Below are 53,438 nucleotides of genomic sequence, written 5' to 3' on the forward strand. Positions count from 1 at the left end.
CCTGGTCCGACGCCAATCTCCTTAGCTACATGAGCAATTGGGCGTTCTGACTCGATTACTAGGTTCGCGGCTTCACGTCGATACTCAGGTGTGTATTTCTGGCGTTGTTGACTCACAATGAACATCCTCTCTTACGGACACAAGATCCGCATTAATCGGGTGTCCACTAAACGAGGGTAACCTCAAACCCCCTTGGTCAGTGTGGAGTGGCCAAGCCACCCAGCAATCGTTGAAGTGGGGTATAGGTCTTTTGACCGCCAGTATGAAGTGCCCCGAGTTTTGTTCCGCTCAAAGCTCACGATGTGTTGGATAAAGAAGTCGACAAAGCATTTGGAGCGCCCCGCAAACTCACGAACGAGCGTCAGCGGCAGGGGTTGCTGTTCGCCAATTACGTGAGATCTCTTAACGGATAGGGCGCGGTTGTGGCAGCGCGTTCGTTCATGATTGTGGTGAAATCTTTAATCGCTGCGATCAGTTCTTGATGCTGCGGTGTCGCAGGAACCTTTCGTCCCGCACGTAAGTCGTGGGTCATTGTTCGCACCAGTTTTGCCGCGTCTGCGGCTTGTTCATCGGGCATGCGAAGTGCCAACTGCTCCCGTGCTTGCGCAACCTCGTCGCGGTGGCGTTGCTCGCGTCGTTCACGGCTGGCTGCGGCTCGGCAAGCGTCAGAACAGAACCTTGCGCGTCGACCTCTGGGGTCGGAGCGCGGAGGAATGGGCTTTCCGCAGTGCTCGCATGGTCCTTGTGCGCTCACAGTCCGAGCAGCTTTCGCGCGGCGGTTTCGTCGCGCTCGGTCTCCTCAGCTTGAGTCGTTAGGGTGTCGGCGATTGCTCGCTGTTCTGCTGCGTCCAGCGCGTCGAAGTCGTTGGCAAGCGCGGTGAGGATTGCGGCGAGTGCGCGCTCGCTGCCTCCCAGTGTTGCATCGTTTGCGTCCCATTCGAGTGCGCGAGACAGGCGAGGGTGGTCGGAAAACATTGCACGAATCGTTTGTTTCATGTGCCCAATTATAGCGAACGTTCGATTTAATTGTTGGAGTATTTCACATCAAACTGAACACGGTTCCGCGTCGACAGGACGCACCCCAAGTAGCCACGCTATGAGCAATCCCAGAACGACCGGCAGGGTTCGGCTACCTCACAGAGGTGCTGACGCGAACGCCTACGGCGTTCTTGTCCCCGAAGAATCACTACCGGGCTTCTCCTCGTGGTAGCGGTCGGCATTGATCGCGTCTTCCATCAGGCCGAGCGTGATTTCCTCGAAGGCGTCTTTGATCGCGAGCGATTCAAAGTCTTTCGAGACTTGCTCCCAGTGCATGCGCTCCAGGGTCGGAATCATTGCCCATAGCGCCATACGTAGATATGTCCCGCGACTGCGCCCAGTGCGCTCGGCGAGCGCGTCGAGTCGCTCAACAAGTTCATGCTCTAAGCGCACAGTGACAACCGGACCGCGCCCGATCACACCGTGCTGCTTTCTCGTTGCCATGATCATCGCCTCCTTCTTTTTCACTCCAACGTTGCTTCCTTCCTCTACATGTAAACATTGTTTACATGTAGAGGATTGGGTAAAAGCGAAGACCCCTTTTTCGGAGCGCTCGCCCGTATTGGGGGGTGATGTGGCCGGGGAACGCATCAACGGGCCAAGGAGTCTTCTGACGTTTCAAGGGATGCTAGCCTCCCCCAAATCGCTGCCGCATAGTCTAGCCAGTCTGGCGACGCTCGCGGTGAAAATCGCCCAATTTTCCCTTTCCCTTCCCCTCCCCAAGGCGAGCGCAGCTAGCGCTTGCTTTGTTTTTGAAGCCTGGGGGCTTTATTTGTTGTCAAAGTTTCTTGTGCAGTTGTCTCATCAATATTTTGCTCAACTGTGTGAAAAAACTCTTGCATTTCTTCAACTTCTTATTCTGAATAGCCGCCTACTCCGTCGACCGAAAGCGGGGGAAGATCACTGGCAAGGGTGACGGTCGCTGGGGCTTGGCTAGCTGGGACTGAAGGATCCGCATAAGCGATGTTTGTCGTTGTTGCAGACCCTATAAGCGCTACGAGCGCCGCGAACGTTGTGAAAAGATGCTGTTTTAACATGTGATCCCTCATGCCTTTTTGTTATCTGTATCTCAGTTTATTCAAGTATGCCAGATGAAACATATTTGGTGTGGAAACTTACAGATTTATGCCAGCTTTTTTGGTGAAGCCGTAATGCTGGCGAGGGTCTAATTTGAGGCATCGCGCCCTTCCACCCTGTGGGGTCCTGTGTCTAGAATGAACGCAATGGACGATGCACTGATAACCAGCACATCGATAGCTGGGGGAACGCTAACGGGAGTAACGCAGATGCTGGTATCGCTATCGCCGTGGTTGCAGATGCCGATTGTCGTGGTGGTCGCAGGAATTGTGGCGGCGGTATTGGCGACGGTAATCGTGCGCGGCTTGAACTTTGTGCTAACTGCCTGGTTGTCATTGCGGGACAACGCACGTGACAAGCCGGAAGCGAAGGCACAGGATAGCCAGTCGACAACTCAATGACGGAATGAGCGGTAAAAAGGCTAGGCTAGTGGCATGGCGAAGCAGAAGAAGTACCCGCGTTCCCGTGTGCGTTTTGCACTTATTACCTTGCTGGTACTGATTGTCCTGGTGTATTTGTTCAGTCGTATTTAAGTCGCTGTTAGTTCACCGCTCCAGCGTGAACGCCCGGTATGCGGGCGTCGTCCCGCACTAGCACGTCCGACTTCGAAGCAACGCGGGGTGGGGGAGTACAGTTGCCCTGAGAGTAAGTGGAACGGCGCGTAACCACCTAGGAGAACTGTGCGAGAAGCCTTCAGCCCCGCGAAATACACCATTGAACCAGGCCAGACATTATTGACCCTGACCATCGATGCGGTGAAAGCCCAGCCGAAGGCGGAGATGTTCAGCCGCCCGAAAAACCACACCTGGGTCCCGGTGTCCCGGCAGGAGTTTCTGGACGAGGTCTATGCGGTGGCCAAGGGGCTGCTCGACGCTGGTGTGCAGCATGGTGATCGCGTGGCGCTGATGGCCAATACCCGCTACGAGTGGATGCTTCTCAATTACGCTATTTGGGCCGCCGGTGCCGTTGTCGTTCCGGTTTATCCGTCGTCGTCCCTGTCGCAGGTCCAGTGGATCATCGAGAACTCCGGCGCCGTGCTCGGCATTGGTGAAACCCAAGAACACAGTGAGATCCTGCGCATGTTGCAGCTTGCCGACGACGGCGAGCCGCGTGTGAAAGACTCCACGTCGCAGATGCGTGCATTCTATGAAATTAACGACGGCGCGGTAGCAGCGCTGCAAGCGGCAGGAAAAAATATTGATGACGACGCCGTCGACAAGCGCATTGCTGCGACCACGTCGGATGATTTGGCTTCACTGGTCTACACCTCGGGCACCACGGGGCGGCCGAAAGGTTGTATGCTCACGCACCGCAATTGGACTGCCCAGGTCCTCGGGTTGCTCAGCAACCCAATCGGGGGCATTGCGCATGCTGGTAACCACGTGTTGACCTTTTTGCCGCTGGCGCACGTGTTGGCATTTTCAGTCTCTGCTGCGGCCATCATCAGCGGACCGACACAGAATTTTTGGGCGGATTTCGCGACCTTGCCAACGGAATTCCAGCGCTCCAAACCAAACTTGATTCTGGGTGTCCCGCGCGTTTTTGAAAAAGTCCGCAATGGTGCGCGTGCGAAAGCACATGATTCCGGAACTATTCAGGGGAAGTTATTCGATCGGGCCGAGGCGACCGCGATCGCTTATTCCCGTGCCTTAGATACAGAAAATGGCCCGTCGTTGGCGCTGCGCGGCGCACATAAAATCATGGATAAACTGGTGCTATCCAAAATCCGAGCGGGGATGGGTGGAGAAGTCGACTACTGCATTTCCGGCGGTTCTGCGATGAGCCCGGAAGTGATGCATTTCTTCCGCGGAATCGGTGTGCCCATTTATGAAGGCTATGGCTTAACAGAAACTGCCGCTGCCGCGACCGTTGATTTCGAAAACCAGAAGATTGGCACCGTAGGCCCGCCGTTGGGTGGAACCCGTGTGCGCATTGCCCCGGATGGTGAGCTGCAGCTAGCCGGGGATTTGGTATTCGATGGGTACTGGCGCAATGCGGAAGCTACTGACGAAGCATTCGATGGTCAGTGGTATTGCACGGGAGATCTGGGCGAGATTCTGCCTTCCGGTCACGTGAAAATTGTCGGGCGGAAAAAGGATCTGATCGTCACCGCGGGCGGCAAAAATGTCGCCCCGGGTGGGCTGGAAGACGGCCTGTGCGCGCACCCTTTGATCTCCCAGGCGCTCGTGGTTGGTGACGGCAAACCATTCGTTGCTGTTTTGGTGACGTTGGATGAGCAAGCACTGAGCCGCTGGAAGTCGCAGCACAATATTCCTGCCTCCCGCAGCGTTAACGAATTAGCGCACGATGCAACGCTGCGCGCAGAAATCCAGGACGCCATCAACGCGGTGAATTCCACAGTTTCGCACGCGGAAGCGATCAAGAAGTTCTATATCCTCGATAAAGACTTCACGGAGGAATCCGGCGAACTCACCCCGACGATGAAGGTGAAGCGCAACGTGGTTGTCCAGCGCTATTCGGAGGTATTGGAGAAGCTGTACTCGCGCTAGAATCCACAGCCTATGGGGTAACATGTCTGACGCTTCGAGCCTGCCACCAGCAGTATTAGAAGCACATCTCCAGGAACCGTCGGCAAGCTTATAAACTGCTGAGTTTTTTCCGGCGAGTCGAACCATTTTTGGGCCGCCGCTGCAATAGGCTACAGCGCAGAGAAACTCTCAACTAGTACTTCAGGTTGCGAGCCTCGCGGGCTGCCCTGTGCGGCGTTGCGGGTCGAGCAGTGAGTGCGGTTGGGGATTAGGGTATTCGGTCGCGACGGTCTAGAAGGAGGCAGCCCCCTAATGCGCAAAATCGCTGCTGAGCTGCGCCATCGTGAGCTCACCCAAGAGGTGTACAACATTGGCGACGAGGTGGCCGAATACATCGAGCACGTGATTGAAGCGATTGAAGACTACGACGCGGAACTCGTCGAGGATTGCCTGGCGGAGTTAGCAGAGATCGTGGAAGACGCACGCCGGGATTCCCGGGACGTCGTCGGTGAGCTGATCGGTCTGCGCCAGGCACTGGTTTCCGGGGTGGCTTCGGGCAGCATTTCTGCGGCCGCCGACGGCACCAAGCGGATATCCGAGCCCGAAGCCGTGACAGTAGAGTCGCTGCAGGCATTTTTCCCGTTGTCCGGCCCGCCGGTTGTGGTCAACGAGCTCGTGCACACTCTGCATGAGCGCACGACACACACCGTGGACTTCCTGCGCGAGTTGGTGGAATACGTACTCGAACAGACTGAAGCCGTCGCCCGCGATTTGGATGCAGTCTCTTTACCACACCTATACAACAAAGTTGGGCGGATGGCTGCGACGGCGGCGCATGCGTGGGACACCACTGCGGTTTCTGCGCACCCTGCTTTTGCCCGCAGCATGCGTGGGCGCAAGCCACCGGAATTTTTGGAAGAGCGCGCCCGCGTCGACCGGATCGTCGCCAAGGTTGCTGCAAAGCGCGCCCGTTTGCGCGCTGCGAGCGTGGGCTAGCGGCAGCGGGTAGGACTAGGAATTCTAAGCTTCCCGCTCCAGCTGTTTTGTGATCTCCGGCCACAGCTGGCCCATGATGTCGTCCCAGTTCAGAATCCACAGCGATTCGCTGTTGCCTCCGCGACCAACGACGACGATTTGCTCGCCGAGTGCGCGCATGTGCTCGATGGCGTGCTGCACTTTCGTGGAACCAGCCAGCGACAGGGCTGGGCGGGCGACATCGGCGGCTGGACTATCTGGGTCCTGTAGCAAAGTATCTCGTACGTGCACTACCCGCGGCACCGCCGATTCTGCATCGGAGATCACCACACGCAGACGGTTCATCGACCGGCTCGCCTCTTGCACATCACGCACCGTGGCATCATGCGGCAGGGGAGTGATCTCCACGCCATGCGCCCGGGCTAAAGCAGAGACCGTGGAATTCTCCAACTCAATTACACCACTGATCTGCTGTGCGGACTTCTGATCCATCGCACCCGTATGCCCAGAATGCTGTACCAGTGTGCGCAAGGTATCGGTGTCATAACCCTGCGCACCGGCACGATCGACCGGCTGCACGCCAGTAGCCGCAACCAACTTATTGGCAATAACGTTGATCCACTTTAACAACGGGCGGAAGATCCAGATGAACCCGCGGGCTGGTAATGCAATGATCCGCACGGCAAGCTCTGGATGCGCAATCGCCCACGACTTCGGCGCCATTTCACCAATCACCAGGTGCACGAACGTCACCAGCAGCAATGCCACCACAAACGCGATCGTGTCGGCTAAACCACCAGAAACCCCGACGGCGGCAAACACGGGCATCAGCACATGATGGATCCACGGTTTGGTGATCGCACCCAGCGCAAATGTCGCCGCGGTAATACCCAGCTGTGCGCCGGCCAACATGATGGTCAACTCATTCAAGCTCCGCAATGCCGCGCGCGAGGCCGCAGAAGACTCCGCGGTTTCTTCCAGGCGGTGCCGACGGGCACCCATCAAAGAAAACTCGATGATGACGAAAAACCCGGACAATACGACGATCGCCAGGCTCAACGGGCCAGCGATATACCATTCCTGCATTCCCTAGCCCCTTTCTGCTTGTCGACGATTGCGGGTCGCAGAATCAGGATCAGAGTTTTGCCCGTCAGTGTCTGCGCTGCGGTTTTCTTCACCCTCGAACTCCTCAACCAATTCCAGAGACAAACTCGATGGCACGTGCCGCTCTACCTCGTCCACCGTGATAATCAACTGGCGGTTCGGTGCGGCATCCGCATCAACCCAGTCCTCCGGTTCTGCATCCAATTCGATGGTGTGGGTTTCACCTTCTTCCACCAGTGAGCCCACCTGGGCAATCAACAATCCAGCGACGGTCTCGTAGTCGCCTTCTGGCAGGTCGTGCCCGATGGCACGCTCAACCTCATCCAACGGGGTATCGCCATCGACGGTCCAGTGATCCTCGGCGGTTTCGGTGATCTCTTCGGATTCTTCCAGGTTGACGTCATGCTCGTCGGTGACGTCGCCAAGAATCTCTTCGGCTAGATCTTCCAGGGTGACGATGCCGACGAAGCCGCCGTATTCATCGATCACGCACGCCAATTTCTCATCGTTTTCTTGCAGTTCGACGACGACGTCGGGAAGTGGCATCAGCTCTGGAACCACCAACGATTCGCGCATGAGCTCGGTAGCCAACGTGCTATCAGGCTTGTCGGTCAGCAAAATATCCGTCAGGTGCACCACGCCGATTGGGGTGTGTTCGTCGTCGATGATGGGGTAGCGGGTGTGCGCAATGGCCATGAGTTTGCGCAGCTCACCGAGGGTGGTATCGGGATCGATGACGTCGACGCGCGAGCGGGGGATCATGGCGTGTTCGACGTCGTGGTCGGGGAAGTCCAACAGGCGGTCGAGCACCATGAAGGTCTCATCGTCAATGTCGCCGGTTTCGTGGGAGCTTTCCACGATGGACTCGAATTCTTTGGTGGTCGCAGAATTATCAATATCGGCAACTGGCTCGATGCGTAAGACGCGCAGGAAAGCGTTGGAGGAAAAATCGAAAAATTTGATCAGCGGGCCGAAAATTCGTAGGTACCAGGCTGTAGACCGCGACAAAAACAGCGCGGATTTCATCGGCGCGGCGATGGTGTAGTTCTTCGGGAATAGTTCACCGAAAATCATCTGCACGATCGTCGATACCGCCAGCGCAGCGACGGTGCCGATCGCGATGGCCGCGGTCACAGAAAGCCCGGTTGCACTTAGCAACGTGCCTAGTGACTCGCCCACCAGCGGCTCTGCGACGTAACCCACCAGCAAGCCGGTGACAGTAATGCCCAGTTGCGCGCCGGAGAGCATGAAGGAGGTGCGATGCGTGATTGCTAAAGCGCGTTTGCTGGCTTCGTCGCCCCGAGCGGCATTGGTGTGCAATTGTGCACGATCGACGGACATGAAAGAAAATTCCTGGGCCACGAAATAGCCGTTGGCCACGATGATCAGAAAAATCACCGCGAGCCCGAGAATGAGGAACAAAACCGCACTTAACATGGTTGCACCGCCTCGGTGCTCATGGATTGTTCGTGCGGTTCGTCGATACTTCGACTCGGAGGTTCCACCATCATCCTTTCTGCCCTGCGGCAATCTCACTGCAAACTTATTTCACGCTTAATATGAGCGCGCAATAAATACGACCAGCGTACACCTTGGTTGGCAACGCGAACAACTATTAGGCTGGTGCTATGCAATCGCAGATGCCCAGCCAGTTGTCCAGCCGCCTCACCAGTCAGTCTGGTGAACCGTTTGGCTTGTATATCCATGTGCCGTTTTGTGCTACACGCTGCGGTTATTGTGATTTCAATACCTACACCCCGCGCGAAGCTGGTGGCGCGAATCCGCAGGGCTATCTGGATGCGTTGGACGTGGAGCTTGACATGGCGGCCCAGCGCGTTGGCCGTAAAGCGGATACGGTATTTATTGGCGGCGGCACCCCATCGTTGCTGGGGGCAGATGGGCTGAGCCGAATCTTGTCGACGGTGCGCAATACCTTTGGTCTTGCCGACGATGCGGAGATCACCACCGAATCCAACCCGGAATCGACCTCCCCGGAATTTTTCACGGGCCTACGGGAGGCTGGTTATAACCGTATCTCTTTGGGGATGCAGTCTGCTTCGCATGATGTCTTGCAAGTGCTGGAGCGTGCACACACCCCAGGTCGGGCGTTTGCTGCTGCTCGGGAGGCACGCCAGGCAGGCTTCGAGCACATCAACTTGGACATGATTTATGCGACGCCTACGGAAACTGATGATGATGTTGCCCGCACCCTGGACCTGGTGATTGCAGCCGAGGTAGACCACGTTTCGGCATATTCACTGATCGTGGAAGACGGCACTGCGATGGCGCGCAAGGTGCGCCGCGGCGAGATCCCGGCCCCACAAGAAGACGTGATGGCTACCCGCTACGAGATGATTGCGCGGCGCCTGGCCGAGGCCGGTATGGGGTGGTACGAGGTCTCCAATTGGGCGCGGTCCGGCGGCGAATGCCAGCACAATTTGATCTATTGGCGCGATGGCGACTGGTGGGGTGCGGGCCCGGGTGCGCACTCGCATTTGGGCATGCAGCGGTTTTCCAATGTGAAGCATCCGAACCGCTATTCCGCTGTGCTTGCCGACGGCGAGTTGCCGATTAACGAGGTGGAAGATTTAACCCCGGCGGATCGTCACACGGAGCTGTTGATGTTGGGGCTGCGGTTGCGCGAAGGCATTGACTACGCCGCTGTGGGCGCCGGTGCCGCGGGCGTCGTGCAGAATTTTGTGGACCGGGGCCTATTACACTTTCCACAGCCAGACCGGTTGGCGTTGACGGATGCAGGCAGGTTGCTTGCCGACGGCATCATCACCGATATTTTGGTCGCCGAAGATGACACTACAGCTGATGCGAAAGCGAGGGCCTGATGGCTGGTGCGACTGAAGAACGCCGGGTGGAAGTTCTGCGCGCGATCGTCACGGATTACATCGCATCCCAGGAACCCGTGGGGTCGAAGGCATTGGTGGAGCGTCATCAATTGGGAGTGTCCTCGGCAACGATCCGGAACGACATGGCGGTGTTGGAATCGGAGGGCTTCATTGCTCAGCAGCACGCGTCGTCGGGAAGAGTGCCCACCGAGAAGGGGTACCGGCGGTTTGTTGATGGTTTGGGCGAGGTCAAACCGATGTCGGAGGCGGAGAAACGCGCTATTCGCACTTTCCTGGAAGACGGTGTCGATTTGGAAGATGTGCTGCGACGCTCGGTGCGGTTGTTGGCACAGCTGACCCGGCAGGCTGCGGTGGTGCAGTTGCCGACGTTGAACGTTTCGCACGTCAAGCATGTAGAAGTTGTGGATCTGACGCCAATGCGTTTGCTGCTGGTGTTGATCACGGATACTGGCCGGGTTGACCAGCGCAACGTGGAGTTGGATGCCCCGATCGGGGAGTCGGAAGTTCATGAACTGCGGCAATTGTTAAACCGCGCGCTCGCGCGGGTGCCGATAGGGCAGGCGGCAAATCGGGTGGCTGATTTGTTGGAGCATTCACCGGCGGATTTGCGCCATCACATGATCCGCGTGGCCACAGTGCTGATAGAAACTTTGGTGGACCAGCCCAACGATCGTTTGCTGATGGCAGGGGCGTCGAATCTGACCCGGGCAGGGCGTGATTTTCCACAGGGTCTGCCACAGATTATTGACGCGCTGGAAGAACAAGTGGTGATGTTTAAGCTGTTAGCGAACGTGCCGGACCTCGGCAATGTCGACGTGCTGATTGGCCAGGAGAATGAGGACGAAGAATTGCAGCAGGCGTCGATCGTTACCGCTGGTTATGGCAATGAATTCGCTACACTCGGTGGGCTTGGTGTGGTGGGACCGACCTTTATGGATTATTCGGGAACAATTTCTTCGGTGCGTGCTGTTGCACGGTATGTCAGCCAGATTCTGGCAGGCACGAATTAGCCTGTAGGCTGGTAGATCGATTAATGCACGAAGATGCATGCGCCGTTGCAGTTGCAGATGCAGCGAGAAAACGAGAAACCCTATAAACCAACTGACTCGAAGGAATCGATACAACAGTGGCTCGTGACTATTACGGAATTTTGGGAGTATCCAAAGACGCCAGCGAGGCGGAGATCAAAAAGGCGTACCGCAAACTCGCCCGTAAATATCACCCGGATGTGAACCCGTCCGATGAGGCCGCCTCGAAGTTTTCCGAAGCGACCGACGCTCACGACGTTTTGATGGATCCGAAGAAGCGCAAAATTGTCGACATGGGTGGCGATCCCATGGAGCAAGGCGGCGGAGCCGGGGGTGGTGGCGGCTTCGGCGGCGCCGGTGGCTTTGGCGATATCTTTGAAGCCTTCTTTGGCGGTGGCGCCGGGGGTGGGTCCCGTGGCCCGCGTTCGCGTGTGCAGCCGGGTAACGACGCGCTGCTGCGTACCTCGATCACGCTGAACCAGGCTTATACCGGCATGAAAAAACAAGTCACCGTGGATACCGCGGTGTTGTGTGACCGGTGCACAGGTTCCGGCTCGGCTGATGGTGAGAAGCCAGTGACCTGCGAGGTATGTAATGGCGCTGGGGAGATCCAGGAGATGCAACGCAGCTTCTTGGGGAATGTGATGACCACTCGTGCCTGCCACAATTGCCAGGGCTTTGGCGAAGTTATCAAGGATCCGTGCAATCACTGCGGTGGTGATGGCCGTGTGAAGAAGCGCCGTGATCTGACCATCAACGTCCCGAAAGGCATCGACGATGGCATGCGCATTCGCATGGCAGGCCAGGGCGAAGTTGGTCACGGCGGTGGGCCAGCTGGCGACCTGTATGTGGAAGTCCGGGTGAAAAAGCACGATATCTTCACCCGCGATGCCGATACGCTGCACCTGTCCATCACCGTGCCGATGGTTGATGCTGCGTTGGGCACCACCTGCAACGTGGAAGGTCTGGACGGCGAAGAGATCGAATTTGAGATCGCAGCCGGAACTCAGCCGGGCGGCCAGATTGTGAAGGAAGGCAAAGGCATGCCGCGCGTGCGCACCGACGGGCAAGGCAAGATGATTGCGCACGTCGACGTCGCCGTGCCGACGGACCTGGACAAAAAGACCCGCCAGTTGCTGGAAGAAGTCCGCGACAAGCGCGAGGAATCGTCGCGTGTGAATTCTGAGGCCGACGGCCATTCGGACGGATTGTTCAGCCGGCTGCGCGGACGCTTCGGGTTTTAAGTTCGATTTCTAGCGCACAAGGTTTTTGCCATGTCACTCCCGGTATTTTTTGCCTCCGCGCCCTTGCCTCAGGTCGGTGAGGCCACGGAGCTCACTGGGCCGGAGGCCCGCCACGCCGTCACGGTCAAGCGTATCGGGCCCGGAGAGCTTATCCAGCTGATTGATGGCGCGGGCGGCTGGGTTGAAATTGAGGTCACCGAAACAGTCGGCAAAGATCGCTTGACTGGCGTGGTGCTGACCGCTGGTGAAAGCGAGCGCCCGGACCCCTACGTCATCGTCGTACAAGCATTACCGAAGGCCGAGCGCAGTGAGCTAGCCGTGGACTTGGCGACGCAAGCCGGGGCCGACGAGATCATCCCGTGGCAAGCCGCCCGCTGTATTGCGAAATGGCAGGGCACTAAACGCAGCAAAGGCGTGCAGAAATGGCAATCCGCGGCGGCTGCGGCGGCGAAACAATCGCGCCGGGTGACAGTGCCGGAAGTCTGGGAGCCGGTGAGCACCACGCAGCTCACGCAGCTGATCGACGGGCACACCGCCGTCGTTTTGCACGAGGAAGCCAGCAAGCCGCTAGCACAGCTGGCCCCAGAATTTTCCGGGACGGTGTTTCTTATCGTCGGGCCAGAAGGTGGCATCGGCGATGAAGAAGTAGCGCTACTGCGCAGTGCCGGTGCGCAGCCAGTGGCTCTGGGGCCGCAGGTGTTGCGCACGGCTTCTGCGGCGATGGTGGCGTTGTCCGTCATCGGTGCAGCCACCAGTCGCTGGGGTGGGTAACCCATACGCTTATGAATTCTTATGAAGTTTATGAATTTATGCGCTGAAGTGGGGAAACGGTGGCGGACAAGTGTTCGCATACCGTCGAACTATCCAAAAGTAAACGAATACAAGCTCAAACCGGGTGAGACCTCGACCTCCAGGATCCCCGCTTGTGCTTGGTCGGATTCCAGAAGATTGACGGTTCCGTCGTCGGTAACAGTGAATTCTTTCCCGTTGGCCTTGATGGTGCCGCTGCCAGACACCACTGCCTGCACCAAAGCTGCGCGGTAATTCAGTCGGATCTTGGCGTTGTCACCTGCCGTGATGTTTTCCCGGTCGATGGTCCAGTCACCTTCCAAGGTGTATTGACCGATCTCTGGCTCTGGTCCAGACAAGGTGCCGGACTTATACGCGGGGTTGGCGTAGTAACGGGCACGCTGGCTGCCCAAATAGGTCTCTGGGTTGCGGTGCTGGGTGGTTTCGTCGTCCGAATCTTCCAGTGGGGCAGGAAGCTCAACTGACGGATCACGCTTCTGTAGTAATTCGCGCACGAGCTGCTCAGTACGGGCATAGGCGCCCTCGCCTTCGTGGATTTCCCGTACGGTGCCCTCAGCGTCGACAAGATAATGCGCTGGCCAATATTGATTGTTGAAGGCTTTCCACGTCGCGAAAGAATTGTCTTGCGCAACTGGGTAGTTGATGTTTTGCTCGGAAACCGCCTGGCGCACATTCGCGGTTTCCCGCTCGAAGGCATATTCCGGAGAGTGCACACCGATGACGGTGAAACCGTAGTCGCGGTAGTGATCATAAAGTTTGGTGATGTGCGTATTCGCGCGCTGGCAGTTGATGCAGGCATAAGCCCAGAAGTCGATCAGCGTAACATCACCAGAGGTACGCGGGTCGACGGGGGCGTCCGTGTTCATCCAGTTTTCCAGGCCCACCAGCTCTGGGACGGTGCCGCAATTGCTAAGCTCACCGTTGCCGCGGCAATCTTCTAGTGAGTCTGAACCCTCATTTTGTTGTGCCAGTTGCACGGTGACGGCTTTTTCGGCATCACCTGTCCAGTTTGGCAGTTTTTGCTGGATCCACGCAGGAGCACCCAATGCCAGGGCACCGGCCATGGTGATGACGATGACGCCAGCGGTCGCGCGGAAGATGCGTTGACGCGACTGGAAGAAATCTACGCGCTTGCCCACTTGCTGGCCGCCCAGAGCGAAAGCCAACAGCGGGATGGCTACGCCAATCGCGAACGAGACGCAGAGAACGGCGATGCGGGCATCGATTTCGCCCGTAGCCCCCGCCACGGTGATCGCCGCTAATACTGGACCTGCGCAGGGCACAAAGACCACACCCATGGCTAGGCCGACGGCAAACCCGCCCTTATCGCGGGCGCGGGCCTGCAACTTATGTGCCCGCGGCAGGAACTGGAATGGCCACTCCAGTAGTTCCTGCAGCTTCGGGAAGATCATTCCCAGGCCGACCAGAACCAATAGTGCAATGCCGAGCTTCCACAAAATATCTGCGGGCAGTCCCAGCGCATTGAGCAACGTGGTGGCAAACAGCGTGACGATGGTAAAGCTGGTGACCAAACCGCCGATAACCAGCCATGGGCGGGCTTTGGAGCCTTGGGATACTGCCAGCACTAGCGGCAGGATCGGCAAAATACACGGCGATATACCCGTGATCAGGCCACCGATAAAACCGATGGCGATGGTGCTGAGCATGATGTGCAGCCTTTCTGAATGTCGCGCGCGTGATGGCGAATGCTCGTCGCACGCGGGCTCGTATTTTCTCGGTCATTGATTTATCCGGAGCGAAGCGTCGTAGTGGATTGGTCTTTGGCGGTGTGGAGCCTGTGACAAAAAGTTTTTATTTTTTCCAATCCGGTCTGCGGGGTGGTTCCGCAGTAGTAGTTGAAGGCAGGAAAAACTGCTGAAAACTACTAGCTGTTGAGGAGAACCCAATGTCTGCACATACTTCGATGAAGAAATTTTTGCTCACTGCCGCTGCTATTGCGATGAGTACGGTGGGCCTGGCTGCGTGCAGTAATGATTCTGCTGCAACTCCGACGAAGTCCTCAGAAACGAGCACCGAGAAAAGCTCAGAGGAGAGCACAGAGAAAAGCTCGGACAAGATGAGTTCCGAAAAGGCGACTTCGGAAAGCACGAGCAGCGACAAGATGGAACACGACAAAATGGAGCACGATGACAAAATGGGCGGCGAAGGCGACAAGATGGGCCACGATGACAAGATGGAGCATGATGACAAGATGAGCCAGTAGTATGTAACGCTGTGTCTAGTTGCAGCCCGGAAGAACATGCTCGCCTCGACGCGCTTGTCGCGGGCGTGGCCGACGGGGACCAGCGCGCTTTTTCACAGCTTTATGATGCGCTTTCCCCGCTGGCCTATGGCGTGATCATCCAGATCCTAGGTGATAATTCGCTCGCGGAAGAAGTGTTGCAGGAAGTTTTCGTGGAAGTCTGGAATAAAGCAGATAGCTTTGACCCAGGCCGTGGTCGCGCCCGCACGTGGGTGGGTAGGATCGCGCATTCCCGCGGAATTGATAAATTGCGTGCGCATAATGCCAGTGTGCGCCGCGACGATGCCGATTTTGTTCTTGGGGAACGCATTCGCGACATTGATGTGGAAACTGAGGCTCTTACTAATGTGGAGGGAAAACGACTGCGGGCAGCCGTCGACAAGATTGGCGAGCCACACCGCACGGCCGTTCTGCTGACGTTTTTCGATGGGCTAAGTCACGCGGAACTGGCAGAATCCACCAATGTTCCATTAGGTACCGCAAAAACTCGGGTGCGTGATGGGGTACGCAAACTAGCAGCTGTCTGGGGAAGGGGTGAAGCCCACCATGAGTGATCGCGATAAAAACGACATCACTAGTAATAAAGCCTCTCAGGCTAACTCGGAACAATTCGACGACGAGGTTTTCGATTCCTTTCTTGATGCTGTTCCGGAGCACACCCCGCCGCAGCATGTGAAAGAGCAGCTGCTCGCACGCCTTGGCCACTCCGATACTGGTGCAGCTTCCGTCGATGGCACGCAGCGTGAATCGGCGGTAGAAGCAGATAATGTGGTTCCGCTACGTGCGAAAGCGTCATCCGTGACGGCTCGGTCAGCGTCTTCTCAGAAGAGAGCGCCGCGAAAAACCTGGGCGCTGGCCGGTGGCCTCGCGGCTGCTGCATTACTGGTCGCAGTCACGGTGCTTAGCCCCGTACTCGATAATGCTATCGATGATGCTGGTGAAGGCACGATCGTTGCAGAAGATGCTGATTCCACCGCGGACGGACCTGAACAGATGCATGAGATCATGTCGGCGACTGATCTGGTCAGCGGCGCGACCACCGCGGAAGGCGCACGCCTGAAAATTGTTTCGTCGACGGAAATGGACAAAGCCGGTGCGATGGTGGATGGGCAACCGGATCTTGCCGACGGCATGGGCGCGCAAGTGTGGTCCGTCGACAAGAATGGTGTGGTGCGTTCGGCCGGAGTTATCGGCCAAGATCCGCACGAGGACGTGTGGATGCCTTTCGACGCTGCCGCCCATAAGGTCATGGTCACTGAAGAGCCCGCAGCTGGCAGCACGAGCCCAAGCGGTCGGATGCTCGCTGAGGTTGTGTTGAAAGCCTAAAACTAGAAGCGTGCACACTTCGTGGAAAGTTAGTTGCAGTTGGTAGGCTAGCGACGTGCACATTCAAACCCGCAAGATCGACCTGGACCCCGCTTATGCACGCACAGTGTTAGGCACTACTGATGAAAACCTGCGCGTGCTGGATAACCAGCTGGACGCGGATATTTTTGCCCGTGGCACGATGGTGAAAATCACCGGCCCGGATTATGAGGTTGCGCGTGCAGTGAAAGCGTTTGACGAATTAGAATCCATGGCACGGCGCGGCCACACCGTCAGCCCTGATGGTGTAAAGCACGTGTTGTCGCTGTTGAGCGAAGATTCACCGGTCTCTGTTGCCAAGGCACTGGGCGGAAGTATTGTCTCGCGCCGCGGGAAGAAGATTCGCGCGAAAACCGTTGGCCAGGCTGAATACGTGGATGCGATTGATGAAAACACCATCGTTTTCGGCTTGGGTCCAGCCGGTACCGGAAAGACTTATCTGGCGGTGGCCAAGGCTGTGCAGGCGCTGCAAAATAAGCAGGTCCAGCGCATTATCCTGACTCGCCCGGCAGTGGAAGCCGGCGAGAAACTGGGCTTTTTGCCGGGCACGTTGAATGACAAGATTGATCCTTATTTGCGTCCGCTGCATGATGCGTTGCGGGACATGCTGGACCCAGAGGCTATTCCGCGTCTCATGGAAGCCGGGATCATTGAGGTGGCCCCGCTGGCCTATATGCGTGGTCGAACGTTGAACGACGCGTTTGTGATCTTGGATGAGGCGCAAAATACCACTCCCGCGCAGATGAAGATGTTTTTGACACGTTTGGGTTTTGGCACCACTTTCGTGGTTACCGGTGATGAATCCCAGGTTGATCTGCCGCGCGGGCAGAATTCTGGGCTGAAGACCGTGCGTCGCATTCTCGGCGGGGTGGAAGGGATTCACTTCGCGGAAATGGGCGCTGGCGATGTTGTGCGCCATGCGTTGGTGGGGCGCATCGTCGATGCTTATGACTATCACGAGCAGTCGGAAAGCTAACTCTTGATATTGTGCTTCCACGAATCAACGAAGCAGGAACCGTACTAGGAAACCACACAGGATCGGCAGATGAGTATCGAATTTTTCAATGAGTCTGGCTTTGACGGCATCAACGAAGAAATGTTGTTGGATGTCGCGGGATTCGCACTGGCAGCTATGGACGTGAGCCCAGATGTGGAAGCCACGATCACGTGTGTTGATGAAGACACCATTGCTGAGCTGCACGTGCATTGGATGAATTTGCCCGGCCCGACGGATGTGATGAGTTTCCCGATTGATGAGCTCACCCCGGGATTTCATACTCCGCGCCCGGATGGTGAGTCTGCTGGCCCGGCGATGCTCGGCGATATTGTGTTGTGCCCAGAGTTTGCGCAGAAGCAAGCAGATGCTGGAGGACACAGCTTGGCACACGAGCTTGCACTGTTGACAACGCACTCGTGTTTGCATTTATTGGGGTATGATCATGACACCCCGGCCGAGGAAAAGGAGATGTTCGCGCTGCAAAATGAGATTCTCGCGGACTGGTACGACGATGTTGCCCGCCGCGGGAAGAAGTTCCCGCCAAAGCCCACTGGTCCCCAGGCCTTCCCCTCGGCGGCTGATCGTGCTCATTTGGATGAACAGTTGGCGGGGACAGCGCTTGCCGACGGCCACATCCCGGCGATCGCGCAACCACAGGACAAATCTGGCGATAACGAAGAAAACTAATTCAGAATTGCGCGTAATTTCAGGTGAAGAGGTAGCCGTTTTATGAACATGAACACTGTGTTGTCGATCCAATCGCACGTGAGTTTCGGTCACGTGGGCAACTCCGCAGCGGTGTTTCCGCTGCAGCGTGCTGGCTATGAGGTCTGGCCAGTGCATACCGTGAATTTCTCCAACCATACTGGTTATGGTGATTGGGGCGGCCCGCTACTTCCGGCAGACCAAGTCGCTGATGTCATCGACGGTCTGGAACGTCGTGAGGCATTCGACAAGATTGATGTTATTTTGTCTGGCTACCAGGGCAGCCCAGAGATTGCGGATGTCATCATCGACGCGGTCACGCGTATCAAAAAAGAAAACCCGAATGCTATGTATGCCTGCGACCCGGTGATGGGCAATGCGAAATCCGGGTGTTTTGTGGATGATTCGATCCCGCCGCTGCTGCGGGACAAGGTGATTCCGGTGGCAGATATTGCTACCCCGAATCAGTTTGAGCTTGGTTTTTTGACTGGTAAGCCAGTCGACACGTTTGAGCAAGTTCTCGACGCTGTGCGCGCCTTGCAGGAGATGGGCCCGCGCGTGGTGTTGGTGACTTCCCTGGTGCGCCCGGAAACAGGTGATGATGTCATTGAAATGCTTGCCGTTGACGGTGATGAGGCCTACCTGGTGCAAACCCCGTACCTGAATTTCAAACGTAATGGTTCCGGCGATGTTACAGCCGCGCTGTTCAGCGGCCATTACGCCAACCATGGTGAGGCATCGCAAGCGCTAGAGACCACGGCGGCGTCGGTCTATGAGCTGTTGGAGACCACCTACAAGCGTGGTTCCGCGGAGTTGGATGTGATCTTTGCGCAGGAATGTTTCGTGGATCCGAAGCAACACTTTGATGTCACAGTCGTGGAAAATTTTCCTACAGGCGGGAAATAACTAATGAGTCTCGAAAGCTATCTTGATGTACCGGAAGGCTTCCGTTCTGGTTTTGTCAGCTTCGTCGGGCGCCCAAATACCGGCAAATCGACGCTGACGAATGCGCTGGTGGGCCAGAAGATCGCCATCACAGCCGACCAGCCGGAAACCACTCGCCACGCCATTCGCGGGCTGATCCACCGCGAGGACGCGCAGGTCGTGGTGGTGGATACCCCTGGATTACACCGCCCACGGACATTACTGGGTGAGCGTCTGAATGAGTTGGTGAAGGATAATTACTCGGACGTCGATGTGATTGGTTTTACCGTGCCGGCCGACGAGAAAATTGGCCCGGGCGATCGCTGGATTCTGGACAATATTCGCAACGTAGCACCGAACGTGCCGATAATCGGGATCGTGACCAAGCTGGATAAGGTGGGCAAGGATACCGTCGGCAAGCAGCTCATGGCGTTGCACGACATGCTCGGTGGCGATAGCGAAGTGGTTCCGGTTTCTGCGACCAAGCGCACCCAGATTGATGTGTTGACTGATGTGATCGTGCAGCATTTGCCGGAAGGTCATAAGTTCTATCCGGATGATCACCTGACTGACGACGATAATGCCACCCGTATCAGTGAGCTGATCCGTGAGGCCGCACTTTCCGGTTTGCGTGATGAGCTTCCGCACTCGGTGGCAGTGGAAATCGACGAAATTCTTCCCGACGAAGACCGCCCGGGTGTCAGCAATGTGCACGCGGTGTTGTATGTGGAACGCCCTGGCCAAAAGAAAATCATCGAGGGTAAAGATGGCCGGCGCTACGGGCGTATCGTGCATAACGCGCGCAAGCAGATCATCGAGCTGCTGGGCCATAACGTATTTTTGGATCTGCGCATCAAGGTATTGAAAAACTGGCAGTCGGATCCGAAGTCGCTGGGACGGCTTGGTTTTTAAATAGTGGCACGGAACAAACCGTATCGCGACGATGCAGTGGTGGTGCGCACGTACGATTTCGGCGAGGCCGACCGCATCATCGTGTTGTTGACCAAGCAGCATGGGGTCGTCCGCGCAGTGGCCAAGGGTGTGCGGCGGGCGAAGTCTCGTTTTGGTTCGCGCCTGGCGCCTTTTGTGCACTTGAATGTGCAGCTGTATCCCGGACGTAACCTGGATACCATTACCGGTGCGGATACGGTCGCGTTTTTCGCCGCCGGAATTATCGATGATTATGAGCGCTATACCGCTGGTTGTGCCATGTTGGAGGCTGCCGAGCGTTTGTCGCAATCCGACGATGCGTCAATGTTTAGCGCATTGGTGGCGGCTTTGAGTCTGCTTGGCGACGCCCACGATCCGGTCGCGGTGTGTGATTCGTTTTTATTGCAAGCGATGGATTATGCCGGTTGGGCACCGGTGTTATTCGAGTGCGCGCAGTGTTCTCGGCCCGGCCCGCACCATGCTTTTCACCCGGGGGTCGGTGGCGCGTGTTGTCATCAGTGTCGGCCGCCAGGTTCGGCGGATATCGCTGAGGAGGTCCTGCACTATATGTGGTTGCTGGCTGGGCGCTATTGGGATAAAGCCGCCGAGCTCAGCAGAAGAAATTCGGAAGTGTCCAGTACTGCGCACAGGCTGGTGCGGTGGCATCTGCAGTGGCATATGGAGCGCAACGTGACGGCGTTGAGCATCATGGAACAATCTTTGTAAGCAATTATTCTTTATAACCAATCATTCCGTGCTCGCTTCCTGCGCACTAGACTGTCAGGCGATGAGTATTTTCGACACAGACCACCAGATCCCGCAGCAGTTCATTCCGCGCCATATTGCCCTGGTTATGGACGGCAACGGGCGGTGGGCGCAAGAGCGCGGCATGGAGCGAACCGAGGGGCACAAGCGCGGTGAAGCGGTGTTGATGGATGCTGTGGATGCGTGCCTGGAGCTGGGTGTGGAATATCTTTCAGCGTACGCGTTTTCCACGGAAAACTGGCGTCGTTCTGCTGGTGAGGTTCGTTTTCTCATGGGATTTAACCGCGATGTGTTGCGCCGTCAGCGCGACGTGTTGCATGAAAAAGGTGTGCGCGTGGTGTGGGCTGGGCGGCGTCCTCGGTTGTGGCGCAGCGTGATTAAAGAGCTGGGTGAGGCCGAGGAATTGACGAAGAACAATACCCGGATGACTCTGGTGATGTGCGTCAACTACGGTGGCCGGGCTGAGCTTGCCGATGCCATGCAGCTATTGGGCCGCGATATCGAGGCTGGGAAGCTGCGGGCCAGCGATATTAATGAGAAAACTATCGGGCGTTATCTTTATGATCCCGGCATGCCGGATGTGGATGTGTTTTTGCGTCCGTCGGGAGAAAAACGCACCTCGAATTTCTTGTTGTGGCAATCGGCGTATGCAGAGATGGTGTATCAGGATAAATTGTTTCCTGATTTCACCCCGCAAGATTTATATGACGCTGTGGCGGAATATGCGCGCCGTGATCGCCGATTCGGAGGCACAAAGTGAATCAGCAGCAAGCCCCATCTGAGCAACAACTAGAGCGCTGGCGTAGGTATCTTGCTAATGAGCGCTCGGAAGCCGAGGTTTATAAAAACCTGGCTGCCAGGCAGAAGAACCCGGAGGATCGTGAGATCCTGACCAAAATTGCGGAAGCGGAATCGCGGCACCAGCAGTATTGGCGAGACAAATTGGGCGATCAGCTGGGCTCGCCCCGGAAAGCGGATTTCAATACCCGGGCGTTGGGTTTTCTGGCGAAAATCTTTGGATCTGTGTTTACTCTGGCGCTGATGCAGTCGGCGGAGTCGCGGAGCCCGTATCTTGCCGACGACGATGCTTCTGATCAGTTGGCGATGGATGAGCAAGTTCACGCGGAAGTGGTGCGCGGGCTGGCCACGCGTTCGCGTGAGCGGATGTCGGGAACGTTCCGGGCCGCAGTCTTTGGCGTTAATGACGGCTTGGTGTCCAACCTGGCGTTGGTGCTTGGCGTGCTGGGTTCTGGAGTGGGCAGCACAGTGGTGTTGATCACCGGTGTGTCGGGCTTGCTCGCGGGCGCGTTGTCTATGGGAGCCGGTGAATTTATCTCGGTGAAATCGCAAAACGAGTTGCTGGGGGCGTCTACTCCGCAGACCTCGTCGTCGGCGATGGCGGCGAATGTGGATGTCGAAGCCAATGAGTTGGCTTTAGTCTTCCGCGCCCGTGGAATGTCGGAATCGGAAGCGCAGCAGAAAGCTGATCAGTTATTCGCCAAAATTTCGCAGGAGACTGAACCCCACGGCGGTACTGTTGTCGAAGATGATGAGTTTGGACAGGTGAAAACATCAGGCGGTGCCTGGGAAGCGGCCATCTCGAGTTTCTTGTTCTTCGCGGGTGGCGCGCTGTTGCCGATTTTGCCGTTTATTTTCGGAGCTTCCACCAGCCTGGGGGCCGTGATTGCGGTCGTGCTGGTGTCACTGGCGCTGTTGCTCACTGGGGGAGTAACCGGAATTTTATCGGGCAAACCACCAGCCTGGCGTGCGGTGCGCCAATTACTCATTGGGCTGGGGGCCGCCGGGGTCACGTATCTGCTGGGTCTTGTCTTTGGCGGGATCGTCGGTTAGTTGTCGATAAACCCGCTGTGCGCTATTGAGTGCTGGCGCTGTCTTGTTTCTTGCTGCAGTCTGCGCAGATGCCGAAGACTTCGGCATCATGTCCGGTGAGTTGGAAACCATAGTTGGCGACAACGTCTTGTGCCCAGCGTTCTACCGGGCCGCCGTCGATCTCTTCGGTGCGCCCGCAGCTGGTGCAGACTAAGTGATGGTGGTGATGGTGGGATTCGCAGCTGCGGTACAGCGTTTCGCCGGACGGCATGTGTAGCACGTCCACAGCGTCAATTTCGGATAGTGATTGTAGCGTTCGGTAGACCGTCGTCAAGCCAACCTGGCTGTCGCGATGCACTAATTCGTGGTGAATGGTTTTTGCCGATGCAAAGTTGTCCAGCTCGTTGAGCACCTGGATGACGGCGGTGCGCTGGCGGGTATTGCGGGCGCCTAGCTTCGGGATGGCGGACTGTACGGAAGACATTGCTCCAGTCTATTTAAGGAGCGATGCTGGCCGCAATGGCTGCGATATTGAGTGCTTCCCGGCGGGTGAGTTGATAGGTTACTTCGCGTCCGCAGGAGTGCGAAGAGACCAAGCCGGATTCTTTCAAAATCCGCAAATGCTGGCTCACCAGTGGTTGTGAGCGGCCAAGTTCGCGGACCAATTCGTAGACGCAGCAGTCGCGTTGGCTGAGGCAGTGCAGAATCTGCAGGCGCAATGGAGAATTTAATGCACGGATAATAGTCGCAGCTGCAGTGGTGTTCGCGATAACGTCGGTGGGCATCACGAGTCCTTCCTGGTGGGAGCCTATCTAGCGCCAGGGATTTGACGGTAGATAACAATCTCGCCGATAATGGGATCGATCTTCAATAAGTCTCATCTTACTGGTTTTCAGGCGCCTGAACAAAACTAACCAAGTGTTGCCTTATGTTTGTAAAGGGCATGGTTTTGTCGCTACCCCCATTCGGGGATACTTATGGATTGTGTGATTGGTCTGGGATGCAACAAAGTGCAACAGAAGTTCTAGGGTCTGGACCACCTAACTCCGGTGCGGTTGGGTGAGCACTGTAGGATGGCCTGCGAGAACTGACTTATCCCCTACCAGAGGAGTCCTTGTAACAATGGCGAATGTCATCGACACCGTCGTAAACCTGTGTAAGCGTCGCGGTCTGGTCTATCAAGCAGGTGAAATCTATGGCGGCTCGCGCTCGGCATGGGATTACGGCCCGCTCGGCGTCGAATTGAAAGAAAACATCAAGCGCCAGTGGTGGCGTCACATGGTGCAATCCCGCGATGACGTCGTCGGTATTGACTCTTCCATCATCCTGCCACGCCAGACCTGGGTCTCGTCCGGGCACGTCGAAGTGTTTACTGACCCGTTGGTGGAATCGCTCTATACCCACAAACGCTACCGCGCTGACCACCTGCTGGAGGCCTACGAAGAAAAGCACGGCCACCCACCAGAAAACGGTCTGGCAGATATCAACGACCCAGAGACCGGCCAGCCTGGCAACTGGACTGAGCCACGGGCTTTTTCTGGTCTGCTGAAAACATTCCTCGGCCCAGTCGACGACGAAGAAGGTCTGCACTACCTGCGCCCAGAAACCGCGCAGGGTATTTTCGTGAACTTCAAGAATGTGCTGACCTCTTCGCGCATGAAGCCACCATTCGGCATCGCGAATATCGGTAAGTCTTTCCGTAACGAGATCACCCCGGGTAACTTCATCTTCCGCACCCGCGAGTTTGAGCAGATGGAAATGGAGTTTTTCGTCGAGCCAGGCACCGACGAAGAATGGCACCAGTATTGGATCGATGACCGCCACCAGTGGTACATTGACCTGGGAATCAAGCCAGAAAACCTGCGTTTGTACGAGCACCCACCAGAGTCGCTGTCGCACTACTCCAAGCGCACCGTGGACGTGGAGTATGCCTTCGGTTTCCAGGGCTCCAAGTGGGGCGAGCTGGAAGGCGTGGCCAACCGCACTGACTACGACCTGCGTGTGCACCAAGAAGGCTCTGGCGAAGACATGTCGTATTTCGACCAGTCGAAAGAAGAGCGCTGGATCCCATACGTCATTGAACCAGCCGCTGGCCTGGGGCGTTCCATGATGGCTTTTCTTGTCGACGCCTACCACGAAGAAGAAGCCCCGAATGCCAAGGGCGGCACTGACAAGCGCGTCGTCCTGCGGTTGGATCGTCGCTTGGCACCAGTCAAGGTCGCGGTTTTGCCGTTGTCCAAGAAGGAAGAACTGACCGGCCCAGCCAAGGAACTGTCGCAGAAGCTGCGCCAGCACTGGAATGTTGACTTCGATACTTCCGGTGCTATCGGCCGCCGCTACCGCCGCCACGACGAAATCGGTACGCCGTTCTGTGTGACCTATGACTTCGATTCCCTGGAAGACGGAGCCGTCACCGTGCGCGAGCGTGACACCATGGAGCAAGAGCGCGTGGCCATCGAGGATCTGGAATCCTACTTGGCTGCACGCCTGGTTGGCTGCTAAACGCTGATAGCCCCGGAAGACGGGCTCGATAGAAAGGCACGCGCATGCGCTATACCAGTTGGGACCGCAATGATCGCAACACCCCGGTGTTGTTGGAAGAAGACGGGCCGAACCGTCTGGGCGTTTTCAGTGATGAGCTAGCGCGACTCGACGGAACCAACTGGCAGCTGGAGGTGGAGCAATCCCGCGGGATTGAAGCCGTGGATGCTGAAACCTCGCAGCTGAAGCTGTCTGTCGATGGCAACCTTGCTCGTGCCCCGCGTTTGCTTGCTCGAGTGGGCGAGCGCGAATTTACGTTGCTCAATGAATCCGGTAAGAACTGGATTATTGACGACGAAAACGGTACCAAGGTTGCACAGTTCAGCGGTGCCAACCGGGGCGTTCGCCGCGCCATTGTGGAGTTCGATGGAGAACAATCACTGAGCCGGGATGAGATCATCGCGCTGAGTTTTACCGCGCGCATGATCCTGGAATCACGGCTGTCGTCATCGGCAGTCGGCATTATCGCCACGTTGGTGCTGTGCACGATCGTGGCGATTCTCACGTTTTTGTTCTAGCTTTCTTATCTTAGAACGAACCGCCGGAGTGGCCGCCGCCGAAGCCGCCACCCCCGCCGAAGCTTCCGCCGCCACCAAAACCACCGCCGAAGCCACTGCTTCCACCGGAACCACCCAAGATGGATCCGAGCACCATACCGGTCAACAAAGAGCCGGTGGAGCTGCGACCACGGCGGTAACCATAGCCACCGCGTCTGGTGGGGCCGCCGAGACCACCATGCGAATTCATTGAGCGCTGGTGATCTTTGACGTCATCTTCGGCACGTTTAATCGCTGCTTGCGCGGCCTGACCCGCGCCACGAGCGGCCTCGATGGCCAACCGGGCATCGGTTTCCCGCAACTGCAAGGCTTCTGCGTGCATGCGCTGAGCGTCGGCAAGCGCGGTCCGAGCCCCGGACTTCACGATACGGCCGCGGGACGAGATTAAATCTTCTGCCGACTGAATCCGGGAGTTCGCAGACTGCAGCTGCTGCTGTAACAACTGCAGTGTGCGCTGGTGATCCGCGGATTTTTCGCGTACCCGGTCCAGCTTGTCGTCGAGCTCAGTATCGGCATCCAACAGCTGGTTATAGCTGCCCAACGGATCGGTGTTTTTGTTTTCCTTGGCGTGGGCCAGTGCTTCGTGCGCAGAACCGACGACAGCATCGAGCCGGTCCCAGTCCGCCGGGGTGCCATCTTGTGTGCCCTGTTGTTTCAGCTGGGCAGCCTCGGCAATTTCTTCCTCGACTTCGGCAATAAGATCGTTGATGCTGGATTTCGCGGTGGCGATATTCGAGCGAGCATTTTCCACACCGTCGAGCAGACGCGTGGTGACTTCCAACGCGTGTTCAGTTTCGCGAATCGTTTCCACCAGGCCCTGCTGCTGGCCAGCTGGCTTATCCTGCAGTTCGTTCGCGTGGGCAAGCAAATCTTCGGCCTCTTCGAGTGAGACCTCAGCCATCTCCGGGTTATCGGCGATGGTGTGCAGTACTTCTGGCGAGTAGTTTTCCTGCAATGAGGCCATGGTGGATTGCGCCCGCTGCAATTGGGAGCGGGCGGCGACGCTGCGCTGGGTAAGTTCAGAAATCTTGGAATCTGCCTGTGCCAGCAAGTTACGCATCTCCGCGAATTTCTCGGCTTGCGAATCCAGCTCGCGGTCGGCTTTGCCACAATCCGAGATGATTTCCACCAATCGGGCACGCCGTTGGTCTTCGGCTAAGGCGTTGTGTGAATCCAGCTCCTTCTTGCCGCGGAAAGCGCGCTGCATGACGGATTTTGAGTTGTTCATCGCGCGAGTGAATTGCCGGGCGCGGTCGGCGCCGAATTCCGCGATCGCCAGGTCGAGTTCTTCTTTGGCGCGGCGGATGGACTCATCAGTCGACGTGATTTCCTCATCGGCGCGCTCTTCCAACGTGGCCACCGGCAGGCGCAGCAGCGAGCTGGTGTCATCCGGCGAGATCCCGCGGGCATCGCTCAGCAGCTTGGACGAGTTGCGCTTGCTTTGCCTGCGGTTGTAGTACCACACACCGCCGCCACCTGCGGCGAGGGCTAGACCACCGGCGGCGAGCCAACCAGCACCAGACGAATCACCACTGTTGCTGCCGCCGCTGGCACTGCTGCCGCTGCCACTGTTGCCGCTGCCACTGTTGCTATTGGAGCCGACTCCCCCGGAAGAACCGGTGCGCACGGCTTGTGCGGCAGCCAACCCAGCACCAGCGAAGTTGTCGTTGATCAGCTCGTCGTAGGCAGCCTCTGAAGCAGCATCGAGCTTGTTTTGGCTCCAGGTGCCACCTGGCGAGGCGTAGACGTCGTATTGCCGGTCATCCACGGCGATTGCCAGCACGCCAACATTGCTGCCTTGCCCGCCGCCGTTAGCTGCGGCGGTGGATTCGGCGTATTCTTGCGCACTCATCCCGCCGAAGGTGTCGGTGTAGACGATATAAAACTGAATGCGATCCGACTGTTGCAGCTGCTTGAGCTCATCGTTAATGGCTTGTTCATCATCCGGGGATAGGATGCCCACACCGTCGACGAGCTGGCTGTCGAGCCGACCTGCATCCACGGCCTGGGCAAGAACCGTGGCATGGGCGGGCAATGGGCGCTCGGCGGTTGCCGCTAGGTGCGTTTCGGCTACCGCAGGGGACTCGGTGGCAGCGCTGGCGTCGGCAGCACCGATGCCAAACGACGCAGCCCAGCCTGCAGCAGCCGCTGCCGCAGTAATCCCGGCTGCAGTGCGGAACCCACCGTGGGTGCCTGAACCGAGCAGGCGGCGTCGAAAAGCGACGGCCGGGCGGGCACCGGAAGCCTGCGCGTGCGCTGTAGAAGCTGACGATTCGAAAGACACTGAATTCTGCCGCATGGCGACGATACTACCCGTCTGCAGTAGCCCGGTAAGGCAGACTATAGGACGTGAAACCACTAACAATCGCACGAGCAGGGCTGGCAACACTTGCACTCGCACCCGCACTAATCGCGGCAGTGCAGGCATCACGTGTGCTCACCATCGCTTATCGGCGGCGCTACCTGCCGGTTTATGATCCAGAAGCCATCGTGGTTTTGGGCACCGCACAGTACAACGGCACCCCGTCGCGGCAATTCTCGGCGCGTTTGGATCAGGCGGTGTTTACCGCGCGCATTTTCCCGGATGCCCGAGTGCTGTGTGTTGGTGGCGCCTTGCCCGGCGATACCGTGACCGAGGCGGAGGTTGGCGTGGGATATCTTTGGGCTCGCGGGATTGTGCGAGCAGAAGCCGTCGGCAAGGGCTCTGATAGCGCGGCGAGCCTAGCGGCGGCGTTGAGCCGGTACCCGAACCTGCAGGGCCGCGATGTGCTATTGGTGACTGATCCGAATCACAGTGTGCGGGTGGAGAAAATCGCGCGGCGCTTGGGCGTGTTGCCGCAGGCGTTTCCTACTCCGTATTCGCCGAGCCAGTTTCCCAGCCTGGCCTGGTGGAAATCACTGCTGCACGAAATTGGTGGGCTGACGGTGGCGGATGTGTATGTGCTGGCAGGCGCATCGGTGGCGGTTAGGCTAGAAAGCGTGTTGCGCAGGGTGCAGGCGATCGTGTGGCCATCGCGGCGGACGCGCCATGAGTATTTGCGTGCGCAATATGCACGGCAGCAGCAACACAGCAACAACAACACCGCGGGGAACAAGAACCAAACCAACAACAGGGGAGCAGCCAGTGACAGCAGCCGGGAATGACTACCGCTATAGCCAGGCGGATATGCAACGCCGGTATGGAGAGCGCGTGAAACAATCACTCTTGACGACGGCTGGGACCGGCGGTGCGGCGGGTTTGGGCAGTTCCATTGACCCCGCGACGGCGGAACAGCGCGACGAGTTTTCCCGGGATCGTGCCCGCGCGTTGCACTCGGCTGCGCTGCGTCGGCTAGCGGATAAAACCCAGGTGGTGGGCCCGCTCGACGGCGATACTCCGCGCACCCGGCTGACGCATTCCCTGGAGGTCGCGCAGATTTCCCGGGGCATTGGCGAAGGCCTAGGCCTGAATCCGGACTTGTGTGAAATGGCGGGGCTGATCCACGATATTGGCCACCCGCCGTACGGCCACAATGGCGAGACCGCGCTCAATGAGCTTGCCGACGAATGCGGCGGCTTCGAAGGTAATGCGCAAACCTTGCGGATTCTGACGCTGTTGGAACCGAAAATTCTGGACGACGCTGGCGCCAGCCGAGGGCTGAACCTCACCCGGGCGGCCCTTGATGCGGCGTGTAAATATCCACGTACCAAGACCAATGCGGACGGCAGCACGAATCGCAAATACGGGTGTTACGACGAACAAGCCGACGTGCTCGATTGGATCCGCGACCATGATCCTGTGGGAAACCACCGTAGCGGCCAGGCGCGGCCCACGATGGAAGCGCAAACGATGGACTGGTCGGATGATATTGCTTATTCCGTGCACGATGTCGAAGACGGCGTGGTTGCCGGGCGGGTGAACCTGGCGGTGCTGTGGGACCTAGTGGAGCTGGCCGCGTTGGCAGAAAAGGGAGCCAAGGCTTTCGGCGGGGATGCCGAAGAACTTCTCGACGCTGCCGGGGCTCTGCGCGAGTTGCCGATCATCAATGCCGCGGTCGATTTCACCCCCAGCTTGCGCGGTTATGTGCAGCTGAAGGCCATGACTTCCGAGCTAGTCGGCAGGTACGTCGGCGCGACTATTGCGGCAAGCCGGGAGCACAATGCGGAGCTCGTCGGCAAGGGCCAACTCGGGCGCTACCAGGGTAAGCTGCTGGTTCCATCGCAGGCATCGGCCGAGGTGAAGCTGTTGAAAACCTTGGCTGTGCTGTACGTGATGGATGAGCCTTCGCATTTAGCGCGGCAAGACCGGCAGCGCGAGCGGGTGTATAACGTCTACGACTATTTGGTGGCTGGCGCGCCGGGTTCGTTGGACCCGATGTTCGGGCTGTGGTGGCTGCAAGCAGACACTTCGGCGCAGCGCCAGCGGGTGATCATTGATCAGATTGCCTCGATGACGGAATCGCGGTTGGAACTCTTGGCCCAGCAGGCTGCGCAGCTATCCGGGTTTCTGCACTAGCACTAGTGTGGTGCCCGGCTGTCCCCGAGCATTCGGCCCAATCCTGGTGGCCAGCTACGCTGTTGCGCCCGGAAAAGGTAGTCTTTGGGCATGGCTCAAGGACGGATCCCCGATAGTGATATTCAGGCAATCCGCGAACGCGCAGCTATCGACGAGATCGTCGGCGAGTACGTACAACTCAAAAACGCGGGCCATGATTCGCTCAAGGGGCTGTCGCCGTTTAAAGATGAAAAGACGCCGTCGTTCCATGTGCGCCCACAGCGCGGCTATTATCACTGCTTTTCTTCCGGCAAAGGCGGTGATGTTTTCAGCTTCCTGATGGAAGTGGAACAGCTAACGTTCCCCGAGGCTGTCGAGGCCGTGGCGGAAAAAATCGGTTATCACATCACGTACCAGGGTGGAACCACTGGTGGTCGCCGAGAAAAACCTGGTACGCGTCAGCGTTTGATTCAGGCCAACCGCGTGGCGCACGAGTTTTATCGTGAGCAGCTGGAAACCGAGCAGGCGCGCACAGGTCGCGAATTTTTGCTGGACCGCGGGTTTTCCCGCGAGCAGATTTACGAGTTTGAAATCGGTTACGCCCCGGCGGGTTGGGACACGATGACCAAACACCTGCTGCGCAAGGGCTTCGAGTTCGACGAGTTGGAGAAGGCTGGCCTGTCGAAGATGGGCAAGCGTGGCCCGATTGACCGGTTCCACCGTCGGCTGTTGTGGCCGATCAAAGATATCGCCGGCAACGTGATTGGTTTTGGTGCCCGCAAGCTTTTCGACGACGACAAGCTGGGCAAGTACATGAACACCCCGGATACCATGCTGTATCACAAATCAAAGGTGTTGTTTGGCCTGGATATGGCGAAAAAGCATATTGCTGCTGGGCATCAGGCGGTGGTTGTGGAAGGCTACACGGACGTCATGGCGATGCATGCCGCGGGGGTAAAAACCGCGATTGCTGCCTGTGGTACCGCTTTTGGCCAGGATCACTTGCAGGTGATCCGCCGGTTGATGTTGGACGATAATTACTTCAACGGCGAGCTGATTTATACCTTCGACGGTGACGAGGCCGGGCAGAAGGCTGCGCTGCGGGCGTTTTCCGGGGAACAAAAATTTTCCGGGCAGTCTTTCGTGGCGATTGCTCCGCCGGGGATGGACCCGTGCGATCTGCGTCTGGAACGTGGCGACGCTGCGGTGCGGGATCTGGTGGCTGATCGGATTCCGATGTTCGAGTTCGTGATCCAGTCCATCTTGGCCAACCATAAGCTGGATACTGCTGAAGGGCGCCTGCAGGCTTTACGACGCACCGTGCCGGTGGTTGCTGGTATTCGTGACAAACCGCTGCAGATGGAATACGCTCGGCGGTTGTCCGGGTGGGTCGGCTGGGAGAGCCCGGATGAGGTCGTCGCACAGGTGCGCAAGGAGTCTGCGAAGGTGCAGAACCCGCAGGAAACGGTGAAGCGTGCGCGTCGGTTTGATAATGACAGCCAGCGTGATGCCCGGCAGGATAAGCCCGGCATCGTCGCGCCTAATCCGCGGGATACGTATTTGTGGCCGCAGCGGGAATCGCTGAAGCTGGCGCTGCAGTACCCGCAGCACGTCGGCGAGTACTTCGACGGCTTGGGCGAAGATGTCTTCAGCAACGAGGCTTACCGTGCGGTGCGTGCCGCGATTTACCAAGCCGGGGGAGTGGCTAATGCCAGCGACGGCGTCGACTGGATTGCTGCGGTGGCCGAACACATGGCGGATTTGGTGGGGCGTTCGTTGGTTTCGGAATTGGCGGTGGAAGAAATTCGCTACGCGAGTGCGGGACTGGAATCCTACGTTGACATGGTGTTATCCCGGCTGCAGGAAGCCCGGGTAGGCGATCAGATCGCGCAGTTGAAAGCACAGCTACAACGCATGCGTCCGAGTGATGATGAGCAGACCTATCACTCGTTGTTTGCCGATTTGGTGGCCTTGGAGCAGGCGCGCCGGGACCTGATTGCTCGGGCGTTCCGGTAGTTAGCTATTTGCGGGAGGCGCCTTCCGAACGTAGCGCGCTGCTAGCTAGTTTTCGCCCCGCTCGCTGTTCTTCGCTTCGCTCGCTATCCCTCGTCGCTCGCGCTAGTCGTCGCGGCCCTCATTAGTGCTCGCGGCGCTCATTAGTCCTCGTCGTGTTCGTAGATGCGGTCTGCTTCTTCGTGGCCGTTGTAATCATCGCGGTTGCGGCGGCCGTTTTTGCCGGCGCGTAAGTCTTTGACCTCGCGCATACGCGGTTCCGGGTCTAGTTTGTTGGCGATGGCTTTGCGGGTTGAGCGAGCCACGGATCGGGTGACTGGGGAGTTAATGGCCTTTTCGTAGGCGCCTTTGATTTGGTGGAACCGCTTTCGGCCCGCCTTCGTGCCGAAGACGTATCCCGCGGTGGCACCGACGACGAACTGAATCATGATGAAACGTTTCCCTTTTCCTTGCGGTTGTTGTGCACGTGCTTGCGCAGGGGCGTGCAATGAACTGTGCTCTAGCCTACCTGTCTCAGCCTAGCTGTCTTGAAGGCTAGGTGGTATGGGGATGTTTGGAATCCCATCGTGGCGTGGTGGCGAGAAATAGGGCTTTTTTACGTGGCTCTCTAGCTAGCGTGGCTCTAAAATACCGGTTTTCAGGGTATTGGCTAGCCGTTCTAAGGCAAGCGTAACCACGGTCACCAGGTTGTTTGTTGTGATATATGCCTCACAATTGGGGCCTAGACGCAAAGTTGACGTGTCAATGTATGTATACTCGCTTATCGTGTCGAGCTGGAGTTCTCAGGGGCTAGACACCGCCTCCCCGGCAAACGCTGGGAAACTCATAAGACTCACAAGAAGGGTTGAAGACATGAAATCGAATACTTTCCGCCGAGTGTCCGTCGTAGCTGCCACGGCTGTTCTGGGCCTGACTCTGGCAGCCTGCGGCAATAACGGTAATGCTGCCCCAGTGACCGTCACTGAAACCGCAGCACCAACACAACAGAATAGCCAAGACAACAAGGACAGTGGCAAAGAGACCGTTACTGTTACTGAAGGTGCCGACGCAAACGCTGGTGCTGGAGCCGGAGCTGGCCAGGCAGGTGGCAACGCTGCTACCAACAACTTGCCTGCTGAAATCACTGGCTACACCGGTGAAGCGGAGCGTGACCTGACCGAAGAGCGTCTGACTAAGGACGAAGTAGCTCAGGTCCTGCAGCGCGCCCACAATGGTGAAGGCAAGTTCAAGTGGGACGATGACGGCTACTGGGAAGTTGAAGTTGGTGGCATCGACATTGATATCGACCAGAACGGTATGGTTCTTGACGTTGACCGCTAAATAGGTCATCCCAGCTTCTGCATAGCTAGCTTCTGCATAGCTTTTGTGACTATGCAGGGCACTTAATAATTGGTTCTTTTGGGAACCCAGCGAAGCCGCTCGATACGCGCATAGCGTACCGGGCGGTTTTCCTATGCCGCGGTGGCGATGAGACATCATGCCGCTGGGAGTCCTGTCGCCCGGGAACCGTGTCACGCGGGAAGTATGCCGCGGGGATCGTCGCGCGCGGGAAATATGCCGCCGGGAATGGTGACTTTGGCGTTGATGGTGTCGATTATGGTCCCGTTTTGCAAATAGCGAACAAAAAAGGTCGCTTTTAGCGGCACTATTTGCAAAACAGGACCAAAACTCGACGCCCCGACACGGCGTAACAACCCCAGACATACTTTTTGTCGCACAACCCTCACGCAACGTAGGATGGTTCAAGCACGGCAAAAACCCCGCTAGACAGTGAATTCACTACCTACCGGGGTTGCAATATTGCTCCTCCAACTGGGCTCGAACCAGTGACCCTTCGATTAACAGTCGAATGCTCTGCCAACTGAGCTATGGAGGATTATTTTCTACGTCTTCCGGCTTGACCTTTGGTTCTGGTTTGCTCTGAACTTTTCGGTCTGTGCCTTCCGGCGCAACGTTGATTAACTATATAAGCGTATTTAATGCAGTGCAAATCGCCAGTTCATAGGTGTTTTTTGGCGGTGTTTGTACCCTTCTTATCTACTGTGATGACTGTAACCTGCCAGCAGGGAATTATCCGGGGCTCCTTGTGGTTGCGGAGGGTAGCAACACCGATTCGTGCCGACTGACACCGATTGTCACCGATTGACGTCAATTGGTATCAATTGGACAGATTGACTGAATGAACGAAGATGCTGACCGAAAGAACGAAGAAAGGCCTAATAACGAATGAGTGAAAACATGAAGGTCGACGTTCTGGTTATTGGTTTCGGTAAAGCCGGTAAAACCATTGCGATGAACCGTGCCGCAGCAGGCGACCGGGTGGCTTTGGTGGAGCAATCCAGTGCGATGTATGGCGGAACCTGCATCAACATCGGTTGTGTGCCAACGAAAGCCCTTCTCACCGACGCAGAACGCCACCACGCCAAACCCACTGCTGATGACTCCACGGCTTTTACAGAAGCCATCCAGCGCCGCGGAACGCTGACGTCGAAGATGAACCAGGCGAACCTGGACCTGGCGGAAGGCAATGGCGTCATTGTAGTCGATGGCCACGCTAGCTTCATTAGCGAAAAGGCCGTGGAAGTCACCGGCGGCGACGAGCGCCTGGAGATCACTGGCGAGACCGTCATTATCAACACCGGCGCAGAGCCCGTCGTCTTGCCGTTGCCAGGCGCCGACTTGGAGCGCGTCATCGACTCCACGGCAGCACAGCAACTTGATGAGCGCCCGGATTCGCTGCTGATCGTTGGCGGCGGCCCGATCGGCATGGAATTTGCGACCTATTTCGCGAAATTCGGCACGAAGGTGACCGTGGTCGATACCGTCGACAAGCCGTTCGCCAACTTTGACCGGGACATTGCAGATCACGTCGGCACGATCATGGATGATTTGGGCATCACCTGGGTTACAGGTGTGCAGGTCACTGAATTCCGCGAAAACGGTGCCGACGCAGTCACCACTGTTTGGAAAGACGACGACGGCAATGAACAGACTGCCGAGACTTCGCACGTGTTGGTTGCAGTTGGACGCAAACCGGCGACGAAGGATCTCGGTCTGGACAAAGCGGGCATTGAGCTGACTGAGCGGGGTGCGGTCGCCGTCGACAAGCACCTGCGCACCAACGTCGAAGGCGTCTACGCTGCGGGCGACGTCAATGGTGGACCGCAATTTACCTATGTTTCGTTCGATGATCATCGCGTGATTCTGTCGGACCGTTGGGGCGATGGCTCGCGGACGACCGAGAACCGCGTGGTGCCAACGACGACGTTTATCGATCCGCCCTTGGCGACGGTTGGTTTGGGCGAAGAAGCTGCCCGCAAAGAAGTCGAGGGACGTGGGAATACGCTGGATGTTAAGGCTGCGGATATTAAGGACATTCCGATCATGCCGCGTCCGAAGATTCTGGGGAAGCCGGAAGGTCGCGCGAAGATCCTGGTGGAGCGTGAGACTGATCACATCGTCGGCGCAACCCTGCTGTGCGTGGATGCGCAAGAGCTGATCAACACGCTGGCATTGGCGATGTCTGCGGGTATTTCAGCAAGTACCGTCGGCAGTGGAATTTATACCCACCCAAGCTCAAGCGAGGTTTTCAACGCTTTGTTGGGGTAGTGGCAGTTTACTCAGCCTTAACTTGAAAATGGGATTGTTTTGGCTGAAAAATTCTTGCTACTATCACTGAGGCATTACTACTTTCTGAAAAAAGAATGTGAGTCAGTGTAGTGAGTGAGCAAGGCCAATATCAATCAGGACAATTTGACGGCGCCCAGCCCCAAGCGAAGAAAAAACCGGGTTGCCTGAAAATCGGTGCGATCATCTTAGGCGTCCTTGTCGTTCTGGGCATTCTGGTCACAGCGTTCGGTAGCGACGATGAGACCTCCAGCGAACAAAAAGCTGGAAATGACGCCGGGCAGACTGAATCGGCGTCGGCAGGCGCTGAGGAAGCTCCTGAAGAACCCGAGGCGGATGTTATCCGTGGTGTCGGAGATGTTTTCACCTCTAAGAAAGGCCTGGAAATTCGGGTCAATTCATTCGAGCAGCGTCAAGAAGATTTCCTTGGACCGTTCGTTTGTGCCAACGTGACGTACACCAATAACGGAGACGCAGAAGCAAAATTCCAGGGTTATTGGGACTGGAAGATTCACAACCCGCAGGGAGTGATTACCGATCCTGAGTTCACCACCGGTAATATGCTTGAATCCGGAAGCTTGGCTCCTGGAGGATCCGTCACCGGCGATGTCTGTGCGGATGATGCTGGACCAGGTGAGTATCGCCTGATTTTTGAACCGCAGCTCGACTTCTTCTCAACCGATAAAGAAGAGTGGGTAGTAGGTTACTAGATGTTCACCCCTAGGCACATCTAGCTCTGGCTTGGTTAGTTGGTTATAGTGTGTTCTGGTGGCGGTCGATAATCATGACCGCCACAGGGTAGAAGGGGCTATAGCTCAGTCGGTTAGAGCAGTGGACTCATAATCCATTGGTCGCGGGTTCGAGCCCCGCTGGCCCCACAGAATGGCATCAGTTGCGGCATAGTTGGCATTAGGGGTCGCAACGTGGTGGATATGCCGGCGGTATCTGTTCTGATTCAGGTGCCGTCGGCTGTTCTCATTTTCGCCCGGATTTCCCGGTTAGAGTTAGGCAGTCTATTTCCGCTAGCAAGCACGGTATTGCCAAAAGCTAAGGTTCTTATTCGCAGGCTACTCCGTCACCGTCACGGTCTAACTTGGTGCTATAGCCTGGATTTCCTCGGTACAGCGGGGCAGCGCCAGCTGCACGTGCTGCAGCGCAGTTAGGGTAATAGGCGCTCGGAGCCGGAGCCGGAGCCGGAGCCGGAGCCGGTGCAGGTGCTGGAGCTGGTGCTGGTTCAATATGTTGTTGTTGCTCTGCTGGCTCCGAAGGGAGTATTGGGCTTGGCTCGTCGACATATTTTTCAGGTACATGAGAACCACTAGAGGTGCTTGTCTTCGTGCTAGAAGACTTGCTAGAAGACTTGGTGGAAGACTTTGTAGTTTTCCGAGTCGTGGAACTTGCGGAAGTTGTGGTCGTTGACTTCCTGGTAGAAGATTCCGTCGGGGTACTCGACGAACTAGTCGTAGCAGCAGGCTTGTTATCTGGTTGCTTTGTTTCTTCAGTTGGCGGAAACAGAATCAATCCAAGTACAAAAAAGAGAATGGATACAGGGGTAACGATCTTCCAATGCCGATTAAGTGCTGAGGACGGGTTTGAGCGATCTCGACGTTCATGCAACAAGAACCAGGCCCCAGGGATTGTGATTGCCAGTCCAATTAAGATGGCTGCGAAGAAGCCCGCAAACCCACCGTACGTAGGTGAGGTAATAAGAATCAGGAATCCGAACCCAACGGAAACCCAGGCAAGGGCCATTTTGATGCGAGAGCCATTACCAGGTTGCTGGGTAGAAAATTGTCCAGGGGTGGTCAACGTAAGGCCTTTCAATTATTTGCCAGGAACTTGAACAGAATACCCTAGAAAATAAAGAGAAAGTTACGTTTAGCTGATATCGGTGGACCAGGTGTGCACCGGCTCGCCGGACTTCTGATTGTCGATATAAGCGCTGAGCATGAGGGCGATGGCTTGCTGACGCAGCGTGCTATCCGGGCCGTCATGATCCCCGGCAGAAACATTGGCACCAGCCTCAGCCCTCAGCGCAGCGGTCACATTATCGAGTGCTGCTAGTTGCCAGGTTGCGCCATTTTGTCGGTTCCGTGCACGCCCTTCGATGATCCCCAGATGCTTCTGAATCAGCGCCGGAGCCACCTCGAGTTGCTTCAAGCCCTGCTCAGCTTGCTCCAACAAGTGATCGGTTACCAATTCGGCGACGGGGATAGTTCCCAACGTCGGCCAGGTCATGTTTCCATGGATGCCATCGCGGGCACCGGCGAAGAAGTTGTTCGCCGCATCCTCGAAAGACAAACGCGACCACACAGGTCGTGTCTGGCCGACGAGGAAGTTCACTAGGCCGTAGTAAAAAGCAGCATCGGCAACGATGTCCGCCACGGTGGGGCCAGCGGGCAACAGGCGGTTTTCCACGCGGATATGGGACAGCTCCGTGTTCGGATCATAAATTGGGCGGTTCCAGCGCCAGATGGTGCCGTTTTGCATATTCAGGTAGTGCAAACCAGGTTTGCTATCGGTGACTATCGGAGTGCCGGATTCCACGCGATCTTCAGGTAGCAATGGCGAAAAGTAGCGCACGTTTTCTTCGAAGAGATCGAAAGCACTGGTTATCCAGCGTTCGCCGAACCACACGCGCGGGCGTACACCTTGCGTCACCAATTCCGGGGTTCGGGTATCGATGGATTGCTGGAAGACAGGGACGCGGGACTCATGCCAGAGTTTGTGCCCGGCGAAAAGCGGGGAATTCGCGCTCAGCGCGGTTTGCACACCCGCGATGGCTTGCGAGGCATTCCACGCGGCCGCGAAATGGTTCGGGGAAACCTGCAGGTGTAGCTGGATCGACGTGCACGTGGATTCCGGGGCGATATCGTCAAAACCATGCTGGTATCTCTCCTGGCCTTCCAGCTCAATATGGACGAGCTCGCCGCGTGATTCCATCACAGAATTCGACAGCGCCTTGTAGCGGTTCTCGGAGGTCATCCAGGCTGGATCTTCTAGAAACTCCGTGGTTACGCTGGGAAGCGTACCGATCATGGCGACCTCCGCATCAGCCTTGTTCGCGGCCGCGCGCACAGTGTTGAGCCGCTGGTTTAGCCCGTCTTCCAGGTCTTGCAAGCCGGTGCCAGAAATCGATAGTGGAGGGTGGTTCATCTCCACGTTATAGGCGCCGATTTCCGACTGGTATTCGTCGTCAAGCGCAGCCAATACGTCGCCGTTGCATGTCTTGGGCTGCATATTCTTGTCGACGAGATTGAGCTCGAGTTCCAGCCCGATGGTGCCCTGATCGATGAATTCGGCCTGTTGCAAATGGCGGTCGAAGACCTCGAGATCGTCGATCAAACGTTGGCGGTAGCGCGTGCGCTGGCGCGGTGTATAGGACTCGGTACTGACTGCATCACCCATGCTGGCCAAGTATAGACCGGCGTGTGCTGGGGATTCCGACTTTTATGCAGTGCCGGGACGGGCGAGGTGGAATGGGGCGACTTTATACTTCTTTATACTTTCGGCCAATTTATAAATAAGTATAAAGTGGGGCCTGATGTCTTTTACGGCGCCTGGTTTCGGGGACTATATCCGCAAGCTGATCGGCGCCGATGAATAAAATCCGCCCAAAGTAGGTCGACGTTCGCTATATCCGCATCCCGGCGACATAAGTGGCTTGCGCGAGGTGCGCGGTGGCGTCGTCAATAATTGACACCAAGCGGGTGCCGCGGCTGATCGGTTGGCCTTCATATTCGGCGATGATGTCACCGAGATCATTATCAGCGAGGCTGCCGCAGTAGGCGGCTAATGCATCGAGCGTTGCAGCTACATAGCTGCGCAGATGCTCGAAGTCTGCAGCATCCTGGAGCTGGATCTTCGCGGCATCGTCGGCAGAATGCCCATAACCCAGGCTGTCGCCGGCGTCGCCAAGCGCCAGGGCAGCCCGGCACTGGTTGGAATACCACAGCTCGTCGTCGCCGGTAAGGGCCGACAGCTGTACATCAATCTCGCGTCCGGTGTGCCAGAGCAACCAGGCGATGGAATTGGGGTGCCCCTCCGGATGTTGGTTGAGCTGCTCGGTACTAAGGACGGGTAGTGCGGTGAGCACGTCTTTCGGGCGGGCTGCGAAGTCAAGCAGTACGTCGATTCCGTTCATGCGCCCCATCGTAGTGCTCACTAGTTATCGCGGCAGCAACTCCGCAATGCCTGGGCAAAGCGAGACCGGGGGGCGGTGGCGATGGTGGTGAGGGGAGCGGTGGGTGTTTTTCACAAGCCACAGGCTACGGAGCTAATTTTGACTTGTAGCGCGCAGTAGAAATGCTTTCTCGTGTTTTTCCTTGCTCTGGCGAAGTAAAACGAGGATTGATACTGTGAGGTCAGTCAATTTCTATGGGGGAGGGAATTTGCCGTTCATGTGTGGAACTGAACTGGCGGCAAACAAAGATTAGGATATGAAGCATGAAGATGATCCGCAAAATTCTCGACGACGTGACGAAGATTCACACGTTGCAAACTCCGCGGGTGGAGCAGGCAGCTCGCGAGATGCACTTGAGGTCAGCGACCAGAACTCAGCGCGCCTTTGGCCGAGTCGGGGGACGGATCAATTACCAGATGAGCAGGTACTCACAGGAACTGGAAGATTCGCGGCGGTAGCTTTCCACGGCCCAATTCCGCCGCCTTCGGTAATCGAGGACTACAACCGGATATCTGAGGGTGCTGGTAGTCAGATTCTCAGAGACGCCCATGAAGACGCGGTGCAAGACAGAGAAGTCAGTAGAAAATCTTTTGAGTTTGCGATTTTTGAGTCTAAGGTGAGACTTGTTGCAGCGGTAATGCTGCCTCTAATTGCTTTCTTGTTCATCTCCTTATTTTTATTTTTCCTGGAGCCACCGGAATCATTAGTCGGTGCAGGGGTTGCAGGCATTGGCGGGATTACGCCGTTAGTTCATGCGCTACTCAATCGAGGCAAACATGAATGAGAACCTTGGTTTTTGCTTCGATTGAACTTACTAGGGAATGCTTTACGTAACCCCTACGCCACCAGACAGGCGGCAATAACCCCTATGCCAGCATTCCCGTTGCAAAGGCGATACCCACGATAATTACGGAGAATACCCACGCGATCGGGAAGGCCAGCTTCAGGTAGCGGCCCATCTGCGCGTTTGCCAGGCCGAGTGCCAGCCATAATGCTGGGGAGAACGGCGAGACGAACGTACCAATCACATTGCCCAGAATCAGCGCGCTGGCAGCACCTAGGCCGGAAATATCGTAGGCGGCGACGGTTTCTTGCACGATTGGCAGCACCGAGAAGTAATACGCATCAGTCGAGGTCAACAGGTCCAGCGGCACGCCCAGCATGCCGACGGCAACGTGCAGGTACGGCCCGGCGGCTTCCGGCAGCACGTTAATCAGGGACAGCGCGATGGCTTCCAGCATCCCGGTTTCGTTCAGCACGCCCAGGAACATCGCGGCGGCGATAATGATTCCGGCCATCGACAGCGCATTTGGTGCGTGCCGCTTCAGCGCATCGGCCTGCTCTGCCTGCGAGGTGAAGTTGATGATCAACGCTAGCGTGGCGGCAATGAGGAACGTCGGTGCAGGAGGCAACAGCCCTGCCAGCAACACCACCAGCGCGGCCACAACTACCAGCACGTTAAGCACCGTCGGCACGGTGCCGGAGCGGAATTTGTAGCCTTGTTCGAGTTGTTTTTCGCGTTGCTTCTGCTCAAATTCGTCGGCAATCGCGTGCACGTCAATGCTGTCAGTGGCGGGAAGCTCACCAGCAGCCTGCAGCGCGCTAATCCGGCGCTTTTCCCGTATACCCAGCGCAAAAGCGATGGCCACCACGAACAACAACGCCAGCCCTTGCATCGGGATCAGGTGCATCCAAACTGTGTTCGTGTCTTGTGAGATCACCGCACCCGCGCGCCCCAGCGGCCCGCCCCATGGCACCATGTTCATCACGGAAGCCGCCAGCGCGACGATGGTCAGCAGCACATACCGCGACATATGCAGCGCCTGATAGAGCGGCAGCAGCGCGGGGATTGTGAGCAAAAACGTCGTCGAGCCTGAACCGTCTAGGTGTGCAACCACACCAATGAGCCCCGTGCCGACGGCTACTGCCACCACGTTTCCGCGCGTGGTTTTGATCAGCGTGCGGATGATCGGAGTGAACAGCCCGACGTCTTGCAGGATGCCGAAGAAGATGATCGCGAAGATGAACATCACGACGACCTTCATCACTGAACCCAGGCCCTCTTCGAAGAACGTCGAGAGATCTTCCAGCCCAAACCCGGTGATAAACGCACCGATGACTGGCACCAGTGTCATCGGAATCAACGGGTGGGTTTTGCCGCGGATCAAAATACCGACGGTGGTGCCTACAATAAGCAGACCCATGAGGGTCAGGCCGAGTTCTGATTGCATGGCATCAGATTAGCGGGTCTGAAGTGCACACCACATTTCACGGACAAGAAAGATTCATGTCAGCCGCGCAAGATTAAAATCGATAGTGAATTCGTATCTATTGCAGTGCATGTGATGCTTTAGTAGAATGAAGGCAACATGACCGGTTCCGCTGCCCACTTTGATGTGGGAGCCCAGGGCCGGTCTTTGTCATAGGCAGGAGCTAGGGGTGGAGCGGGCCTGCCCCCGACGTGTCCACTTTCCGGGGGCAGGCTGAGAGCTGGGTTGATGCCGTGGTCGGCGGTGGATTAGTTTGGTGTGACGGGATAGGCCACGAAATTGCCGCCACACCGGAGTAGTCTGGCGCTATGACTCAACGGCAAAACTTCACCATTGAAGGCCACCATGGCACCGAGTTAGCGGCACGGTTGGATAGTCCGGCCAACCCGAGTGCGTATGCCTTGTTGGCGCATTGTTTTACCTGCTCAAAGGATTCTCCGGCGACGTCGCGCATCGCTAAGCAGTTGGTGCAGGAAGATATCGCGGTGCTACGGATTGATTTCGCGGGGCTGGGGAATTCCGAAGGTAATTTCGAAGATTCCACGTTTTCTGCCGACGCCCAGGATGTGGTGGCGGCCGCGGAGTGGTTGGAGGAACATTATCAAGCCCCACAGTTGCTGATTGGTCATTCGCTCGGTGGTGCGGCGGCGTTGGCTGCGGCTGCCGATATTGATTCGTTGCGTGCGGTGGTCACCATCGCCGCGCCGTACGACCCGGAGCACGTCACAGGTTTGTTTGCTGGTGCACTGGGCGATATCGCTGAAGATGGCTCGGCATCGGTGAAAATTGGTGGCAAGACCGTCTGCGTCGGGCAGGGGCTTGTCGACGACCTTCGCGGATTTGATCAAAAAGAGCGCATTGCGGCGATTGATGTGCCATTGCTGGTCATGCATTCGAACGCGGATGAGTTGGTGGATATTCACAATGCGCAGGGGATTTATCGCGCGGCACACACCGTGAAGTCGTTTATCATGCTGGACGGCGTGGATCACTTGCTCAACAAGGATAAGCAGGCGCAGCACGCCGCGCAGATGCTGGCTGGTTGGGCTCGGCCCTATTTCCCGGATATCCCGGATGTGGACAGCGATGACTGCGCCGATGAGCGCTACAGCTACACCAAGGAAGGCGTTGTTGAAGCACGACTGACTGGTGATGGTGATTTCGCCACTGAGCTTCGAGCCGGAAATCATCGCTGGATCGCGGACGAGCCGGCGAGTGTGCCCGGGGCTAAAGATACTGGCCCGAACCCGTATGACATGCTGCAAGCATCGCTGGCTACGTGCACCGCGATGACGATGGGCATGTATGCTCGACGCAAGAAGTGGGACATGGGTGATACTAAAGTCACCGTGACCCATGAGCGCGACAAACAGGGCGTGACGACGTTTACCCGCGTGCTGCATTTTGATTCTGCATTGAGCGATGAGCAGCAAAAGAAGCTCATGGCGATCTCCGAAAAGTGCCCAGTGCACAAGACATTGCATGGCGAGATCCATATTGCGACGGAAACCAGCGGCTAGCCGTCGACGGCAGAGCCATCATGTAGTTGGTATCCCATTATTCACGTAGTATGTGTTGCATCACTCTTCAGTGGGCGAAATAAAACGCGCGCCGAAGATTTCTCGAATGCGTATGACGCGGAAGGTGATGGACCATGACTGCACAGGAGAACACACCAGCTAGCGCTGCAGAAACAGCTGCTGCGGACGATATCGTCATCGTCGGTGCTGCCCGGACGCCATTTGGAAAGCTATTGGGCGGGCTTTCTTCCCTGCCTGCCACCGAACTCGGCGCGCACGCCACACAGGCTGCCTTGCACAACGCTGGTATTGACCCTGAAGTTGTCGACGCCTTGATCTTTGGGCAAGTGTTGCAGGCTGGCGCGGGGCAAAATCCTGCGAAACAAATTGCCCTGGGTGCGGGAATTTCCCGACGTGCGCACACCACTACCGTGAATAAGGTGTGCTTGTCAGGCCTGAGCTCCATCATTGATGGGGCTCGTTTGCTGCGTAGCAATGAAGCCGATGTGGTCGTCGCTGGCGGTGCCGAATCGATGTCTAATGCTCCGCATCTGCTGACGTCGTCACGTGCTGGCAAGAAATTCGGCAATATTGTCGGTGTTGATCACATGGCGCATGACGGCCTGGTAGATGCTGACATGGGCATTTCCATGGGTGAGTTGACCGAGAATTATGCCGAGGAATATCCGGTCAGCGCAGAAGAAGAAAACGCCTGTGCTGCACGCTCACACCAGAATGCGGCGCGGGCACGGGATAACGGTACCTTCGAGAAAGAAATCGCCCCGGTGACCGTGAAAACTCGGAATGGTGAGGTCACGGTGGATGCTGATGAAGGCATTCGCGATGGTGTGACCGCGGAAAAGCTGGCCAATTTGCCTGCCGCATTCGTCAAAGATGGCTCGATCACCGCCGGTAATTCTTCGCCCATCACTGATGGTGCCGCAGCCGTGGTACTGACCCGCCGAAGCCACGCGCGCAAGCAAGGGTGGGCGGTGCTGGCTACCTTGCGGGCGCCAGGCCAGGTGGCAGGCCCTGATGGCTCCTTGCAGACCCAACCGGCAACTGCGTTGGAGGCTGCGCTTGCTCGCCAGGGCTGGAGCGTTAGTGACCTGGACTTGGTGGAAATTAACGAGGCCTTCGCGGCTGTCGTGGTGAAATCCGCGCAGCAGCTTGGGTTAGACCCGGAGACGGTGAATCGTTCGGGTGGTGCTATTGCCCTGGGCCACCCGATTGGTGCCTCGGGTGCTCGTTTGGTGGTACACGTGGCGCATCTTTTGGCCTCTGGTAAGGCACAGCGCGCCGGGGTGGCTTTGTGCGGTGGCGGCGGCCAAGGTGAGGCGTTGCTTTTGGACGCTGCGAAATAAAGCTGGGCGCGCGCAATCAGAGCGATAGTGAAAAGCTAACCTGTCACACAGATGTGTGGCTCAAGCGAGTTACGCACATGATCACGTTTCACAAGGAGGAGATCCTCATGGCTACACACAACGATATTACTGCCCATAACGATTTTGAGACTATTCAGACGGAGACCCGCGGCCGAGTAGGCATCATTACGCTGGACCGCCCCAAAGCATTGAACGCTTTGAATCAGCAGCTCATGCTCGAGGTGATTTCCGCAGCACAAGAGTTTGACGGTGACGACGGCATCGGTTGCATCGTGCTCACCGGATCCGAGAAAGCCTTCGCAGCCGGCGCTGATATCAAAGAAATGGCGAATAAATCTGCCACTGAAATGTACATGTCGGATTGGTTTTCCGAATGGGAACAGCTGACGCAGGTACGTACACCGTTGATCGCGGCGGTGAATGGTTATGCGTTGGGCGGTGGCTGCGAGCTGGCCATGATGTGCGATTTCATTATCGCCGGGGACAAGGCACGATTCGGCCAGCCAGAAATCAACCTGGGAGTCCTGCCAGGCATGGGTGGTACGCAACGGTTGACCCGCACCGTCGGCAAAGCAAAGGCAATGGAAATGTGCCTGACTGGCCGCATGATGGAGGCAGCAGAAGCCGAGCGTGTTGGTTTGGTTGCCCGAGTTGTCGAGGCAGACAAGCTTGTCGACGAAGCCGTGTCCGTTGCCGAGACCATTGCGAATAAGTCGCTGGTGGCAACAACGATGGTGACAGAGGCCGTTGATGCAGCATATGAAACCACTTTGCGCCAGGGGCTGCTGCAGGAGCGGCGTTTGTTCCATTGTGCTTTTGCCTCGGAAGATCAGAAAGAAGGAATGGATGCCTTCGCCAACAAGCGTGATCCGGAGTTCAAGCACCGTTAGTGCACTTCGCATGCTGCGCACTGTAATCACCGCCCGCTGGATCTTCTGCTGCGTTTAAACTGGTGAACATGACAAACCAGGAACCACTGACATCTTTCGAAAAAATCGCTGACTGGCCGGCCGACAACGTTGCTGCTGCGCTGATTCGTGACGGGGAGGTCGCCCACACCCTGGGCGATGACGAGCATGTTTTTGCTGTGGCATCGGTGACTAAGCCGGTGGCCGCGTATGGCTTTGCCATGGCCGTAGAAGAAGGCGTGTTTGCCTGGGATACGCCGGTTGGTCCTGAGGGGGTTACGGTGCGCCATCTGCTCGCACATGCCAGTGGGATCGGAAAAGATGCGGAACACCCGGATCGTGCCCCGGAGGACCGCCGCATTTATTCGTCCGCGGGGTTCGAGGTGCTGCAGGAAAAGCTTGAGGACGAAACCGGCATGGATTGTGCCGAATACCTGAAGTTAGGGCTGTTCGAACCGTTAGGTATGAACAACACTGTGCTGAAAGGTTCGTCTGGTTACGCGTTGGAAACTACCGCGGCTGACCTGGCTCGATTTGCCCAGGAAGTGCTGGAGCCGAGTTTGCTGGACCCGTCGACGGTAAAAGAGATGCTGACACCGCAGTTTGCGGACTTGCGCGGTATTGTTCCGGGCTACGGCATGCAGAAACCGTGTCTGTGGGGGCTTGGTTTTGAAATTCATGGCGCGAAGAATCCGCACTGGATGGGGACGGAGTTGCCGGACAATGCCGTTGGGCATTTTGGCATGAACGGTTCTTTCCTCTGGTTGGTGCCAACCACAAAGACCGCGCTGCTCGCTTTGACTGACAAGGACTTCGGTGAGTGGGCGAAGCCATTGTGGGCGGAAACGAACGACGCGATCTGGAAAGAACTAACTGCTTAAGCCTGGTGTGGCGGCCGGTTATCCCGCGGCCTAACAGACCCAACGCTTTAAGCCTGCTTCTGGAAAAATTTCCAGGACAGCAGGTTTTCCGATGGAACGGCCTTGAACCAGGTATGTCCGTTGTTGACTTGCGGGCTGACGATGGTGGCGAACTCGTCGAAGACCTCGCGCGAAATCCCACGGACGTGGATGGTGCGGAGGTCGAAACCACCCCAAAATTACGAATATTTTTGTAACGCGCTGGGATTTTTATGCGTGATCTGGCTTTCCACGCATGGTGTAGAAGTGAACTAGTGGGATTACAGTGATGTAACTTTCTGAGCTGCAGGTACGGCGAAACCTTCAAGTGCTGCTTGATAGATCGGGGGGTTAAAGATGTTATCGAGGGTTGCTAGTGGGGTGGGAGGGATAGTTGAATCATTCCTGGCGCAAGCGAGAGCGAGCACGTTGGGGAAGACGATGCTCGTCTGGCACCGCTTTCCGCCTGTCATGGTCATGTGATCGTTACGCGGTCATGTTCGTGACAGGCGGGCATTATCCGGGCAACAGTGTCGCGGGTGGTGGGTGCTGTGCACATTCGAAGGGTCGTGAACCTGCAGATGGCATTACTCGCTGCTTTCTATCAGCCCGCGCGCCTGCGGGCTGCCCTGACGTCGGCAAGCGCTGAAGAGTTGGTCCGTCCTGTCGTAGTGGCGGGCGAGGTGGAAACCCAGCGGTCTGCGGCTTCGGAGCCTAGCAACGCGCGTCTGCCCGGTTATAGCGAGGCAGTGTTGCTTGTCGACGCTATGCCTAGTCGTTTTCGGCCTGCCGTCGAACGCGCGATGGCGGTGTGCCTGCGTTCGGAGCCGGTGGATGCGCCGTGTGGTACGGATCCGCTGACCGCCGATTGGTGTACCCGTTGGGTGCGCGATGTGCGGAGGGCCCAGCCGGAGCCTTCTACCCAGGATTTTCGCTGCGATGGGGAAGTCGCGGACGGGAAGCTGGAAGCTATGGGCACCGCAGCGACATCGGCGGCTGGGGAGGTCACGGTCGGGTGCTCGCAACTAATTTGCGCACCGACTGCGGAATTAATTCGGCTGCGTGGAATGGTGGAGCAACTGGCTGCCCGTGGCGGTTTTCGCGCGCGGTTGATGATCCGTGAAGATTAGCTTTTCGTGCCGGTGCTGCCGTTTGCACTGTTCCCGCTGTGCTCGTCAATATGAGAAATGATATCTGCGACTGTCGACCAATCGCGTACGGTATTTTCTTCGAGCCGCACCTTGAATTCGTCTTCGACTTTGACGACGAGCTCGATCATCGATAGTGAATCAATCGCGAGGTCACGCAGCTTGGCGTCGCGGGTGATGTCGTCGCTATCTGCTGCGCTGGCCTCATCGAGCAGGGGAACCAGGCGGGTAAAAGTGTCGAGCTTATCGGCGAGATCCATGCTGCCAGTCTAGATCATGGGTGTGGCCTGTTGGCGCGGTGCTGGGCTACGAGGGTACGGAGAAACTTTAGCGCCGTAGAGAAACCCGCATCACGCTTAACTTGCAACCGGAAATAGAACCTGTGAGCACCACACGTGGAGCTTGTGGGTGTGGCGTAAATCAATATGAACGGTCCCACCCGAAGCCGCAAACTATTGGCGCTGCTGCGGCGATGGGCTCGACATCGTGTCACTAATCCAATGATTTAAGCAATGTGGGCATAATACGTCGGTTAACCCTTGGCATCTTGGCCGGAGATATACATGACTAAACCCCGGCGAGAGGACTCTATGCGGTGAATAGCGTGAAAGCCTCCAGCCGGGGCACGCCAGCTGGCCTGGTAGCCTGCTAGCCAGCAAGCACGCTGGCCAACCAGCCGGGGAAAGCCAGCCGACAAAAATTAGCCAGCTACTGCTTAGGCCTTAGTCGGATCATCCAAGTGGAATTTCTTGGCTGCCTTCTCGGCAACCTCTTCGTCCACGGTGCCTTCCTTGGCCAGGTTCAGCAGGGTAGCGACGACGATGGATTCGGCATCGATGTTGAAGTAGCGGCGCGCAGCCTCGCGGGTATCGGAGAAACCGAAGCCGTCGGCGCCCAGTGCGGTGTAGGTGCCTGGCACGTATGGGCGCAGCTTCTTCTGCAGGTCGGTGCCGAAGTCGGAAACACCAACGAATGGGCCGTCGAAGCCTTCCAGCTGCTTGGTCACGAATGGCTTTTCTGGGTTGATCTTGCCCTGCTGCAGCGCTTCCTTGTTGCGTGCGGCAGCTTCGCGGGCCAGCTCGATCCAGGAGGTCACGGAGAACACAGACGCCTTGACGTCGAAATCTTCGGCCAGGATCTTCTGTGCGCGCAGTGCTTCTACCATGCCCACACCAGAGGCCAAGATGTTGGCCGGGATCGAGCCAGATTCTGCCGTGTTGTAGTGGTAGATGCCGCGGTGCAGGCCTTCGACGTCCAGGTTTTCCGGCTCGGCAGGCTGGTCCATTGGCTCGTTGTAGACGGTGAGGTAGTAGATGACGTCCTCGCCGCCTTCTGGGCCGTACATGCGGTCGATGCCGCGGTGCACCAGGTGCGCGATTTCGTAGGCGAAGGCCGGATCATAGGTCACCACTGCCGGGTTGGTGGCAGCCAGCATTGGTGAGTGCCCGTCCATGTGCTGCAGACCTTCACCGGTCAGAGTGGTGCGACCGGCAGTGGCACCGATCAGGAAGCCGCGGGCCATCTGGTCGCCAGCTGCCCAGATGCCGTCGCCGGTGCGCTGGAATCCGAACATCGAGTAGAAGATGTACAGCGGAATCATTGGCTCGCCATGGGTGGCATAGGAAGTACCGGCCGCGGTGAACGACGCCACCGAACCGGCCTCGTTGATGCCCTCGTGCAGCATCTGGCCGTCCTTAGCCTCGGTGTAGGACAACATCAGGTTGTGGTCCACTGGCACGTAGTTCTGGCCGTGCGGGTTGTAGATTTTCAGCGTCGGGAACCAGGAGTCCATACCGAAGGTGCGGGCCTCATCCGGGATGATCGGAACCACGCGCTTGCCCAGTTCCTTATCGCGCATGAGCTCTTTGAAGGTACGGACCAGCGCCATGGTGGTGGCAACCTGGTTCTTGCCGGAACCCTTGCGCACGCTGCGCAGCTTGTCCAGCGGTGGTACCTCGATTGGCGAATACTTCGTGCGGCGCTCCGGCAGGTAACCGCCGAGCTCTTTCCGACGCTCCAGCATGTACTTGATCTCGTCGGCGTCTTTGCCCGGGTGATAGTACGGCGGAACGGCTGGGTCCTTCTCCAGCTCTTCGTCGGTGAACGGGATGCCTTGCTTGTCGCGGAACTGCTTCAGATCGTCCAGGCCGATCTTCTTCATCTGGTGCGTGGCGTTACGGCCTTCGAAGTTGTGGCCCAGGCCGTAGCCCTTGATGGTCAGTGCCAGGATGGCGGTTGGGCGGCCATCCTTCTTTTCGGTGGCGCGCTTGTAAGCGGCGTAGATCTTTCGGTAGTCGTGGCCGCCGCGGCGCAGTGCCCAAATTTCCTCGTCGGTCATGTCTTCGACCAGCTTGGCGGTGCGCTCGTCGCGGCCGAAGAAGTGCTCGCGCACGTAGGCGCCGTCGTTGGCTTTGAAGGTCTGGTAGTCGCCGTCGGCGGTGGTGTTCATGATGTTGACCAGCGCGCCGTCTTTGTCAGCGGCGAACAGCTTGTCCCATTCGCGGCCCCAGACAATCTTGATCACGTCCCAGCCGGAGCCCAGGAAGAACGATTCCAGTTCCTGGACAATCTGCGAGTTACCACGCACTGGGCCGTCGAGACGCTGCAGGTTGCAGTTGACAATGAACGTGAGGTTGTCCAGTCCGTTCAGGGCTGCGAAGTGCACCAAGCCGCGGGATTCGGCTTCGTCCATCTCGCCGTCGCCCAGGAAGGCCCAGACGTGCTGGTCTGAGGTGTCTTTGATGCCGCGGTTTTCCAGGTACTTGTTAAAGCGCGCCTGGTAGATGGCATTCATTGGACCCAGGCCCATGGACACGGTAGGGAATTCCCAGAACCAGTCCATGCCCTTCGGGTGTGGGTAGGAAGGCAGGCCGTTGTTTGGGCCGCGGGAGACTTCCTGGCGGAAGCCGTCGAGGTCTTCTTCGTCCAAGCGGCCTTCTAGGTAGGCGCGGGCGTACATGCCGGGGGAGGCGTGGCCTTGGAAGAAGACCTGGTCGCCGCCGGAGGGGTGGTCCTTGCCCTTGAAGAAGTGGTTGTAGCCGACCTCATAGAGTGGGGCGGCGCCGGCGTAGGTGGAGATGTGGCCACCGACTTCGATGCCTTCGCGCTGTGCACGGTGCACCATCACCGCGGCGTTCCAGCGCATCCAACGACGGTAGCGCTTCTCGATCTCTTCATCGCCCGGGAATTCTGGTTCCTGGTCGGTGGGGATGGTGTTGACAAAGTCCGTCGACGTCAATGACGGCAGCGGCACACGCTTGGCCGAGGCTCGTTCCAGCAGGCGCAGCATGAGGTAACGCGCGCGGTCTGAAGAGGCGTTTTCCAGCAGCCCGTCGAGAGAGTCCATCCATTCCCGGGTTTCTTCCGGGTCTTGGTCATTGAGGTAGGAGGCAACGCCGTCCCGGATCAGTGGGTGGTTGGATTCGTCGCTACCGAAGTCCTGCGCGGGGTTTTTGTTGTTTGCAGAATTGTCAGAATGATCCGCCATGTTGTTCTCCTTGCACAGATATTTTGCACCAGTTTTGCACCGATAAGGCGCGCTCACCCTGCATAGCCTCGGGTTCGGGCCGTGTTTCACCGGTGGGCAACCGGTGTCGCGGCAGCGCGCGGGTGGGTGGTCTCTATGCTACCTGCGCCCACCGATGGTTGAACAACAGTAAGTAATTACGGCGGAATAACCCCGCATATCTCACATTTTCAGCGCTAGTCGTTGTAGGGTGAGGCTTGAAGCTGTAATCAAGCTGTAAGCGAGAAAACTCAGGAAGGATTAACACAGTGGTAGACACTCCGGGTGGCGAAGAGCGCACCCAGGATCTTGCACAACGCCTTGGCATCGAAAAAGGCATGGTGGTGCAGGAAGTTGGTTGGGACGAAGACTGCGATAGCAGCATTTCCGAAGCCATTGAGGACGTGATTGGCGAAGAGCTATTGGATGCAGATACCGATGAGCTTTGCGACGTCGTCTTGTTGTGGTGGCGTGAAGAGGATGGCGATCTTGTCGACGGTTTAGTGGATTCGATTACTCCGCTTGCCGACGGCGGCTGCATTTGGTTGCTTACTCCTGGCGCGCAGAAGCCGGGCACTGTGGAGCCTGGTGTGATCTCTGAATCTGCTCAGCTGGCTGGAATGGTGCAGACAAAGGCTGATCGCTTTGGTGATTGGCAGGCCTCGTGCTTGGTGGGCCGCGGCTATACCAAGTCCAAAGGCGCTTCTGTATAACGTTTCATAACCCCATAAAAATGCTTGCTGGCCTGGCGATTTGCCAAGGTTTATGGTGATCATGTTATGGTGTTCCAGTACCTCGCACAGAGGGATGCGGCTTTAGCTCAGCTGGAAGAGCAACTGGTTTACACCCAGTAGGTCGGGGGTTCGATCCCCTCAGGCCGCACAGTTGTGAAGTCTCGAGACATCGTTCCTATTTCGGTGTCTCGAGACTTTCTTCGTTTTGGGGGTTCGTTTTGGGATATGCGACAAAAAGTGTGTCTGGGGTTGCTACCCCCGTGTTGGGGTTGGGTTAAGTAGCAAGAATGTGTCTGATCGGCGTGTCGCCGATTCCCTAGATTTGGCCTTTCCGGATACCGATTGAGTGTGTGTATTCAACATCGATACCCTGGTCGTAGAGGGCTGGTCGTCCTGTTTGGTGGTCGGCTTCGTTCTCGTTGTGGGGCGTGGTGTTGACTTTGGCGAGTGCATCGCGCCCCCAGTTTTGTTGTTTGGCTATTTCGATAGGTGGTGTGGGGTTTTCGGTGTGCAGGTAGAGCCACCATTCGAGCATTCGTCGTTGTCGCTCTCCTGATCTGCCGCGGTGGAGTCTGGTCAGTAGTTTCAGTTGCGCGTTGACCCCGCCTTCTAGGCTGTTGGTAGTCGATGCCCACTGGTAGTTGTTGGTTGTTGGTGTTTGTGGTGGCTGGAGAAAGCTAAATAGCCATTGTTGCTGGTAGAGATGTTTCAGGCTGTTATAGGCCCTGCGCACGGATAGATGTGTGTATTCGCGCTTGCCGGTTGTGATGCTGAGTGTTTTTCATCCATCCATGTGCGGTAGACGGTGTCGAATTCTTGCAGGTGCGCGGTCCATTGTGTGGCTTGGTCAAGTGTGGTTATGCGTGTGAGGTCGAGGGCTAGTTTGTAGAGTGTTTTGCCGGCATCGGTGCGTGGTCGGGAGGTGAGATGTCTGCGTACGACGCGTTGGGCATGGACTAGGCATCGTTGGATGCGGGTTGTTGGCCAGGTTTGTTTGATGGCGTAATAGGCACCGCGGCCACCATCGAGGACCACCATGGCAGGGGCTTGTAGGGGTTCGAGAAGTTGCTGGTAGGCCGCGGTTGTTTCCTGGTGTGCCCATACCCAATTGACAACGTGGTTGCGTGTGGCGGCGATAAGAAGGCACCCGGCGCCGGTGTAGGTTTTCGTCAATAAAGATCTGGTCGTAGATGTGGGGTTGCCCGCAAATCGTGGACACGTAGTGGAGCTACCTAATGATTAGGCAGCTATTTCTTTTCTGCTGGTGGT

At 57.2% G+C, this 53,438-nt stretch carries 51 protein-coding genes, 3 tRNA genes and 1 pseudogene; 36 read left to right on the forward strand and 19 right to left on the reverse strand.

The features are described 5' to 3' along the window. The 4 genes from QP888_RS11185 to QP888_RS09815 form a co-directional block, all read right to left on the reverse strand. The coding region (locus QP888_RS11185; RefSeq protein ID WP_350338244.1) for a transposase at positions 1–125 on the reverse strand (125 nt) is incomplete at its 3' end. Between the two features lie 263 nt (positions 126–388). After that, complete coding sequence (locus QP888_RS09805) at positions 389–577, reverse strand: hypothetical protein (protein WP_049148097.1); 189 nt, start codon at positions 575–577, stop codon at positions 389–391. Positions 578–750: 173 nt separating this feature from the next. Further along, positions 751–996, reverse strand: coding sequence for a hypothetical protein (locus QP888_RS09810; protein WP_018120350.1), 246 nt, complete (start codon positions 994–996; stop codon positions 751–753). Positions 997–1,158: 162 nt separating this feature from the next. Beyond that, complete coding sequence (locus QP888_RS09815) at positions 1,159–1,482, reverse strand: ribbon-helix-helix protein, CopG family (protein ID WP_039733815.1); 324 nt, start codon at positions 1,480–1,482, stop codon at positions 1,159–1,161. On the opposite strand from QP888_RS09815, the gene QP888_RS09820 reads away from it, so the two are divergent. From QP888_RS09820 to QP888_RS09835, 4 genes are all read left to right on the forward strand, one after another. Next, positions 1,481–1,954 (forward strand): hypothetical protein, encoded by a 474-nt coding sequence (locus QP888_RS09820; protein ID WP_126851379.1) that lies wholly within the window; start codon positions 1,481–1,483, stop codon positions 1,952–1,954. The two genes, QP888_RS09815 and QP888_RS09820, sit on opposite strands and share 2 nt — an antisense overlap. Before the next feature lie 307 nt (positions 1,955–2,261). Continuing rightward, positions 2,262–2,516, forward strand: coding sequence for a hypothetical protein (locus tag QP888_RS09825; protein WP_126844666.1), 255 nt, complete (start codon positions 2,262–2,264; stop codon positions 2,514–2,516). Positions 2,517–2,795: 279 nt separating this feature from the next. After that, on the forward strand, positions 2,796–4,625 hold the full coding sequence (locus QP888_RS09830; RefSeq protein ID WP_284813393.1) for an AMP-dependent synthetase/ligase: 1,830 nt from the start codon (positions 2,796–2,798) through the stop codon (positions 4,623–4,625). A gap of 291 nt (positions 4,626–4,916) precedes the next feature. Next, complete coding sequence (locus tag QP888_RS09835; RefSeq protein WP_284813394.1) at positions 4,917–5,600, forward strand: hypothetical protein; 684 nt, start codon at positions 4,917–4,919, stop codon at positions 5,598–5,600. Between the two features lie 24 nt (positions 5,601–5,624). On the opposite strand, the gene QP888_RS09840 is transcribed toward QP888_RS09835, so the two are convergent. Continuing rightward, positions 5,625–6,665 carry a CNNM domain-containing protein gene (locus QP888_RS09840; protein WP_284813395.1) on the reverse strand — a complete coding sequence of 347 codons (1,041 nt, stop codon included), beginning with the start codon at positions 6,663–6,665 and terminating at the stop codon, positions 5,625–5,627. Positions 6,666–6,668: 3 nt separating this feature from the next. Next, on the reverse strand, positions 6,669–8,120 hold the full coding sequence (locus QP888_RS09845) for a hemolysin family protein (protein WP_284813397.1): 1,452 nt from the start codon (positions 8,118–8,120) through the stop codon (positions 6,669–6,671). A 191-nt stretch (positions 8,121–8,311) separates the two neighbouring features. On the opposite strand from QP888_RS09845, the gene hemW reads away from it, so the two are divergent. The 4 genes from hemW (at position 8,312) to QP888_RS09865 (ending at position 12,587) form a co-directional block, all read left to right on the forward strand. Beyond that, positions 8,312–9,523: a radical SAM family heme chaperone HemW gene (gene hemW, locus QP888_RS09850; RefSeq protein ID WP_284813398.1), complete on the forward strand. Its 1,212-nt coding sequence runs from the start codon at positions 8,312–8,314 to the stop codon at positions 9,521–9,523. After that, positions 9,523–10,554, forward strand: coding sequence for a heat-inducible transcriptional repressor HrcA (gene hrcA / locus QP888_RS09855; RefSeq protein ID WP_284813400.1), 1,032 nt, complete (start codon positions 9,523–9,525; stop codon positions 10,552–10,554). Before hemW ends, hrcA begins: the two co-directional genes overlap by 1 nt. Before the next feature lie 116 nt (positions 10,555–10,670). Next, positions 10,671–11,816, forward strand: a complete 1,146-nt coding sequence (gene dnaJ, locus QP888_RS09860; RefSeq protein WP_018120361.1) for a molecular chaperone DnaJ — start codon at positions 10,671–10,673, stop codon at positions 11,814–11,816. A 30-nt stretch (positions 11,817–11,846) separates the two neighbouring features. Then, on the forward strand, positions 11,847–12,587 hold the full coding sequence (locus QP888_RS09865) for a 16S rRNA (uracil(1498)-N(3))-methyltransferase (RefSeq protein ID WP_284813401.1): 741 nt from the start codon (positions 11,847–11,849) through the stop codon (positions 12,585–12,587). Between the two features lie 89 nt (positions 12,588–12,676). On the opposite strand, the gene QP888_RS09870 is transcribed toward QP888_RS09865, so the two are convergent. Next, positions 12,677–14,293, reverse strand: a complete 1,617-nt coding sequence (locus tag QP888_RS09870) for a cytochrome c biogenesis protein CcdA (RefSeq protein WP_284813402.1) — start codon at positions 14,291–14,293, stop codon at positions 12,677–12,679. A 239-nt stretch (positions 14,294–14,532) separates the two neighbouring features. Between QP888_RS09870 and QP888_RS09875 the strand changes: the two genes are divergently transcribed. The 10 genes from QP888_RS09875 (at position 14,533) to QP888_RS09920 (ending at position 22,426) form a co-directional block, all read left to right on the forward strand. Continuing rightward, positions 14,533–14,850 (forward strand): hypothetical protein, encoded by a 318-nt coding sequence (locus tag QP888_RS09875; protein ID WP_284813403.1) that lies wholly within the window; start codon positions 14,533–14,535, stop codon positions 14,848–14,850. Positions 14,851–14,861: 11 nt separating this feature from the next. Further along, positions 14,862–15,443 carry a sigma-70 family RNA polymerase sigma factor gene (locus QP888_RS09880; protein WP_284813405.1) on the forward strand — a complete coding sequence of 194 codons (582 nt, stop codon included), beginning with the start codon at positions 14,862–14,864 and terminating at the stop codon, positions 15,441–15,443. Next, positions 15,436–16,215, forward strand: a complete 780-nt coding sequence (locus tag QP888_RS09885; protein ID WP_284813407.1) for an anti-sigma factor — start codon at positions 15,436–15,438, stop codon at positions 16,213–16,215. Before QP888_RS09880 ends, QP888_RS09885 begins: the two co-directional genes overlap by 8 nt. 55 nt (positions 16,216–16,270) lie before the next feature. Then, a complete protein-coding gene (locus tag QP888_RS09890; protein ID WP_284813408.1) occupies positions 16,271–17,230 on the forward strand; it encodes a PhoH family protein in 960 nt (319 codons plus the stop codon). Between the two features lie 69 nt (positions 17,231–17,299). Next, positions 17,300–17,938, forward strand: a complete 639-nt coding sequence (gene ybeY / locus QP888_RS09895; protein ID WP_284813409.1) for an rRNA maturation RNase YbeY — start codon at positions 17,300–17,302, stop codon at positions 17,936–17,938. Between the two features lie 42 nt (positions 17,939–17,980). Next, positions 17,981–18,862 (forward strand): pyridoxal kinase PdxY, encoded by an 882-nt coding sequence (gene pdxY / locus QP888_RS09900; RefSeq protein ID WP_502869176.1) that lies wholly within the window; start codon positions 17,981–17,983, stop codon positions 18,860–18,862. 3 nt (positions 18,863–18,865) lie between these two features. Continuing rightward, complete coding sequence (era, locus tag QP888_RS09905) at positions 18,866–19,792, forward strand: GTPase Era (protein WP_284813410.1); 927 nt, start codon at positions 18,866–18,868, stop codon at positions 19,790–19,792. A gap of 3 nt (positions 19,793–19,795) precedes the next feature. After that, positions 19,796–20,536, forward strand: coding sequence for a DNA repair protein RecO (gene recO, locus QP888_RS09910; RefSeq protein ID WP_284813411.1), 741 nt, complete (start codon positions 19,796–19,798; stop codon positions 20,534–20,536). Positions 20,537–20,597: 61 nt separating this feature from the next. After that, positions 20,598–21,335, forward strand: coding sequence for an isoprenyl transferase (locus tag QP888_RS09915; protein WP_284813412.1), 738 nt, complete (start codon positions 20,598–20,600; stop codon positions 21,333–21,335). Next, entirely contained in the window at positions 21,332–22,426 is a 1,095-nt protein-coding gene (locus QP888_RS09920; protein ID WP_284813413.1) for a VIT1/CCC1 transporter family protein, read from the forward strand. Before QP888_RS09915 ends, QP888_RS09920 begins: the two co-directional genes overlap by 4 nt. A gap of 22 nt (positions 22,427–22,448) precedes the next feature. Here QP888_RS09920 and QP888_RS09925 read toward each other — a convergent pair whose 3' ends face one another. Both QP888_RS09925 and QP888_RS09930 read right to left on the reverse strand, forming a co-directional pair. Continuing rightward, positions 22,449–22,889 carry a Fur family transcriptional regulator gene (locus tag QP888_RS09925; protein WP_284813414.1) on the reverse strand — a complete coding sequence of 147 codons (441 nt, stop codon included), beginning with the start codon at positions 22,887–22,889 and terminating at the stop codon, positions 22,449–22,451. Positions 22,890–22,902: 13 nt separating this feature from the next. Next, positions 22,903–23,190: an ArsR/SmtB family transcription factor gene (locus QP888_RS09930; protein ID WP_284813415.1), complete on the reverse strand. Its 288-nt coding sequence runs from the start codon at positions 23,188–23,190 to the stop codon at positions 22,903–22,905. A 337-nt stretch (positions 23,191–23,527) separates the two neighbouring features. On the opposite strand from QP888_RS09930, the gene QP888_RS09935 reads away from it, so the two are divergent. Together QP888_RS09935 and QP888_RS09940 are read left to right on the forward strand one after the other, a co-directional pair. After that, positions 23,528–24,907: a glycine--tRNA ligase gene (locus tag QP888_RS09935; RefSeq protein ID WP_049148080.1), complete on the forward strand. Its 1,380-nt coding sequence runs from the start codon at positions 23,528–23,530 to the stop codon at positions 24,905–24,907. Between the two features lie 44 nt (positions 24,908–24,951). Then, the gene (locus QP888_RS09940) at positions 24,952–25,464 is read left to right on the forward strand and encodes a hypothetical protein (protein WP_284813416.1); all 513 of its coding nucleotides are present in this window, start codon (positions 24,952–24,954) and stop codon (positions 25,462–25,464) included. Between the two features lie 10 nt (positions 25,465–25,474). Here the strand turns inward: QP888_RS09940 and QP888_RS09945 are convergent, their stop codons facing one another. Further along, positions 25,475–27,802 carry a TPM domain-containing protein gene (locus QP888_RS09945; protein WP_284813417.1) on the reverse strand — a complete coding sequence of 776 codons (2,328 nt, stop codon included), beginning with the start codon at positions 27,800–27,802 and terminating at the stop codon, positions 25,475–25,477. A 50-nt stretch (positions 27,803–27,852) separates the two neighbouring features. On the opposite strand from QP888_RS09945, the gene QP888_RS09950 reads away from it, so the two are divergent. The 3 genes from QP888_RS09950 (at position 27,853) to dnaG (ending at position 31,993) form a co-directional block, all read left to right on the forward strand. Continuing rightward, positions 27,853–28,647 carry a YdcF family protein gene (locus QP888_RS09950; protein WP_284813418.1) on the forward strand — a complete coding sequence of 265 codons (795 nt, stop codon included), beginning with the start codon at positions 27,853–27,855 and terminating at the stop codon, positions 28,645–28,647. Positions 28,648–28,669: 22 nt separating this feature from the next. Further along, complete coding sequence (locus QP888_RS09955; RefSeq protein WP_284813440.1) at positions 28,670–29,998, forward strand: deoxyguanosinetriphosphate triphosphohydrolase; 1,329 nt, start codon at positions 28,670–28,672, stop codon at positions 29,996–29,998. A 90-nt stretch (positions 29,999–30,088) separates the two neighbouring features. Continuing rightward, the gene (gene dnaG, locus QP888_RS09960; RefSeq protein ID WP_284813419.1) at positions 30,089–31,993 is read left to right on the forward strand and encodes a DNA primase; all 1,905 of its coding nucleotides are present in this window, start codon (positions 30,089–30,091) and stop codon (positions 31,991–31,993) included. A 140-nt stretch (positions 31,994–32,133) separates the two neighbouring features. Here the strand turns inward: dnaG and QP888_RS09965 are convergent, their stop codons facing one another. Further along, positions 32,134–32,418: a hypothetical protein gene (locus QP888_RS09965; protein ID WP_284813420.1), complete on the reverse strand. Its 285-nt coding sequence runs from the start codon at positions 32,416–32,418 to the stop codon at positions 32,134–32,136. Positions 32,419–32,842: 424 nt separating this feature from the next. Between QP888_RS09965 and QP888_RS09970 the strand changes: the two genes are divergently transcribed. Then, the gene (locus QP888_RS09970) at positions 32,843–33,310 is read left to right on the forward strand and encodes a hypothetical protein (RefSeq protein WP_284813421.1); all 468 of its coding nucleotides are present in this window, start codon (positions 32,843–32,845) and stop codon (positions 33,308–33,310) included. A gap of 483 nt (positions 33,311–33,793) precedes the next feature. Here the strand turns inward: QP888_RS09970 and QP888_RS09975 are convergent. Further along, positions 33,794–33,866: transfer RNA gene (locus QP888_RS09975), tRNA-Asn, on the reverse strand. A 350-nt stretch (positions 33,867–34,216) separates the two neighbouring features. Between QP888_RS09975 and QP888_RS09980 the strand changes: the two genes are divergently transcribed. The 3 genes from QP888_RS09980 (at position 34,217) to QP888_RS09990 (ending at position 36,495) form a co-directional block, all read left to right on the forward strand. Next, positions 34,217–35,599, forward strand: a complete 1,383-nt coding sequence (locus QP888_RS09980; RefSeq protein ID WP_284813422.1) for a dihydrolipoyl dehydrogenase family protein — start codon at positions 34,217–34,219, stop codon at positions 35,597–35,599. A gap of 110 nt (positions 35,600–35,709) precedes the next feature. After that, positions 35,710–36,327: a DUF4352 domain-containing protein gene (locus tag QP888_RS09985; protein WP_284813423.1), complete on the forward strand. Its 618-nt coding sequence runs from the start codon at positions 35,710–35,712 to the stop codon at positions 36,325–36,327. A 94-nt stretch (positions 36,328–36,421) separates the two neighbouring features. Next, a tRNA-Ile gene (locus QP888_RS09990) sits at positions 36,422–36,495 on the forward strand. Positions 36,496–36,673: 178 nt separating this feature from the next. On the opposite strand, the gene QP888_RS09995 is transcribed toward QP888_RS09990, so the two are convergent. From QP888_RS09995 to QP888_RS10005, 3 genes are all read right to left on the reverse strand, one after another. Next, the gene (locus tag QP888_RS09995) at positions 36,674–37,369 is read right to left on the reverse strand and encodes an excalibur calcium-binding domain-containing protein (RefSeq protein WP_284813442.1); all 696 of its coding nucleotides are present in this window, start codon (positions 37,367–37,369) and stop codon (positions 36,674–36,676) included. Between the two features lie 126 nt (positions 37,370–37,495). After that, positions 37,496–39,025, reverse strand: coding sequence for a glutamate-cysteine ligase family protein (locus tag QP888_RS10000; RefSeq protein WP_284813425.1), 1,530 nt, complete (start codon positions 39,023–39,025; stop codon positions 37,496–37,498). A gap of 226 nt (positions 39,026–39,251) precedes the next feature. Continuing rightward, a complete protein-coding gene (locus QP888_RS10005) occupies positions 39,252–39,761 on the reverse strand; it encodes a DinB family protein (RefSeq protein WP_284813426.1) in 510 nt (169 codons plus the stop codon). 295 nt (positions 39,762–40,056) lie between these two features. On the opposite strand from QP888_RS10005, the gene QP888_RS10010 reads away from it, so the two are divergent. Beyond that, on the forward strand, positions 40,057–40,584 hold the full coding sequence (locus QP888_RS10010) for a hypothetical protein (protein ID WP_284585462.1): 528 nt from the start codon (positions 40,057–40,059) through the stop codon (positions 40,582–40,584). A gap of 82 nt (positions 40,585–40,666) precedes the next feature. Here the strand turns inward: QP888_RS10010 and QP888_RS10015 are convergent, their stop codons facing one another. Then, the gene (locus QP888_RS10015; RefSeq protein ID WP_284813428.1) at positions 40,667–42,031 is read right to left on the reverse strand and encodes a CitMHS family transporter; all 1,365 of its coding nucleotides are present in this window, start codon (positions 42,029–42,031) and stop codon (positions 40,667–40,669) included. Positions 42,032–42,378: 347 nt separating this feature from the next. On the opposite strand from QP888_RS10015, the gene QP888_RS10020 reads away from it, so the two are divergent. The 6 genes from QP888_RS10020 to QP888_RS10045 all read left to right on the forward strand — a co-directional run bounded on the left by QP888_RS10020 (position 42,379) and on the right by QP888_RS10045 (position 47,912). Beyond that, complete coding sequence (locus QP888_RS10020; protein ID WP_284813429.1) at positions 42,379–43,590, forward strand: bifunctional alpha/beta hydrolase/OsmC family protein; 1,212 nt, start codon at positions 42,379–42,381, stop codon at positions 43,588–43,590. A gap of 134 nt (positions 43,591–43,724) precedes the next feature. Then, positions 43,725–44,954: an acetyl-CoA C-acyltransferase gene (locus QP888_RS10025; protein ID WP_284813430.1), complete on the forward strand. Its 1,230-nt coding sequence runs from the start codon at positions 43,725–43,727 to the stop codon at positions 44,952–44,954. A gap of 107 nt (positions 44,955–45,061) precedes the next feature. Beyond that, a complete protein-coding gene (locus QP888_RS10030) occupies positions 45,062–45,865 on the forward strand; it encodes an enoyl-CoA hydratase (RefSeq protein ID WP_284813431.1) in 804 nt (267 codons plus the stop codon). Between the two features lie 68 nt (positions 45,866–45,933). Beyond that, positions 45,934–46,764 (forward strand): serine hydrolase domain-containing protein, encoded by an 831-nt coding sequence (locus tag QP888_RS10035; RefSeq protein WP_284813432.1) that lies wholly within the window; start codon positions 45,934–45,936, stop codon positions 46,762–46,764. A 113-nt stretch (positions 46,765–46,877) separates the two neighbouring features. Then, complete coding sequence (locus QP888_RS10040) at positions 46,878–47,000, forward strand: hypothetical protein (RefSeq protein WP_284813433.1); 123 nt, start codon at positions 46,878–46,880, stop codon at positions 46,998–47,000. A gap of 333 nt (positions 47,001–47,333) precedes the next feature. After that, positions 47,334–47,912 (forward strand): hypothetical protein, encoded by a 579-nt coding sequence (locus tag QP888_RS10045; protein ID WP_284813434.1) that lies wholly within the window; start codon positions 47,334–47,336, stop codon positions 47,910–47,912. Here QP888_RS10045 and QP888_RS10050 read toward each other — a convergent pair. Both QP888_RS10050 and aceE read right to left on the reverse strand, forming a co-directional pair. Next, positions 47,909–48,190, reverse strand: coding sequence for an acyl carrier protein (locus QP888_RS10050; RefSeq protein WP_284813436.1), 282 nt, complete (start codon positions 48,188–48,190; stop codon positions 47,909–47,911). The genes QP888_RS10045 and QP888_RS10050 overlap by 4 nt on opposite strands. 455 nt (positions 48,191–48,645) lie before the next feature. Then, positions 48,646–51,417 carry a pyruvate dehydrogenase (acetyl-transferring), homodimeric type gene (gene aceE, locus QP888_RS10055; protein WP_284813437.1) on the reverse strand — a complete coding sequence of 924 codons (2,772 nt, stop codon included), beginning with the start codon at positions 51,415–51,417 and terminating at the stop codon, positions 48,646–48,648. Positions 51,418–51,704: 287 nt separating this feature from the next. Here aceE and QP888_RS10060 point away from each other — a divergent pair, with 287 nt between their 5' ends. Beyond that, complete coding sequence (locus QP888_RS10060) at positions 51,705–52,148, forward strand: DUF3052 domain-containing protein (protein ID WP_049148990.1); 444 nt, start codon at positions 51,705–51,707, stop codon at positions 52,146–52,148. Between the two features lie 96 nt (positions 52,149–52,244). Beyond that, positions 52,245–52,317: transfer RNA gene (locus QP888_RS10065), tRNA-Val, on the forward strand. Between the two features lie 168 nt (positions 52,318–52,485). On the opposite strand, the pseudogene QP888_RS10070 reads toward QP888_RS10065, so the two are convergent. After that, positions 52,486–53,376, reverse strand: a pseudogene (locus QP888_RS10070) (IS1249 family transposase); the annotation flags it as partial. Positions 53,377–53,438 lie beyond the last annotated feature (62 nt).

This window comes from Corynebacterium sp. MSK297 (assembly GCF_030232885.1).
Lineage (GTDB): Bacteria > Actinomycetota > Actinomycetes > Mycobacteriales > Mycobacteriaceae > Corynebacterium.

Coding starts and splice junctions, on each gene's coding strand:
- QP888_RS09805 (WP_049148097.1), bottom strand. CDS start 577: ATGCCCGATGAACAAGCCGCAGACGCGGCAAAACTGGTGCGAACAATG.
- QP888_RS09810 (WP_018120350.1), bottom strand. CDS start 996: ATGAAACAAACGATTCGTGCAATGTTTTCCGACCACCCTCGCCTGTCT.
- QP888_RS09820 (WP_126851379.1), top strand. CDS start 1,481: ATGATCATCGCCTCCTTCTTTTTCACTCCAACGTTGCTTCCTTCCTCT.
- QP888_RS09815 (WP_039733815.1), bottom strand. CDS start 1,482: ATGGCAACGAGAAAGCAGCACGGTGTGATCGGGCGCGGTCCGGTTGTC.
- QP888_RS09825 (WP_126844666.1), top strand. CDS start 2,262: ATGGACGATGCACTGATAACCAGCACATCGATAGCTGGGGGAACGCTA.
- QP888_RS09835 (WP_284813394.1), top strand. CDS start 4,917: ATGCGCAAAATCGCTGCTGAGCTGCGCCATCGTGAGCTCACCCAAGAG.
- QP888_RS09840 (WP_284813395.1), bottom strand. CDS start 6,665: ATGCAGGAATGGTATATCGCTGGCCCGTTGAGCCTGGCGATCGTCGTA.
- QP888_RS09845 (WP_284813397.1), bottom strand. CDS start 8,120: ATGTTAAGTGCGGTTTTGTTCCTCATTCTCGGGCTCGCGGTGATTTTT.
- hemW (WP_284813398.1), top strand. CDS start 8,312: ATGCAATCGCAGATGCCCAGCCAGTTGTCCAGCCGCCTCACCAGTCAG.
- hrcA (WP_284813400.1), top strand. CDS start 9,523: ATGGCTGGTGCGACTGAAGAACGCCGGGTGGAAGTTCTGCGCGCGATC.
- QP888_RS09865 (WP_284813401.1), top strand. CDS start 11,847: ATGTCACTCCCGGTATTTTTTGCCTCCGCGCCCTTGCCTCAGGTCGGT.
- QP888_RS09870 (WP_284813402.1), bottom strand. CDS start 14,293: ATGCTCAGCACCATCGCCATCGGTTTTATCGGTGGCCTGATCACGGGT.
- QP888_RS09875 (WP_284813403.1), top strand. CDS start 14,533: ATGTCTGCACATACTTCGATGAAGAAATTTTTGCTCACTGCCGCTGCT.
- QP888_RS09885 (WP_284813407.1), top strand. CDS start 15,436: ATGAGTGATCGCGATAAAAACGACATCACTAGTAATAAAGCCTCTCAG.
- ybeY (WP_284813409.1), top strand. CDS start 17,300: ATGAGTATCGAATTTTTCAATGAGTCTGGCTTTGACGGCATCAACGAA.
- pdxY (WP_502869176.1), top strand. CDS start 17,981: ATGAACATGAACACTGTGTTGTCGATCCAATCGCACGTGAGTTTCGGT.
- era (WP_284813410.1), top strand. CDS start 18,866: ATGAGTCTCGAAAGCTATCTTGATGTACCGGAAGGCTTCCGTTCTGGT.
- QP888_RS09915 (WP_284813412.1), top strand. CDS start 20,598: ATGAGTATTTTCGACACAGACCACCAGATCCCGCAGCAGTTCATTCCG.
- QP888_RS09925 (WP_284813414.1), bottom strand. CDS start 22,889: ATGTCTTCCGTACAGTCCGCCATCCCGAAGCTAGGCGCCCGCAATACC.
- QP888_RS09930 (WP_284813415.1), bottom strand. CDS start 23,190: ATGCCCACCGACGTTATCGCGAACACCACTGCAGCTGCGACTATTATC.
- QP888_RS09935 (WP_049148080.1), top strand. CDS start 23,528: ATGGCGAATGTCATCGACACCGTCGTAAACCTGTGTAAGCGTCGCGGT.
- QP888_RS09940 (WP_284813416.1), top strand. CDS start 24,952: ATGCGCTATACCAGTTGGGACCGCAATGATCGCAACACCCCGGTGTTG.
- QP888_RS09945 (WP_284813417.1), bottom strand. CDS start 27,802: ATGCGGCAGAATTCAGTGTCTTTCGAATCGTCAGCTTCTACAGCGCAC.
- QP888_RS09955 (WP_284813440.1), top strand. CDS start 28,670: ATGCAACGCCGGTATGGAGAGCGCGTGAAACAATCACTCTTGACGACG.
- dnaG (WP_284813419.1), top strand. CDS start 30,089: ATGGCTCAAGGACGGATCCCCGATAGTGATATTCAGGCAATCCGCGAA.
- QP888_RS09965 (WP_284813420.1), bottom strand. CDS start 32,418: ATGATTCAGTTCGTCGTCGGTGCCACCGCGGGATACGTCTTCGGCACG.
- QP888_RS09970 (WP_284813421.1), top strand. CDS start 32,843: ATGAAATCGAATACTTTCCGCCGAGTGTCCGTCGTAGCTGCCACGGCT.
- QP888_RS09980 (WP_284813422.1), top strand. CDS start 34,217: ATGAGTGAAAACATGAAGGTCGACGTTCTGGTTATTGGTTTCGGTAAA.
- QP888_RS09995 (WP_284813442.1), bottom strand. CDS start 37,369: ATGGCCCTTGCCTGGGTTTCCGTTGGGTTCGGATTCCTGATTCTTATT.
- QP888_RS10000 (WP_284813425.1), bottom strand. CDS start 39,025: ATGGGTGATGCAGTCAGTACCGAGTCCTATACACCGCGCCAGCGCACG.
- QP888_RS10005 (WP_284813426.1), bottom strand. CDS start 39,761: ATGAACGGAATCGACGTACTGCTTGACTTCGCAGCCCGCCCGAAAGAC.
- QP888_RS10010 (WP_284585462.1), top strand. CDS start 40,057: ATGAAGCATGAAGATGATCCGCAAAATTCTCGACGACGTGACGAAGAT.
- QP888_RS10015 (WP_284813428.1), bottom strand. CDS start 42,031: ATGCAATCAGAACTCGGCCTGACCCTCATGGGTCTGCTTATTGTAGGC.
- QP888_RS10020 (WP_284813429.1), top strand. CDS start 42,379: ATGACTCAACGGCAAAACTTCACCATTGAAGGCCACCATGGCACCGAG.
- QP888_RS10025 (WP_284813430.1), top strand. CDS start 43,725: ATGACTGCACAGGAGAACACACCAGCTAGCGCTGCAGAAACAGCTGCT.
- QP888_RS10030 (WP_284813431.1), top strand. CDS start 45,062: ATGGCTACACACAACGATATTACTGCCCATAACGATTTTGAGACTATT.
- QP888_RS10035 (WP_284813432.1), top strand. CDS start 45,934: ATGACAAACCAGGAACCACTGACATCTTTCGAAAAAATCGCTGACTGG.
- QP888_RS10040 (WP_284813433.1), top strand. CDS start 46,878: ATGTCCGTTGTTGACTTGCGGGCTGACGATGGTGGCGAACTCGTCGAA.
- QP888_RS10050 (WP_284813436.1), bottom strand. CDS start 48,190: ATGGATCTCGCCGATAAGCTCGACACTTTTACCCGCCTGGTTCCCCTG.
- aceE (WP_284813437.1), bottom strand. CDS start 51,417: ATGGCGGATCATTCTGACAATTCTGCAAACAACAAAAACCCCGCGCAG.